This is a genomic window from Massilia oculi (genome assembly GCF_017582745.1).
Lineage (GTDB): Bacteria > Pseudomonadota > Gammaproteobacteria > Burkholderiales > Burkholderiaceae_D > Telluria > Telluria oculi_A.
The window spans coordinates 57672-100483 of record NZ_JAFVIM010000024.1 but is presented as its reverse complement, the minus strand read 5'-3'; the positions used below and the strand labels follow the sequence as shown (position 1 = coordinate 100483).

Here is a 42812-nt window from a genome sequence, read left to right as displayed (position 1 = left end):
TGAATGGTCCGTTTGCCGCGGGAATAAACCTTCACCAAGGCTTGCTCGATGAAGGCTGCAGAATACACTTTACTCATGTTGTCTCCTAAAAATTAAGGTGACAACTAGCGTGACACAGGGGGCATTCGGACACGGCCTCGACAATCACTACGTACCAATTTGGTTGTCCCGCACTTTCGAGAGCTGTAACAAGCTCCGCAAAGGCTGAGCTCGTGTCCGAATGTCAGACCTGACCCCGGTTTTGATGACCCCGGTTTTGATCCCGGTTTTAGCGTCGGTCAGGCCGCGGCGTCTAGCGCCAGCGTGTCGGCCAGCCTTGCGATGGCAAAGGTGTTGCGGCCCATGCCCTTGGCCTCGTACAGCGCGCCGTCGGCCAGCTCGCTGATCGCCTGCGCCGTGACGCCCGGCGCGTCGGCCAGGCCGACGCCGATGGTGGCGCCGACGGGAATCGCATGGCTGCCGACCACGAACGGCGCTTCCATCGCATGCATGATCTTCTTGGCCACCAGCTCGACATCACGCGGCGAGCCGACTTCGTCGAGCAGCACCGTGAATTCGTCACCGGCCAGGCGCGCCACCAGGTCGGAGCTGCGCACCACGTTGCGCACGCGGCGCGCGAACTCCACCAGCACCATGTCGCCCACCGCGTGGCCGTGGCTGTCGTTGATCTGCTTGAAGTGGTCGATGTCCAGGTACAGCAGGGCGAAAGCGCGCTCGCGCTGCGGCGCACGCTGCACCGCCGCCTGCAGCGCCAGCTCGAACTGGCGCCGGTTCGGGATGCCCGTCAGCGAGTCGGTGTGGGCCAGCGCGTGCAGGTTACGCTCGTGCATGCGCGCCGCGGTGGCGTCGGTGGTCAGGATGTAGACGCCGATCACCTGGCCGTCGCGCAGGTGCGGCAGGAAGGTCGAGTGCACGATCCGGATGTGCTTCTTGCGCACGATGTCGTGCTCGCACTGCGAGGCCTTGCCTGCCCAGGCATCCTTCAGGGCTTCCTGCTGCTGCGACCAGTATTCCTCGCCGAAGGCCTCGACCATGGTCTGGCCCACCACCTGCTCGGGCGCCTTGCCCAGCCAGGACTGGTGCACCGCGTTGGCGAACACGTAACGGTGGTCCTGGTCGAGATGGGCGATCAGCACCGGCAGGTTGTCTGTGATGGTGCGCAGGCGCTCTTCGCTCTCGATCAAGCGGTCTTTCGAGGCCTTCAGTTCGGTGATGTCCTTCATCGCCACCACCGCGCCAAGGGTCTTGCCTTGCGCGTTGCGCAGCGGACGACCGCTGGCCATCAGGGTATAGGGCGCGCGGCCGTGCGGAGCGATCACCATCGCTCCATCGCGCACCACCTCTCCCCTGAGCGCGCGCACCAGCGGCACCTCGTCCATCGCCAGCGGCGCGCTGCCGTCGGCGTAGTACAGCGAATAATGCCGCGGCCATTCGGCCGGGGCCACCGCCTTCAGATCCTGACCGTGGAAATCGCGCGCGGCGCGGTTGAACAGCGTCAGGTTGCCGATGGCGTCGCAGGCGACCACGCCGACGTCGATCGATTCCAGCACCGCGTCCAGCAGCTCCTGCTTTTCTTCCAGCTGCTGGCGGATGCGCATGGACTCGGCCACGCGCTCTTCCAGCTCGGCGGTGCGGGCGGCGATGCGGGCTTCGAGTTCGGTGTTGAGCGACTTGAGCGCCTGCTCGGCGAGCATGCGCGCCATCACCGCCTTCATGTGATTCAGTTCGGTTTCGACCAGCACGGCCAGGTCCTCCAGCACCTGGCGCTCCTCGATGCTGAAGCTGCGCGGCGCGCGGTCGATGATGCACAGCGTGCCCACCGCCTGACCGTCGCTGTAGACCGGCTGGCCGGCGTAGAAGCGGATGTGCGGCTCGCCCGTCACCAGCGGATTGTCGGCGAAACGCGGGTCGCACGCCGCGTCTTCCACCACCAGCAGCTCGCGCGCCTGCACCGCATGGCTGCAGAACGACATCGAGCGCGGCGTCTCCTGCGCTTCGAGCCCGGCGCGCGACTTGAACCACTGTCGCTCGGCATCGACCAGCGACACCAGCGCGATCGGCACGCCGAAGGTCATCGCGGCGAGCCGGGTGTACCGGTCGAAGCGCGTTTCCATGGGCGTGTCGAGGATTTGAAGCGCGGCCAGCGCGGCAAGGCGGGCCTGTTCGTTGTGTGCGTAGGTGACGATGATGGTGCTCTTCCAAATACCGGTTCAGGGGCGGCGGGTCGAGGCCGGGACGATGGTGGAGCGCCGGGGATGGGGGCGTCCACGGCCGAATCTTACATGGGGTTCCTAGTGGAAACTACTGTTTCCACTGCGAGCGTTGCGTGGCGTAGACGCTTTTACGCACGGGCCGGTCGGACGTCAATACGATCTGTTGCCAATAGGAATTATCGAGTGGTGTTAATGTTTCCGTACGGCATCGATGGCGACCCGTCCGGTTGCCGGGTCGTCGGTGAATACCGCGTCCACGCCTGCTTCAAGATAAGCACGAATCTGCTATCGAAAAGGTGCGCACACGTGCACACCGTTCTCTTCCTGCCCCGAGCCGTCCTGTTGACCGTGCTCGTACCTGACAGGCGTGACTTTCCCGCCTGCCGCCGGAACCGCTCCAGCGGCAGTGCCATACGTTGCCGCATGACTCGCCTCGGGTAGCGCCGTTCTCGCCACGAGGGCGTCGGTGGCGAGCCGTTGCAGATTGATCGCGGCGTTCACATCCCGGTCGTGAGAGATACCGCAAGCGCAAGTCCAATGACGCTCACTGAGTTTCAATGCGGTGTAATGCGCGCCGCATGCCGAACACAGTTTGCTGGACGGATACCAGCGATCCGCCAGCACCAAGATGGTGTCGTAACGTTGCGCCTTGTACTGGAGCTGACGCCGGATTTCGTAGAATCCAACATCAGCGATCGCACGCGCCAGTCGATGGTTGGCCAGCATGCCGCTCACGTTCAGGTCCTCGATCGCTATCGCTTAGTTTTCGGGGCACAGTCGAGCCGTAAGCTTATGGATGAAGTCGGTGCGTACATGGGTGATGTGCGCATGCAGGCGCGCCAGCGCACGCGCATCCTTTTTCCGGTTGCGCGACACCGGCAGGCGCACACCTTTCGGGATCGTGCCCGTGATCCCGGCACTGGCCTTCGCGGCTTTCAGCTTGCGTGCATGGCGGCGCGAGCGGATGCGCAGGCGCCGCTGGCTAGCACGTAGCGGCCGTGGGGCCGGTATCTTCTCGGCAGTGGACAGGACGGCCGCAGCGCTTATGCCGAGATCGACCCCAACCACGCCATCACCCTGGCGCTGCAGGCGGGCCAGTTGCTCCGGCAGCTTGACCTGCACGGCCACATACCAGTGGTCGGCTTCGCGCGATACGCATGCGCCCATGATCTTTCCGGGAAACCGCAGGAGCTCGGCCAGCACGACCTTCCCGATCCTTGGCAGCACGGCGCACTTGCCCTCAAAACGAATCTTGTCGTTGGCAATATAGAACGAGTCGCGGCAGCGGCCTTTCCTTTTAAATGTCGGTGAATAGGCTTTCTTGCCGGCTTGCCGTTGCTCGTAGTAGCGGCGCCACGCCCGCTCCAGGTGCGCGAAAGGCTGCGCATGCGCATCGCGGTGGATTGTTCGCAGCCACGGTCTGCCTTCGGCATCGAGCCAGTCTGGATGGGCATACTTGATTCCATTGAACTGCTTTTTCAATTTCATGGCATCTGGCCGCTGGCCCAGCGCGATTTGCCGCTGCCACTCGGCCACCGCCCAGTTCCAGACCTTGCGCGCCGTCCCCGCCGCTCGCGCGAAATAGTCGCGTTGCTCAGGCGTGGCTTCAAGCCGGATGCGATGTGACAGCAGCATTGCGCGCGTCCTTGCTCAATGCAACATCCAACTGGCGGCGATAGTTGCGCAGCCCATATAAACGACTTGAGAAGCAATGCACGATGGTCATCATGTCTTGCACCATTTCCTGTTCAGGGGACAAGCGCTCCTGGTTCAGTACGAGCAGCTCGCAGCCATGTTCGTGCGCTATGTGTTCGAACCATTCGTATCCGAAGCGCGTCAGGCGATCCCGGTGCGCCAGCACCAGGGTGCGCACCTCGCCTCGCCCGAGCGCGTCGGTCAGCTCCAGCAAGCGCGGACGCCTGAAATTGAGCCCGCCGCCAATCTCTTCGATGAACTCGACATTCGCCAACCCACGGGCTGTACAAAACTCTTCCAGAACCCGGCGTTGATTGCGCAAATCCGGCTTTTGCGCAGCGCTCGATACCCTGCAGTAAGCGATGATCCGGTCTGGAACCGGACATGACTGCAATCCGATCCGCTCAGCAATCTGCGTTTCGCTGTAGAGGCGCAGGCCGGTTGGGCTACGCGCTAACGGAGAGAACGTGCCGCAGCGGTCCCAGCGTTGCAACGTCTTGGGTGTCACGCCAAGCCGACGCGCCGCCGCTCCCGTCTTCAGCATCATTTCCATGGTGTTCTCTCATATATGCTTACGTAGATTCAGACACCATAACTGTGACTAGAGTTCCGCTCCCGCCGCATCGCCGCGCTGGCTGGGCGAGGCGGCAGGCGCGGCGCGCAAGCCGGTCGGCAGGAAGGGGTTTTCGGGGCGCATGGTCCACACATGGACCGCCAGCCCGGCGCCGCGCGCATCCTGGACGAAGCGGGTCGGCGCGCCCAGCGCGCCGGCCGCGTCGCGTGGGATGACGATGGACTTGTACGGCGCCACCACGTCGGCATAGCGCGCGATGGCGCGCAGTCCTTCCGGCGTGATCATGGCGGCGTAGGTCAGGCCGCTGCCGGCTTCGATCGCATCGTGGGGCGCGCCGCCAAGGGCCACCAGTTGCACCAGGCGGTAGCCGGCCATCGCGCGCAACTCCTTCAGGTTGCCGGTTTCGAAAGACTGGATGAACACGGCCGCATCGCGGCCGCGGTAGCCATTCGCCGCCAGCACGTCCACCAGGCGCCGCTCGAGCCCCAAGCCGATCGACTTGAAATAACCCGGATGCTTCAGCTCCGGGACCAGGCCGATGGTCTTGTTGCGCGCGCGGCTCTCGCTGTCGACCAGGTCGATGATTTCCTGCAGGGTCGGGATTGCGTACTGGCCGTCGTATTGCACATTGGCCGGCCGGTTGGCGGGAATGCGCTCGCGGGCGCGCAGCAGCTTGAGTTCGGCCAGGGTGAAGTCTTCGGTGAACCAGCCGCTGACCACGACGCCGTCGACGGTCTTGCTGGCCTTGCGGTGCGCGAACTGCGCCAGCTCCGCGACGTTGGTGGTGCCGGATATCTCGTTCTCGTGGCGCGCCACCAGCACGCCGTCGCGGGTCGCCACCAGGTCGGGCTCGATGCTGTCGGCGCCGTCCTCGATCGCCTTGCGGTAGGCGGCCAGCGTGTGCTCGGGACGCAGGGCCGAGGCGCCGCGGTGGGCGATGACGCTGGGAGAAGTGGGCCAGGCCGGGCCCGGGTTTTTCAGGTCATGACTGGCGCAGCCGGCCGCCAGCAGCGCGACGAATGCGCAGCCGAGGATGCGCGGGGATAGTGGATACCGCATGGACCGTCTCCAGTTGCCGGACTTGTCCGCATTGTCACGGCGCGCCGTGACAATGCCATGACACCAGACCTAGATATCCAGGTGCGAGATCAGCAGCCGGCGCTGCTCGATGTCGTTCTGGCTACCCTGGCTGCCCTCCCCTTGCGCGCCCAGCGAGATCCCGACCGACATGATGTCGATCAGCAGCAGCTGCAGGATGCGCGAGATCATCGACAGGAAGGTGGTGCTGTCCTCGCTGTGGTCGACCGCCAGGCACACGCTGGCCTTCTTTGCCAGCGGCGACTTGCTGCTGGTGATGGCGATGACGTCGGCGCCTTGCGCGCGCGCGGTGTCCACCGCCTCCAGCAGGTCGGGCAGCTGGCCGCCGGTGGAAATCGCGATCACCACGTCGCCCGGTCCCAGCAGGCCGGCGGCCAGGTTGAGCAGGTGCGAATCGCCGTACAGCGCGGCCGGGATGCGGAAGCGGAAGAACTTGTGCTGGCCGTCCAGCGCCACCGCGCGCGAATTGCCCATCGCGTAGAACTCGACCCGGCGCGCGCGCCGCAGCAGCTCGATCGCGCGGTCGATCGCATGCACGTCGAGCGCGTCGCGGAACTTCAGGATCGCCGACACCGTATTGTCGATCACCTTCGCCGACAAATCGTGGGTGCTGTCGGTGACCCGCACCTGGCTGTGGCGCACCGGGATGGTGCCGGTCAGGCTGCCGGCGAATTTGAGCTTGAATTCGGCCAGGCCCTGGAAGCCCAGCGAGCGGCAGAAGCGGATCACGGTCGGCTGGCTCACATCCGCCAGGCGCGCGATCTCGGCGATCGGTTCGGACAGCACCTTGCGCGGATGGTCGACCACCAGACTGGCCACGCGCTGCTCTGCCGGCGACAGCTCGTGGCGCAGCTGCTGCACGCGGTCCATCAGCGTGTTGGCGCCGCTGCGGCCGCGCAGGTGCTCGGACAGGATCGCGGAGACGCCGTACAGGGCCGGGTTCGGCGTCATGATGACGAAGGTCGGGATCTGGGCGATGTAGTCGGTGAAGCGGCCCTTGGCCTCGAAGCGGGCCCGGAACGGAGACCCGGCGAACCACTCGCCCATGCGCGGCACGATGCCGCCGCCGATGAAGATGCCGCCGAAGGCGCCCAGGGTCACCGCCAGGTTGGCGGCGGCGCTGCCCAGCATGCCGGCGAAGGTTTCCAGCACCTCCAGGCACAGGGCGTCGCCGGCGTCGAGGGCGCCGCCCATGATCTCGGCGGTGCTGCGCGCTGGCGCATCCACACCGTTACGTTGCGCCAGCGCGCGGTAGATCAGTTCGATGCCGGGACCGGAGATCAGGCGCTCGTTCGAGACGTGCTTCCATTCGCGCCAGGCATATTGCAGGATCGCGAATTCACGCTCGTCGCTCGGCGCGAAGTTGACGTGGCCGCCCTCGCTGCCCAGGGTCACGAAGCCGTCGATGGTCGGGATCACGCCCGACACGCCCAAGCCCGTGCCGGGACCGAGCACGCCCGACACCGCATGCGTCTGTGCCTGCCCGCCGCCCACCTGCAGCAAGTCCTTCGGCTGGAAGCCGGGCAGCGCCATCGCCAGCGCGGTGAAATCGTTCACGATCAGGAGCGTCGACAGGCCCAGCGCGCGACGCACCTCGTCGGTCGAGAACTGCCAGTCGCGATTGGTCATGCGGATCAAATCGCCGCTGATCGGATTGGCCAGCGCGAAAGCCGCGTGGCTGATGCGCTGGTTCGGATGATCGGCCAGGTAGGCGTGCAGCAGCGGGACGATGCCGTCGTAGTCGTCGCAGCGCAGCACGGTGACCTGGGAGAGGACTCCGGGCGCGGTCTCGAGACCGAAGCGCGCATGGGTGGCGCCGATGTCGGCCAGCAGGCGCGGACCGTCGGCAAAAGCGGCGCGCGCGGGTTTCAGTTTGGTGTCTGGATCAACGGTCATCGTGTAAGGATACCATTGAACGAATTACAAGAGAATGGGGACGGCGGCCGCTCCCGCAGCGCCGGCCAGGCGTGGTCAGGCGGTGGTCAGCGCACCAATCCGTCCACCAGCGCCTTGTGGAACTTCACCGGATCCTGCATCTGCGGCGCATGCCCCATGTCCGGGAAGGTCACCAGCTTCGAGCCCGGAATCGCCTCCTTCGTCTTCTGCGCCAGCACCGTGTAGTTACCGAGCTTCGGACGGATCTCGGCCGGCGCCGCGTCCTTGCCGATCGCGGTGGTGTCCTTCAGTCCCATCAACAGGAAGGTCGGCACTTTAATCAGCGGGAACTCGTAGACCACCGGCTGCGTATAGATCATGTCGTAGATCAGCGCCGAATTCCAGGCCACGATTTCCTTGCCCTTGCCGCGGTACATACCAACCAGCATCTGCACCCACACCTCGTACTCCGGCTTCCACTGGCCGTTGTAATAAGTGGTGCGCTCGTACTCGCGCACGCGTTCGGCCGAGGTCTTCAGCTCGCGCTCATACCATTTGTCCACGCCCAGCGACGGCACGCCGAGGTTCTTCCAGTCTTCCAGGCCGATCGGGTTGATCATCACCAGCTGGTCGGTCAGCTCCGGATACATCAGCGCATAGCGCGTGGCCAGCATGCCGCCGGTCGAGTGGCCGATGACGATCGCCTTCTTCACGCCGATCGACGCGAGCAGCTTGCGGGTGTTGTCGGCAAGTTGCTGGAAGCTGTACTGGTAGTGCTGCGGCTTGGTCGACTTGCAGAAGCCGATCTGGTCGGGCACCACGACGCGGTAGCCGGCCTGGGTCAGGGCCCTGGTGGTGCCATCCCAGGTCGCGCCGCAGAAATTCTTGCCGTGCATGAGCACCACGGTGCGGCCGTTCGGCTTGGCCGGCTTGACGTCCATATAGGTCATCGAGAGATCGACGCCCTGCGACTTGAAGCGGTATTGCTGCGTCGGTTCGGGGTACTTGAACTCTTCCAGCTCGGGGCCATAGACCGGCTCGGACGTGGATTGGGCAAAGGCCTGGACCGGCAGCAGCGCGAGGGCGAAACTCATTCCCGCGACAGCGCGGGCAATGCGTGTAAAGACTGGCATGGCAATCTGTGCAAAGTTGACGGAACTTCCAGTCTATCCCAGTTTACGGGCGCTTCGATACCGTGATTTTCAAGCCGCCGTCAGGCCAATAATGCGCGCATCGCCGGCACCGACAACGGCGCCGCCTGCGCGTGCTGGAAGCGCTGCAGCACCTTCTCGATCGCCGGCGCCGGCTGCGCGCGGCTGAAATACCAGCCCTGCACGCAGTGCACGCCGCGCTCGGCCAGCCAGGACAGGTCGGCCTCGTCCTCCAGCCCCTCGCACAGCAGCTCGGCGTCGAACACGGCGGCGATGCCCTGGATCAGGGCGAACACGCCGGCGGTGCGGGCGTCGCTCGCCACGCCGTGCACGAAGCGGCGGTCGGCCTTGAGCCGGTCGAAGGGAAAGCTGTTGAGCGCATCGAGATTCGAATAGCCGGTGCCGAAGTCGTCGACCGCCACCCGCACGCCGAGCGCGCGCAGCGCCGACACGCGCTGGTGCAGCAATTGCGGCGAATCGAGCAGCAGGCTTTCGGTGACCTCGAATTCGAGCAGATCGCCCGGCACGCCAGTGGCCTCGAGAATGTCGGCCAGGCGCGCGAAGATCTGGGAATGCATCAGCGAAGCGCGCGAAAAATTGAGCGCCACCGGTGGCACTTCGCGGCCACGCGCGCGCCATGCCATCAGGTCGTGGCAGACCAGGTCGAGCACGTGCATGTCGAGTTCGAAGATGCGGCCCGAACTCTCGGCCTGCGGCACGAACATCGCCGGCCCCACCAGGCCATACACCGGATGGCGCCAGCGCACCAGCGCCTCCAGTCCGATCAGGCGCCCCTGGGCGACGTCGACCTGCGGCTGGTAATGCACTTCCAGGCGGCCGAAGCGCAGCGCGCCGCGGATCGCCTCGCGCAGCTCGTAACGCAGGCGCGAGCGCGCCATCAGCGCCGAGTCGTATTCGTGCACGGCGCTCGCGTCCTGGTGCTGGCGGACCGAGGATGCCGCGATGTCCGCGGTATCGAGCAGGCCGCCGGCGTTTTCCTCGCACGGCAGCGCCTGGCGCCGCAAGCCGATGCGCGCGTGCAGCGTGTGCATATTGCCCGGCTCGACCTCGAACGGCTGGTCGATGGCGGCGCACAGCCGTTTCATCCAGGCCGGCTCGTCCTGCGGCGGCGACAGCAGCGCGAACGCGAACTGGTCAGCGCCCAGGTGGCCGAACAGCGCGCCGTCGACCCAGCCTTCGAGACGCTTGCCCATCAGGCGCAGGATGCGGTCGCCCGTCTCGCGCCGGAACAGGTCGTTCACCTGGCGGAATCCGATCAGGTCGACCAGGCCGACCGTGACCGTCTGCCCATCGTGGTCGGCCAGCATGCGCTGCAGGTGCTGCAGGAACACCGCGCGGTTGAACATGCCGGTGACCGGATCGCAGTAGCGCAGCTCCAGCATGTCGACCACGATGCGGCCCATCAGCCGCAGCTGCGCGCCCTGGGCGACGTCGAGCAGGCGCGGCTCGGTGCCCATCACCCACAGGTTGCCCAGCAGGTGCTCGCTGTCGCCGCGCAGCGGCACGGCGGCGTAGTGGCGGTAATGCGGCGCCCCGGCCACCAGCGGATTGCCGGCGAAGCGCGGATCGAGGCTGGCGTCTTCCACCTCGAACCAGTCGTTGCCGTCAACCACGGCGATGTCGCAGAAGGATCCGGAGCGCGGGAAGAAGCTGGCGTGGATGCCGATGTGCGACGGCAGCCAGATCTGCGACTTGAACATCAGGCTGATGCCGCCGATGTCGGCGCCGGTGGCCTGCACCGCCAGCCGCGTGATGTAATCGAGCTTGGGATCGGGCGAATCGGTCATGCCCACCTCGCCGTCTTCCGGCAGGTGCAGGCCGGCACGCGCATCGCCTGCGGGCGCCAGCCGGCGCGCCGTCCCCCGCACCGGGCGGTAGCTCATTCCTGCTCTTGCCTTGCTGTCCATGCTCGCTCCCCTTCCGCGCCAGCTCGCATCGGCGCGCCACGGCCGCGCGCTCAGTCGGCGCGCGGTTCCGTAAAACACGAATATGTTTCCAGCTTAGCAGTCTTCGGACGAACGCAACCGACGCGCGGATGGGAATTCCGCGCAGCAGCTTTTATGCAACAGGCATGATGCCTGCCGTCAGTCCTGGGCGATCAGCGCCACCGGTGCGGCGATGTCGAAGCGCACCTTGCCGCCCTTGACCACGGCGGTCTTGCCGGTGTACCAGTCGCGCACCGTGGCGCCGTCGTGGAACACGCCGCCGACCTGGATCGTGGCCGGCTGGCCGCCCGGCAGGTCGAGCGCCACCACCACGCGGTCGCTCACGCCGTTCCGTTCCCAGGTGCGCTTGAAGGTGTAGGGGCTGTGGCTGATCATCTGGTGCACGCCTGCGCCGACGGCCGGGTGGGCGGCGCGGAAGCGTCCAAGGCGCGCCCAGTGCGCGCGGATGTCGGCCACGCGGTGCATGCCGCGCTCGGCGTTCGATTTCAGCTCGTCCCAGTTCATGAACGAGCGCAGGGTGGCGTCGCCCTCGGCGCCTTCGACGCGCAGGATGCGCGCGGTCTCGTCGCCGTAGTAGATCTGGGCGGCGCCCGGCGCCAGGAGCAGCTTGTTGGCCGACTCGAACGGGCGCTCGCGCAGCGGATCGAAGGGGCTGCTGTCGTCGTGCGAGCTGATGTAGTTCAGGACCGAATAGCCCTTCATCTCGCCTTGCAGGATCTTCGAATAATCCGAGAAGATCTTTTCGTAGGGCTGCTTGGCATCGCTGCGCAGGCTGAAGCTGATCATGCTGTCGAAGCCCTGGTCCAGGTAATCGACGAATTCGCCGCCGCCCAGGTCGAACTTGCGCGCGTGCTTGATCTCGTAGTTGTAGACCTCGGACACCATCCAGAACTTGTCGTCGCTCAGGCGCTGCTTCGGATTGGCGCGCTTCCAGTCTTCGAAGGCGAGGCTGGCTTCCTGCTTGAGTTCCTTCCACAGGCCGGGCTCGGTGTGCTTGACGGTGTCGGCGCGGAAGCCGTCGATGCCGTACTTGCGCACCCAGTCCGCATGCCATTTCATCAGGTAGTAGCGCGGCGCGCGCGGATAGCCGGTGCGCTTGAAGAAGTCGTCCAGCTCCTTCACTTCGCGCTCGTAGCGCCCTTCCTTCTTCCATTTCGCCACCAGGTGCGGCGGCAGCTCGACGCTGGCATTGCTGTTGGTGAGGAAGTCCGGCAGGTTCGCCACCAGCGTGCAATCGATCGTGGTGCGCGCGTCCTTGTAGGTGCACTGCGGGCCGGTGCGCACCCACGATGCCGGCCACACCGGATCCTGCGGCGTGACCGGGCCGGTGTGGTTCATCACCACGTCGAACACGATGCGGATGCCGTTCGCGTGCGCCGTGTCGACCAGTTCCTTCAGTTCGGCCTCGGTGCCGAAGGCCGCGTCCAGCGCGGTGAAGTCCTTCGCCCAGTAGCCGTGGAAGCCATAGCTCTTGCCGGTGCCCTCGTCGGTCGAGCCGTGGATCTGCTCGACGACCGGCGTGAACCAGATCGCGTTCACGCCCAGGTCGGTGAAATACCCCTCCTTGATCTTCGCCGTGATGCCGGCGATGTCGCCGCCCATGAAGCCGCGCATGACTGCTGCGTCATCCTTGCGGCCATACGCCTTGTCGTTGGCCGGATTGCCGTTGTTGAAGCGGTCCGTCAGCAGGAAGTAGACGGTCGCGTTCTCCCAGACGAAGGGTTTTCCGGCAGGCGCTTTCGTTTGTGCGGCGGCAGACGACATGGCGCCAAAGGCGAGCAGCATGGAGGCGGCAAGGACGGGTAATTTCATGCGGTTTCCTGTGTGGTGGGTGGGTAATCAGGTGATGACGGTGGGTTCGCCCCGGCCGGTACGCTGGCGCAGGCCCGACACGCTCTCGGCCACGCCGATCAGGCCCTGCAAGGCTTGCTGGGTGTCGAGGTCATGGCGCGCCGGATCGGCCTCGAAGCGTTCGAGGTAGAGACGGACGGTGGCGCCTTCGGTGCCGGTGCCGGACAGGCGCAGCACGATGCGCGAACCGTCGCTCATGATGATGCGGATGCCCTGCTTGCTGGCGACCGAGCCGTCGACCGGATCGGCATATTCGAAGTCGTCGGCCTGCGCCACGTGGTGGCCGTCGAGCGTCTGGCCCGCCAGCTTGGGCAGGCGCGCGCGCAGCGCGTCCATCATGGCGGCTGCCGTCGAGGCGTCGACCGCCTCGTAATCGTGGCGCGAATAATAGTTGCGGCCGAAGCGGGCCCAGTGCGCGCGCAGGATCTCCCCGACCGACTGCCGGCGAGCGGCCAGCAGGTTGAGCCAGAACAGCACGGCCCACAGGCCATCCTTCTCGCGGATGTGAATGGAGCCGGTGCCGTAGCTCTCCTCGCCGCACAGGGTGGCGAGGTTGGCGTCCATCAGGTTGCCGAAGTACTTCCAGCCGGTGGGCGTCTCGAAGCAGGAGATGCCGAGCGCCCCGGCCACGCGGTCGGCCGCTTGTGAAGTCGGCATCGAGCGGGCGATGCCCGTGATGCCCTCCGCGTAGCCCCGCGCCACGGTGGCGTTGGCGGCGATGATGGCCAGGCTGTCCGACGGCGTGACGGCGATGCCCCTCCCCACGATCATATTGCGGTCGCCGTCGCCGTCCGAGGCGGCGCCGAAATCGGGCGCATCCGGCGCCGCCATCGCCGCGATCAGGTCGGCCGCATTGACCGGGTTCGGATCGGGATGGCCGCCGCCGAAGTCTTCGAGCGGCTGGCCGTTGACCACGGTGCCGGCGGGAGCGCCAAGGATGTCTTCCAGCACCGCCTTCGCGTACGGTCCCGAGACCGCGTGCATGGCGTCGAAGCGCATCCGGAAGCCGCTCGCGAACAGCGCGCGGATCGCGTCGAAGTCGAACAGGCGGCCCATCAGCTCGGCGTAGTCGGCCACCGGGTCAATCACCTCGATCGTCATGTCCTCGATGCGGGTCGTGCCCAGCCGGTCGAGGTCGACCTGCGGCGCATCGCTGATGCGGTAGGCGTCCAGCGTCCTCGTGTGCTCGTAGATCGCGTCGGTGATTTTTTCCGGCGCCGGGCCGCCGTTCTCGATGTTGTACTTGATGCCGAAGTCGCCATCCGGACCGCCCGGGTTGTGGCTGGCCGACAGCACGATGCCGCCATGGCAGGCGTGCTTGCGGATCACGCAGCTCACGGCCGGCGTCGACAGGATGCCGCCACGGCCCACCAGCACCTTTTCGACGCCGTGCGCGGCGGCCATGCGCAGGATGGTCTGGATCGCCTCGCGATTGAAATAGCGGCCGTCGCCGCCCACCACCAGGTGACGGCACTTGCCCTCACCCAGGGTCAGGAAGATGGATTCGACAAAATTCTCGAGGTAGCGGGGCTGCTGGAACTCGGACACCTTCTTGCGCAGGCCCGAGGTGCCGGGACGCTGCCCGGCGAACGGGGTGGTCGCGACGGTCTGGATGGTCATGCTGTGCTCCTGTCTGGGTAAGTTTGCGCTCACATAGTCACCCGGGACCGGCTCGGCCTCGGGTGAATATGTTAGTAAAACGTTACGATACGACAGCCGCAAAAATGACGGCGCGCGAGGGTTGGAAACAGCGTTGGATCAGGCCTTCGAGACCGGCGCCGCCTTGTCGGTGACGAACAGGGTCAGCACCGCCGCGACCAGCATGCAGCCGCCGCCCAGCACCAGGGTCAGCACCGCATGGCCGCCGAACAGGTACTTGGTGGCGCTGCCCAGCAGCAGGCCGCTGACGATCTGCGGGATCACGACGAAGAAGTTGAACAGGCCCATGAAGTAACCCATGCGCTTGGCCGGCAAGGAACCCGCCAGGATCGCGTACGGCATGGTCAGGATCGAGGCCCAGGCGATGCCGATGCCGATCATCGGCAGCACCAGCGTCTGTTTATCGGTGATCAGGAACACGCTGGCCAGCGACAGGCCGCCGATCACCAGGCAGGTCGCGTGCACGATCTTGCGCGAAGTCATGCGGGCGAACACCGGCAGGATGAAGGCGGCCAGCGCGGACACGCCGCTGTACACGGCGAACATGATGCCGACCCAGTTGCCGGCGTCCTGGTAGGCGGCCGACTGGGCGTCGACCGTGCCATAGACGTTGTCGGCGATCGCGGTGCCGGTATAGATCCACATCGCGAACAGCGCGATCCAGGTGAAGAACTGCACGAAGGCCAGCTGCACCATGGTGCGCGGCATCTTGCCGAAGCCGCCCAGGATCTCGACGAACATCGTGCCCACGCCGCGCGAGGCCTTGCGCTCCTTGTGGAAGGCTTCCAGGTCGGGCGGCGGCAGTTCGTCGGCGAACAGCACGGTCCAGCTCACGGCCAGGAAGAACACCAGGCCGCCGGCGTAGAACGAGTAGCGCACGGTGTCCGGGATCGTGCCGCCGACGGCGGCGTTGGACACGCCCATGCTTTCGAAGAAGGTCGGCAGGAGCGAGGCGATGACGGCGCCGCAGCCGATGAAGAAGGTCTGCATCGCATAGCCGGCGGTCTGCTGGGCCGGGTCGAGCTTGTCGCCCACGAAGGCGCGGAACGGTTCCATCGACACGTTGATGGCCGCATCCAGCATCCACAGCACGGCCACCGCCATCCACAACGCGGTGGAGTTAGGCATCAGGAACAGCGCGATCGCGGCCAGCACGGCGCCGATGAAGAAGAAGGGACGGCGGCGGCCCCATTTCGGGTGCCAGGTATTGTCGCTCAGGTAGCCGATGATGGGCTGGACCAGCAGGCCGGTGACCGGCGCGGCCAGCCAGTACAGGGACAGGTTGTCGGGATCGGCGCCGAGGGTGGCGAAGATGCGGCTGGTATTGGCGTTCTGCAGCGCGAAGCCGAACTGGATGCCGAAGAAACCGAAGCTCATGTTCCACAGCTGCCAGAACGACAGGCGGGGCTTCCCCACGGTCGATTGCATATCCATTGTGTGTCCCCAATCTGGCCCGGCGAAGCGGGCTTCTCTCGTGTGTGATTGCACGGCCGCTCGCGGGTGAGCATGCCGTCAGTGCCTTGTACAGGATGCGGTGCGAGGCCGGACGGGACGAAAAATGACGCCTACAGTCCGGCTAGCGTATCTGTAGCAAAATAACATGGTGATTTCTGAGTGTCAATCGTGGCGTTCTCATAGTGAGAACGCCATGACAGCTCAGGGTAAAGACAGGGTTTTGTAGTCAAACAACAGCGAGCGCCATTGTTTGATTACATGATTACGCCTGTCCCTTGCGGTGCGGCTTCTTGCCCGGCGCCGGTTTCTCGCTCAGGCGACGCTCGACGCCCTTCTTGGCGGCGTACGGCTTCTTCGCGGCCGGGGTGGCCGGGGTTTCGCCATCGCGCGTGATGTCGAGCTGGCGGCCCGCGACCCAGACGGTCTTGAGGTGATCGACCAGGTCCTTCGGCATGTCGTCCGGCAGGTCCAGGGTCGAGTAATCGTCATAGATCTCGATGCGGCCGATATGCTTCGACGGGATGTTGGCCTCGTTGGCGATCGCGCCGACGATATTGCCCGGCTTGGCGCCGTGCACGTAGCCGACTTCGATGCGGAAGGTCGCCATGCCCGGCTCCGGCTCGCGCGCCACGCGCTCCTTCTTGAAGCCCGGCTCGCGCGGAGCACGCGCGGGACGGTCTTCCCAGTCGCCGCGTGGCGGACGATCCTGGAAGCCGCGCTCGGCGCCGCCACCGAACTCGCGTTGCGACGGCACGCCTTCCGGACGCGCCTCGCGGTCCGGCTTGGTCAGCAGCAGCGGTTCGTCGCCGCGCGCCAGCTTGGCCAGCGCCGCCGCGATCTCGATCGCCGGGACGTTGTCTTCGCGTTCGATCTCTTCGATCAGCGAACGGAACACTTCCAGGCCGCCGCCTTCGGCCAGCGTGGTGCGGATCTGGTCCTTGAAGCGGCTGATGCGGACCTCGTTGACTTCCTTGATCGTCGGCAGCGACAGCGGCGCCACCGGCTGGCGCGTGGCGCGCTCGATCGCCTTCAGCAGGCCGCGCTCGCGCGGGGTGATGAACAGGATCGCGTCGCCGCTACGGCCCGCGCGGCCGGTACGGCCGATGCGGTGGGTGTAGCTCTCGGGATCCGACGGCACGTCGTAGTTGATCACGTGGCTGATGCGCTCCACGTCCAGGCCGCGGGCGGCGACGTCGGTCGCCACCAGGATGTCGATCTTGCCGTTCTTGAGCTGCTCGATGGTGCGCTCGCGCTGTTGCTGGGCCATGTCGCCGTTGATGGCGGTGGCGGCGAAGCCGCGCGCCTGCAGCTTGGTCGCCAGTTCCTCGGTGCCCAGCTTGGTGCGCGCGAAAATGATCATGCCGTCGAACGGCTCGGCCTCGAGGATGCGGGTCAGCGCGTCGAGCTTGTGCATGCCCGACACCAGCCAGTAGCGCTGGGTGATGTTCTCGGCGGTGCCGGTCTTGGCGGCCACCGTCACTTCGGCCGGGTCGCGCAGATATGTCTTGGCGATGCGCTTGATGGCCGGCGGCATGGTGGCCGAGAACAGCGTGGTCTGGCGGCCTTCCGGGGTCTGCTGCAGGATGTGCTCGACGTCGTCGATGAAGCCCATGCGCAGCATTTCGTCGGCCTCGTCCAGGACCAGGGTGGTCAGCTGCGACAGGTCGAGCGAGCCCTTTTCGATGTGATCGATGACGCGGCCCGGGGTGCCGACGACGACGTGCACGCCGCGGCGCAGGCTCGACAGCTGCGGACCATAGCTCTGGCCGCCGTAGATCGGCAGCACGTGGAAGCCCTTGATGTGGGAGGCATAGCTCTGGAAGGCTTCGGCCACCTGGATCGCCAGTTCACGCGTCGGCGCCAGCACCAGCGCCTGCGGCGTGGCCTGCTTGATGTCGATGCGCGACAGGATCGGCAGCGCGAAGGCGGCGGTCTTGCCGGTGCCGGTCTGGGCCTGTCCCAGCACGTCGCGCCCTTCCAGCAGCAAAGGAATGGTGGCGGCCTGGATCGGCGACGGCGTTTCGTAGCCGACCTCCTTCAGCGCTTTCAGGACGGGCGCCGAGATGTCGAGGTCGGAGAACGATGGGATGGGGGTGTCGGACATGGAGGAATTGCTCTTAAATAAGTAGAAACGAAACCGACAGTTTACACTGTCGCTTCGCCCAAGGCGCTAAATAGGGTGGATGCGGGGCCGAAAACCACAGAATCCGAAAAAACAAAAAAGCCCTTGCAGGCAAAAGCCTGCAAGGGCCCCGATGAGGGCTGGCTGCGCCGCGCAAGGCGGCGCCGGTATTATTACAGCTTGTAGTTCAGGCCGAGCAGCATCTGGCGGCCGTACTTGCTGTAGCCGCGCGGACGGTCTTCGGTGCCGGCGTAGCTGCGGAAGGCGGTGTCGGTCAGGTTGTTCACCTGGAACAGCACCGACAGGCCTTCGATCTGCTTGAAGTCGTAACCCAGTTGCAGGTCGACCACTTTATCAGCTTTCACGTAGGTCAGCTCGGTTGCACCGCCGATGCCGCCGATTTCACCCACAAAGTCGCTGCGATAACGCTGGCTGACGCGGGCCGAGAAACCGTCTTTCTCGTAGTAGGCGGTGACGTTGAACACGCGCTTGGACAGGCCCGGCAGCGGGATCGCCAGGCTGCCGAAGCGCTGGTCGACGATCGAGATTTCGCTGTTGGTGAACGAGGCGTTGGCGGTGATGCCGAAGCCGTCCAGCATCGGGTGGATCATGTCCAGCGGGGTCGAAGCCGCGAACTCCAGGCCCTTCAAAGTGCCGCCTTCGCCGTTCATCGGCTGGGTCATGGTGCCGATATTGGTCAGGGCGCCCTGCAGGTTGAACTCCGAGAAGTCACGCGGCACGGTCACGCTGTAGATGTACGAGGACAGGTCCTTGTAGAAGCCGGCGGCCGAGATATAGCCCTTGTTGCCGAAGTATTTTTCGTACGACAGGTCGACCTGCTTGGCGCGCCATGGATCGAGCTGGGCGTTGCCGCCGTTGCCCCATGGGGTGCCGGTGGTCTGCGCGGTCAGGCCCACTTCCAGCGCGGCGTTCAGCTGGTTCAGCTTGGCGCGCGCCAGGGTCTTGCCGGCGCCGAAGCGGATGAACTGCTGGTCGGGCAGGCTCCAGGCCAGGTTCACGCTCGGCAGGTAGTCGGTGTACTTCTTGCCGTCGGTCAGCGGCACCAGGTCGGCGAACGGCCAGGCGCGCAGCGTGTTCGCGGTCGAGCTCTGGTCGGTGTCGATCACCTGGATGCCGATATTGCCGCGCAGCGGCATCGACATCAGTTCGGTGTCGATGTTCAGCTTGGCGTAGCCGGTCTTGACCTTTTCTTCGATCGACCAGTTCTTGGTCGCGCCCCATGGCACCAGCACCGACGGGGTGAACGGGCCGAAGTTACCTGCCAGCACCGCGTCGATGTCCCAGCTCAGCGAGTTCTGCAGGCCATAGAGACCCTGCGAGCCATTGAGCACGCCAGGCGCGAAGGTGCCGTCGCCCAGCTTGGTGAAGCCGGTTTCCAGGTGCTCCTTCTCTTTCTCGCGCTTGGAGTGGTTGTAGCCGACTTCCAGGCTGCTGAACGGACCGTCGGCGAACTTGCGCTCGAGGCTGACGCGGAACGACGTCATCTTGTCGGTCATGTTCGGGGCGTTGACGTAGCCATCGCCAAACTGGCCGCCAATGGCGATCTGCGAAGGATCGTCGTAGACGCCCGACAGCGACAGTTGCGGGATGGTGCCGCCGTTGTAGCTGTAGTCCAGGGTCTGGCGGGTGGCGCGGCCCGAGTTAATCTCGATCAGCTCTTCCTTGTGGTCAGCCTTGGAACGGCTGATGTCGATGATGCCGACCCAGTCGCCGTTGCTGTAGCGGTTGTTCCAGCCGAAGGCAGTCAGCTTGTCGTCGCGCGTCATGCGGTTGTTGCGCACGACCGGGTTGACGTTGTTGGCGGTGCCGGCGATCGCGGTGCCGTTGACCACGGTCGCGTTCGAGAAGCGCACTTCGCCGTCGTCCTTCAGCGGCATCTCGATGCCGCGGCGGATTTCTTCCTGGTCGAAGCGCGAGTGATAGACGTCGAAGGTCGAGCTGAAGTTACGGTTCGGACGCCATTCCAGCACACCCATCAGGCCGTCGCGCACCTGGTCGCCGGTGGTGGCCATCGACTTCATGCCCTTCGGCACTTTGACGGTCGAGCCTGGCACGACGTTGGTGTCATCCACCCAGTCCCAGGTCTCGAACTGCTGATGCACGTTCGGCTTGTCCTGGCGCGCATAGCCGATCGCCACGCCGAGCGTGCGGTTGGCGAACTGGTCGATGTAGGACGCGCTGATGCGGCTGCCGGTATCCGGCGAGCCGGCGCTGATCGAGCCTTTCGAGTTCTTTTCGCCGCGCACGTTGACGGTGACGACGCGCTCGCGCAGCGACAGCGGCTTGATGGTCTGCAGGTCGACCGTGCCCGACAGGCCCTGGCCGATCACGCTGGCGTCGCCGGTCTTGTACACGGTGACGGCGCTGATCAGTTCCGATGGATATTGGTCGTATTCGACGCTGCGGTCCGAGCTGGTGGTGACCTGCTCGCGGCCGTTCAGCAGCGCGGTCGACAGGTCGCCCGAGGTGCCGCGGATGCTGATCTGCTGGGCCTGGCCATTGACGCGCTGGGCCGACAGGCCCGGCAGGCGGGCCAGCGATTCGGCGATCGACACGTCCGGCAGCTTGCCGATGTCTTCCGAGGAGATGGCTTCGACGATGCCGGTCGATTCGCGCTTGACGGCGATCGCATCTTCGATCGCGCGGCGGATGCCGGTCACGGTCACGGTGGTGACCGGCGCGTCCGGGTTCAGGTTGGCGGTTTCGCCAGTGCTGGCGGTTTGCGCATGGGCGCTGCCGGCCAGGACCGTGACGAAGATGGCGCAGCCGGCGGCAACCGGGCTCAGCTGGAATGCGGCACGCTTGGTGGCGATGTTTTTCATGTGTCCCCTCAGATAGAACGATGTAGTCCCGAACTCACCTGCTCAGACCGGGATCGGCTTTTTGCGACAAAATCAACGTTGGCCAGAATTTTGTATTAAAACTAGATGCACTGTCAACGGGAGTTATTTAGAGCAATGATTCAGCGATGGATTTTGCTAATACATTGTAATTTAACGGTTTTTTCGTTGTTTAAGAGCGACAAGGCAATACAGCACCTCTGTAGTCGGGCTACAAATGCCCTCAAAACCGGCACATTTTTGCTGAAATGCACCATCGTGGTGCGCTTCCTGTAGTAAATCATTCAGATCGATGACGCCGGGACCGGCAGACTGAAAATTTGCTACATAGATAAGTTGAGCAGCCTGATGCGGCCTTACAACAGACGAAAAAAAGGCCGCCTCATGGGCGGCCGTGCGGCAGAGTCGGCGAGACGACTAGGATTTTTTGGTGGCGCAATGCTTGGCGATGTACTCGTCATGCGACGGCATCACGTCCACGCATTTGCGGATCACGTCGCGCACGCTGGCCATGTAGTCGGCGATGTCCGCCTCGGACTGGGTATCGGCCAGCGGGTGGTAACCGTCGATCGGCATGTTCTGCCCTTCGAACACCTGCAGCCAGCCGACTTCAGAAAACAGTTCGTTATCGACCCGCACGACCTTGCCGCGCGAACGGTACAAGTCCATCTTCTGGCGCAGCGTCTCCGGAATCGCCATATTGGCGCATTCAGTCCAGTAGGCCGAGTCGGTGCGCTGGTTCAGGTGGTAGTGCAGGATGATGAAGTCGCGCACGCGCTCGTACTCGAAGCGCGACTGGCGGTTGAACTCATCGCGGTCGACGTCGCTGAAACGGCGGTCCGGGAACAGCTCGACCAGGCGCGCGATGCTCGACTGGATCAGGTGGATGCTGGTCGACTCGAGCGGCTCCAGGAAGCCGCTCGACAGGCCGATCGCCACCACGTTGCGGTTCCAGGCCCGCTTGCGCATCCCGGTCTGGAACTTGATCAGGCGCGGCTCGGCCAGCGCGCGGCCGTCGAGGTTGGCCAGCAGCGTGGCCGCCGCCTCGTCGTCGCTGATGAAGCGGCTGCAGTAGACGTGGCCGTTGCCGGTGCGGTGTTGCAGCGGGATGCGCCACTGCCAGCCCGACTTGTGCGCGGTGGCGCGGGTGAACGGCGTGATGGCCGGCACCGACTCGCAGGGCACGGCCAGCGCGCGGTCGGCCGGCAGCCAACCGGTCCAGTCCTCGTAGCCGGTCTCGAGCGCCCCCTCGATCAGCAAGCCCCGGAAACCCGAGCAATCGATGAACAACTCTCCTTCGATGCGCTGGCCGCTTTCGAGTTCGACCGCATCGACGAAGCCGTCCGGCTCGCGCAGGGTGGCGCGTGCGATCTTGCCCTCGATGCGCGTGACGCCGCGCGCCTCGGACAGTTTTCTCAAGTACTTCGCGTACAGGCTGGCGTCGAAATGATAGGCATAGGCGATGTCGCGCAGCGGCGAATTCGGCACGTCCGTGCGCGCCGGCATGAACTTGCCGGCCTTGGCCGCCATGCGCGTGATCGAGTATTCCTCGAGCGGCGCGGCCTTGCCCAGCGCGCTCATCTTGTGCCAGTACTGCTCGAACGGCACGGTGGCCAGGTCTTGTCCGATGCGGCCGAAGCCGTGCATGTAGCGCTCGCCCAGCTTGCCCCAGTTGACGAACTCGATGCCCAGCTTGAAGCTGCCCATGGTCTCGCGCATGAATTCGTTCTCGTCGATGCCCACCACGCGGTTGAAGCGCTGGATCATCGGAATGGTCGCCTCGCCCACGCCGACGATGCCGATCTCGTCGGACTCGACCAGCCGGATGTTGTAGCGGCCATTGAGCATGCTGCTCAATGCCGCCGCCGTCATCCAGCCGGCGGTGCCGCCGCCGACGATCACGATGTCCTTGATTGCCTGGTTTTCCATATTTTTAGTCCTGCTGTCTCTTCCAAGAAAAACAACCCCCGGGGCCGGGCGGCCGCGAGGGTTGCATTGTAGTCCTGCTGGTGCTTAGAACTTGTAGTTGGCGCCGAACTGGTAAGTGCGGCCGTACTCCACGCGACGGGTGATCGAATCGCTGTTGTCGGTGTACTCCTGGTACGGTGCGTTGTTCCAGTTGTTCGCCTGGGCGAACACCGACACGCCTTTCGCGAAGCCCTTCTGGATCTCGTACGAGATCTGGAAGTCGACGATGGTCTCGCCCTTCACGAAGGTGTACTGCAGCGTGTCCGAGAAGTCGGGCGACTGGCCCAGGAAGTCGGAACGCTTGCGCGCCGCGGCAGCGATCTGGAAGCCGTTCTTCTCGTAGTACAGGCGCAGGTTGCTGACCTTGCGCGACAGGCCCGGCAGCGGGATGGTGGTCGCCGCCGTCTGCACATTGCCGAAGCCCAGGGCCGGCAGGTCGATCTTCGACGTGGTGTTCGAGTGGTTGGCCAGGATGCCGAAGCCGTCCAGCCATGGATGGACCATCTCGAGCGGCACGTTGATCGCCAGCTCGTAACCGCGGATGGTGCCGCCGTCGCCGTTTTCAGGACGGTTCAGCACGCCGATGGTCGAACCGGCGAACGAACCGGTGGTCGGCAGCGGCGTGGTCTCGGTAACCCACGGCGCGAAGTCATATTCCGACGGCGTACGCAGGATGAAGGTGTCGAGCTTCTTGTAGAAGCCGGCCGCGCTGATATAGCCCTTCTTGCCGAAGTATTTTTCGTACGACAGGTCGAACGACTTGGCCTTGAACGGTTCGAGGGTCGGGTTGCCGCCGCCGCCGCTGAGGAACGGGTTGGTCACGCCGGTGTTGACGCCGAAGCCGATGCCGCCGCGCAGGTCGTCGAGGCTCGGACGCGACAGCACCTGCGCCACGCCCATGCGCAGCACCTGGTCGTTCTTGAGGTCGAACGACAGGTTCAGGCTCGGCAGCACATCCCAGTAGTCGTGCTCACCGGTAGTACGCACCACCGGGCAGGTGTCGGCGGTCTCGCCGGTGCAGTTGCCGCTGTTGTAGCCGCCGCCCATCTGCTTGGTGTGCACGAACTGGGTGCCGACGTTGCCGCGGTATTCCAGGCCGAACAGTTCGCCGTTCAGGTCGCCCATGACGTAGGCGGTCTGCACGGTTTCCTTCACGTCCCACATCTTGGTGAGGATGTCGGCATTGACCTTCGGCGCCAGCTCGTACACCGAACCCAGCGAGCCGAGCGGATTCCAGGTGGCGATCGGGATGCCGGTGGTGCCGGCCGTGTTCGGGGTGGCGCCCGGCATCGCGACGGCGCCGAAGCGGTCGCCGCCGAGGATCATCAGGCGGCCCTCTTCGCCGGTACGGGCTTTTTCGCGGTCGGTGAAGTTGTAGCCGAACTGGATCGCCGACATCGGACCCCACTCGACGTTGCGCTTGGCGTTCAGGCGGATCGCCTTGAGCGTGTCTTCGATGTATGGCTGGGCCAGGTAGCCGGCCTGGGCCAGCGGATTGTCGGCCGTGCCCGACCAGCCGTTGACGTCGGTCAGACGGGCGACGTTCGGGTCGGCGTAGTTCAGGCCGGTGCGCCAGGCGATATCGGTGAAGTTGCCGCCGTTGAAGCCGGTCCACGAGATCGTGTCCAGGTTGGCCGCGTTGCCCGGCAGGCCGGCGCTGGTTTCATAACGCGAGCTCAGCTTGGTCGCCTTGGACCAGGTGATATCGGCGCTGGTGTTCCACTCGCCCAGTTTCAGCTCGTTCTTCCAGCCGACGGTCTTGAGGTCGTCGTCCGCCGATTCGATGTGGTTGCGGATCACGGCCTTGTAGTTGGTCAGGGTGCCGCTGGTGGCGATGCCGTTCTGCACGGTCACGTTTTCCAGCACGCCGGCCGGATCGTACAGGCCCGAGGTGTTGGCGCCGACGGCGCCTTCCAGGCCGCTGCGCTTGTAGCCGGTTTCGCCGGCCGAATAGAACAGGTCGACCGTCGAACGGAAGTTGCGGTTCGGGCGCCATTGCAGCGAGGCGAAGGCGCCGTCGCGGTTGTGGTAGCCGGTTTCGGTGTCGGCGGTGAAGCCCAGCGGCACGCGCACGTTCTGGCCGTTGTACGGCAGTTCGGCGACGTTGCCGCCCCAGGCATCGTACTTGCGCTGCTCGCCGCCGGTTTCGTCGTACGAGGTCAGGCCGACCGCCACGCCGATCGTGCGGTTGGCGAACTGGTCGATGTACGACAGCGAGAAGCGGTCGCCATCGCCTTCTTCGGCGGTGCGCACGCCCAGGCGGCTCTTCTTGTAGTTGACCGCGATGACGCGCTTGCCGAAGTCGAGCGGCTGCACGGTCTTGAGGTCGATGGTCGCGGCCAGGCCCTGGCCGATCACGCTCGCGTCCGGGGTCTTGTAGATCACCACGCCGCCCATCAGCTCGGACGGGAACAGGTCGAATTCAGGATTGCGGGCGTTGCCGGTCGAGGCCATCTCGCGGCCGTTGAGCAGGGTGCCGTTGAAGCTCGGCGACAGGCCGCGCACCGAGATTTCGGACGCGCGTCCCGAGCCGCGGCTGCGCTGGGCGGTCACGCCCGGCAGGCGCGCGATCGACTCGGCCACCGAGGAATCGGGCAGCTTGCCGATGTCTTCGGCCGAAATCGCTTCGACGATGGAATTGGAATTGCGCTTGACCGAGATCGCCGCCTCGATGCCCTGGCGGATGCCGGTCACGGTGACGGTGGAGACGCTCGGCGCTGGCGCCGGGGTGGCGATGACTTCGCTGGTGGCAGCCGCGGTCGGGGTGTTCGGTGCGACGGCGGTCTGCGCTTCGCTGCCGGATGCCTGCGCGAAGGCCTGGCCAGCCAGCGCCGACAACAGGACGGCGCAGCCCGCGGCGAACGGGTTCAACGGGAATGCGGTACGCGCCGACTTGCCGGCGCGCCTGGTGGCGGTAGCTTTCATGTGTCTCCTCGGTGAAAGGCGGTTCCCCGCGGCGCGGCATGCCGCTGCCGGGGTCATTGCCTCGACAATTTTTATCAGTCCGACGCGACGTCTGTACTAAAACTAGATGTTGCAATCGAAAAACTGTGTGTATCGACAATAATGGCAGGTTTCGAAAAAAACAGTATTGCGCGCGTTGTAGCTGGGCTACAGAAATGGGCGGATTCGACTATAGGACAGCCGTTTTCGTAGTGTTTCTAAAGGAAATCTTAAGATTTGGAGACAGACCGTCCATGTAGTTCCACTAGAGACGGTAGGGGGTGTATTGATTGTTAGCGACCATTTTCTATAGTACTCTTTCGCCAACACAACAACACTTCGCGCCTACTCCGTATTCGTCCTGCATGAGTTTGTAGTCTTACTACCTCAGCTGACGACGGCAACGGCGCCCAATAATCATGAGACAACTCCTCGCCAGCATCGTGCTCGGCGGCGCTTCGCTCGCCGTCCACGCCCAGACTCCCGACATCGCCCGCATGGAGCCGCCTTTCTGGTGGGCCGGCATGCAGCACGCCCAGGTGCAGTTGCTGGTGTATGGCGACAAGATCGCCGACCTGGACCCGTCGCTGGCGTATCCGGGGGTGCGCATCGCCTCGGTGACCCGCACCCCGAACCGCAACTACCTGTTCATCGACCTGGCGCTCGACCCGAAGGTCAAGCCCGGCAGCTTCGACATCGCCTTCAAGGGCGCGAACCGTACGGCCAGCTATACCTATCGCCTGCTGGAGCGCGAAGCCGGCTCCGCCGAGCGCCAGGGCTTTTCCAGCAAGGACGCGATCTACCAGATCATGCCGGACCGCTTCGCCAACGGCGACCCGTCCAACGACAGCGTCGAGGGCATGCCCGATAAACTCGACCGCAAGGGCGGCCTGGGCCGCCACGGCGGCGACATCAAGGGCATCATCGACCGCCTCGACTACGTCGCCGGCCTGGGCTTCACCCAGCTGTGGCCGACGCCTCTCGTCGAAAACAATATGCCGGGCTACTCCTACCACGGCTATGCGGCCACCGACCTGTACAAGATCGACCCGCGCTACGGCAGCAACGAGGACTTCAAGCGCCTGTCGCAGGAAGCGAAGAAGCACGGCATCGGCATCATCCAGGACGTCGTGCTGTCGCACATCGGCAGCCAGCACTGGTGGATGAAGGATTTGCCGGCGCCGGACTGGATCAACTACAACGACAAGTTCGTGCCGACCCAGCACTACCACACGGCGGTGCAGGACCCGTACGGCTCGAAGGAAGACGCCGACAACTTCACGCGCGGCTGGTTCGTCAAGAGCATGCCCGACATGAACCAGTCCAATCCGCTGGTGGCGAACTACCTCATCCAGAACAATATCTGGTGGATCGAGTACGCGGGCCTGTCGGGCCTGCGGATCGACACCTTCGGCTATTCCGACAAGGCCTTCCTGGGCGAGTACACGAAGCGCCTGATGGCCGAATACCCGAACCTGAACCTGGTCGGCGAAGAGTGGAGCACCAAGGTCCCGGTGGTGGCCTACTGGCAGCGCGGCAAGCAGAACTTCGACGGCTTCCAGGCCTACACGCCGAGCCTGATGGACTTCCCGGTGGCCGAGGCGATGCGCAAGGCGCTGGCCGATAAAAAAGGCGGCAACGTCTTCACCGACGTCTACGAGACGCTGTCGCTCGACTACCTGTATCCGGAACCGGGCAACCTGGTGCTGTTCGCCGACAACCACGACATGTCGCGCATCTACAGCGAAGTGGGCGAAGACTTCGACAAGTACCGGATGGCCATGATCTTCATGATGACGGCGCCGCGCATCCCGCAGTTCTACACGGGCGACGAGATCCTGATGACCAGCGCCGTCGGCGAGCGCAACGATGCCACCTACCGCACCCCGTTCCCGGGCGGCTGGGCCGGCGACAAGGTCGATGCGTTCAAGGGAATCGGCTTGAGCACCAAGCAGCGCAATGCGCAGGACTTCGTGCGCAAGCTGGCCAACTGGCGCAAGGTTCAGCCGGTCATCCACAGCGGCAAGATGATGCATTACGGGCCGCAGGACAATACCTGGGTCTACTTCCGCTACAACGACGACAAGAAGGTGCTGGTCGCGTTTAACAACAACAGCAAGGAAAAGGCGCTGGACGTCGACCGCTTCCGCGAAATGCTGTCCGGCGTGGCCAGCGGCACCGATGCCCTGACCGGCAAGACCTATGACCTGCGCGAGAAGTTGACGCTTCCCGCACGCGCCGCCATCGTCCTCGAGCTGGACGCGCCACGATGAAGCGCCATGCCATCGCCCTGGCCGCCCTGCTCTCCTGTGCGACGTTGCCAACCCATGTCCTCGCCCAGAACATCGACGGCCTGTACGTGCGCGGCGCCTTCAATGGCTGGGGCACCGCCAGCCCGCTGGCGGCCAAGGGCGATGGCATCTACCAGGCCGACGTCGAGGTCATGCCCGGCAACCATGCCTTCAAGCTGGGCACCGGCGACTGGGGCGCCGAGTGGGTGATCGACCCGGACAAGAGCACGAGCGTCAAACCGGATACCGATTACCGCCTGGAGCGGCAGTCCGGTCCCGAGACCTTCCTGTTCGTGCGCCAGCCGGGCACCTACCGCTTCACCATCGATGCGCGTGATCCTGCAAAGCCCGCGCTCAAGGTGACGCGCATCGCCGACACCCAGCGTGGCGACGGCCCCGATCCGCATGCCGGCCACGCGGCCCAGGCCTCCCAGCAATGGCCGACCTGGGACGGCAAGGTTGAAACCGTGCGTTACTCGACGCCGGATGCGGACGCGCTGCTGCGCCGCTACGTCCAGTCGAGCACCATGCTGCTGCGCGACCCCGGTCCGCAATACGTCGAGTATGCGGAAGAAGACGGCCTGCCGCGCGTACGCAGCGGCAACCTGGCCTTCGATGCCCTGTTCGCCATGGCGGGCCGCGAGATGCGCCAGAACTCGGTCAGTCAGATCAACGACGGCAACTACAACGGCGGCAACGCGATCGACTGCGCGTGCTTTGCCACCGGAGAAAAGTGGGCCTATGTCTGGACCCGCGACCTGTCGTACGCGGCCGACCTGGGCCTGGCCCTGCTCGACCCGCAGCGGGTACGCAATTCACTCGATTTCAAGCTCTCGGGCTGGCGCCCGGGCATCACCGCCGCCCCGCAGGTTCCGGGCACGCCGGACGGCTTGCAGATCGTGCAGGACACCGGCAGCGGCGGCAGCTGGCCGGTCAGCACCGACCGGCTGACATGGGCCCTGGCGGCCGAGGAAACACTGCGCACCCTGCCCGCTCCCGAACGCGCACCGTTCGCCGCGCGCGCTTTGAAGGCGCTGTCGAACACGATCGAGATCGACCGCGTGGCGGCCTTCGATCCAGTGTCCGGCCTGTACACGGGCGAGGAATCCTTCCTCGACTGGCGCGACCAGACCTATGCCGCCTGGATCCCGGGCGACCTGGCCTCGATGGCCAGCTCGAAGGCGCTGTCGACCAACGTCGTGTACTACCAGGCGCTGAACCTGGCCGCGAAGCTGGCGCGCGAGCACAAGGATGACGACAAGGCACGGCGCTACGCGCGCTGGGCTACGGAACTGAAACGGGCAATCAACGACCGCCTGTGGTTGAAAGACGCAGGCATGTACAGCAGCCTCACCGCCGGCCATCTGGACGACGCGCCGCTGCACAAGTTCGACTGGCTGGGCCAGGCGCTGGCCATTGTCAGCGGCGTGGCCGACGACAGCCAGGCGCGCTCGATCCTGGCGCGTTATCCGCATGGCCCGCTGGGCGCGCCGATGATCTGGCCGCAGCAGATCGGCGCGCCGGTCTATCACAACCGCTCGAGCTGGCCGTTCGTGACCGCCTATGGCCTGCGGGCGGCGGCCCAGGGCAAGAACACGGCGGTGGCCGATGTGGCCTATGCTGGGCTGATGCGCGGTGCGGCGGTGAACCTGTCGAATATGGAAAACCTCGAGTGGCTGTCCGGCCAGCCGCTGCTGCTCGACGAAAACAACCCAGGACTGAGCGGCCCGGTGATCAACTCGCGCCGCCAGCTATGGTCGGTCGGCGGCTATCTCGGCATGGTGGTCAAGAATGTGTTCGGCGTGGAGACGCTGGACGATGGCATAGCACTGAAGCCTTTCGTCACGTCGAAACTGCGCCGCGAAACCTTCGGCGCCACGAACGAGATCGCGCTGCACGACCTGCGCCTGCACGGCAAGCGCATCGACGTGCGCCTGCAACTGCCGGCCGCGAGCGAGCGAGATGGCTATTACGCGGTCGAGCGCATTGTCGTGAACGGGAAGCCGGCGAAGGACACCATTCGCCTGGCGGACCTGGCCGACAGCAACCGCATCGAGATCACACTCGGCAAGCTGGTGGCCGGCCAGCAGGACATCCGTCGCGTCAACGCCAATCCCTATGAAGAAGCGAGCGCCGTCTTCGGCCCGCGCGAGCCGACCATCGACGGCCTGGCGCGCGCGGCCTCGGGCCCTGTCACCTTGCAGATCGGCGCCAACGGCAATGCCGCCAACGTGAGCTACCGCGTCTACCGCGACGGCAAGCTGGTGGCCGACAAGCTGCCGGCCGGGGCCTGGGTCGATCGCAAGGCCAGCGCTACCTCCTGCTACGCGGTCGAGGCGGTGTTTGCCGATAGCGGCAACGTCAGCCACCACAGCCAGCCGCGCTGCGTCGATGCGGGCATCGAGATTCCCGTGACCGATGCGCGTGTTCACGCGAACCTGAAGGCGACGGCGCCCGATGCGCGCTTCACCCAGCCGCACCTCAAGGACTGGGGCAAGCCGGGCGACCGCTTTGCCGTCGAAGGCATCCGCATCGAGCGGGCGGGCGATTACCGCATCCAGGTGCGTTACCACAATGGCGCCAACCAGGTGAACCTCGGCATCAGCGGCGGCGTCAAATGGCTGGCGTTGAAGGATGGCAGTGGCAAGGTGGTGGCCCAGGGCGTGATCCAGCTGCCGCATGCGCCGCTGCTGCAGAAGGACACGCCGAGCGTGTATTCGACGCCGCTGGCGGCGCGCGTCAAGGCAGGCAGCTACCGTGTCGAGATGACGGACTTCTACAATATGAGTTATCTCGACAGTAACCGCAGCTTCACCGGCGCCGGCGGCGCCGAGCCGTCGAACCGCTTCGATATTTATGGCGTGCGGTTGTTGCGGGTGAAATAGCGGCGATCACGCGGTCTCGAACGTGCCCTTGGCGGGACGCGGCGTGCCGCGTCCTTTCTCGGACACCAGCAGCTTGAGCCGCCCTTCGAGCACCCTGAATTCGAAGGGCGTCGCCATCTTGCTCACCTCGCCGTCGGCCGCCACCTTCAGGCGCTTGCGCCCATAGAACGACGGCGTGCGCACCGTCATGCTCTTGAACGCGAAGGCGATCACGTCGTCGCCCGCGCCGAGCTTGCCGAAAGCGCCGCGGATCAGCAGCCCCAGCAACCCCAGCTTGCCCATCGGCTTGGGCGCCAGCGCCACCAGTTGCCCCTCTTCCACCGCCTCGGTCAGGTCTTCCATCCCGACCTGCTCCATCTGCAGCCGATTGTTACCCACGAACAAGGTCGTGGTGCGCAGGCGTTTTTCCTTGCCGTCGAGTTCGAGCGTGATGCGCAGGTGGCGGTGGGGCCGCAGCGCCATCTTGATCGCCGACAGGAAGGCCACGACGCGGCTGCGGCCATATTCGCGCTTGTCGTGCTCACGTTCCTCGAGCAGCGCCGGATACAAGCCCACGCTGGCATTGACCAGGAAGATCTTGTTGTTAAGCATGCCGATCTGCACCGGCCTCACCTCGGCGCGCAGCATCGCGTACACCGCCTCGGCCAGGTCTTCCGGGATGCCGTGGGTGCGGCCAAAGTAATTGAAGGTTCCCTGCGGCAGCACGCCGAACAGGCAGCCGGCCAGCACCGCCTGGTGCGCGACCGTGTTGATGGTGCCGTCGCCGCCGGCCGCGACCAGCACGCCATTGCTGGCGACCGCCTTGCCGGCCATCTCGCGCGCGATGTCTTCAAGACGTTCTGGCTTGTCGACCACTTCCAGGTGACAGACCCGGCCCGACTTGTCCATGACCTCGCGGATCGTCGAGATGCGCTCTTCGGTCTCGGAATGCCCGGAACCGGCATTCAAGACAATGTAGAAATGGGCGTCTGGCGGCAACTCGTTGGATGGCATCGGTGTCGTTTCGGTCAGCAGGCGTTGGGGATGCGCCATCGTACCACCGTCAATACCCGCGCAAGGTGCGCTACTCAACCATCCAGGTCGGCCAGGTAGACGTCGACCTCCGGCTGGCCGGGGGCCAGGCAGGCGCGGCGTTCCAGGCGCAGTCCCAGGCGCTGCAGGAGCGCGATCGAGGCCGCATTGCCAGGAGAGACGATCGCCGCCAGGCGCCGGATGCCCATCCGCGCCGCAAGGCGCACCACCGCCTGCCCCGCCTCGAAGGCGTAGCCGCATCCGCGGTAGTCGGGCAGGAAGGCATAGCCGATGTCGACGTGCTCCAGGGTATCTCGCTTGACCAGGCCGGACAGGCCGATCGGCGCGCCATCCGCCAGCCGCTCGACCAGGTACAGCGAATGGCCGTGTTTCTCCTGCATCGCGATCGGTCCCTCGCGCAGGCCGCGGCGCGCGGCGTCGACGCTGCGCAGCTTGCGGTCGCCGATATGCTCGATGAAGGCGGGATCGTTCGCCAGCGCCAGGTAGAACGGGGCATCGTCCTCGGTGACGAGGCGCAGGCGCAGGCGGTCGGTGGTGAGGATCTCGGTCATGGCCGAGATCATAGCGCGCTTATGCGGTCTCTTCTACTATTCGTCCGCGGTCGGCCAGTGGTCGGGGTCTTGCAGCAGCTGGTACATCACATAGGCGTCGACATAGCCCAGGCGCTTGTGACGGAAGGCCTTGGGCAGGGTGCCGACGATGGAAAAGCCCAGTTTCTTCCACAGCCCGATGGCGGCGGCATTGGTGCTGACCACGTGGTTGAACTGCATCGCCAGGAAGCCCAGGCTGCGCGCCTCGTTCAGGCTGTGTTCGCCCATCAGGCGGCCGATGCCCGCGCCTTGCGCCGACTGGCTGACCATATAGGACGCGTTGGCCACGTGGTGGCCGCGTCCGGCCTGGTTCGGCACCAGCCGGTACATGCCCAGCACGCGCCCCGCCGCACTCACGGCGACGAAGCTGTGCACGCCCTGGCCCAGCCAGTAATGATGGCCGGCCTCGCGCGAGGTGGCGGTGGTGAAGACATAGGTTTCACCGGCCACCACGTGGGCGCAAAAAATGGTCCAGATCGCCTCGAAGTCGGCTTCGACGGCGGGACGGATTTCAATATCTCTCACAACAATCAGTATGCAAATGCCAGAACCCGGCGGTCAGTTATTTTGCCTGAAAACTCACAAATAATCACGGAGCGTCCTGGTTTGCCGGCTTGTTGCCCTGAGGCAGCCGGAAGTCGACGCCATCGGGCCGCCCATCGAGATAGAGGCGGCTGGCGGCGGCCGGCGCCTCGGCCACCACCCGGCCGCGCCGCAGCACGAACCGGCGCGCCGCGCGCAGGCGGATCGCCTCGACCGGCGAGCTTGCATCGAGTATCACCAGGTCGGCATGGCTGCCCGGCGCCAGGCCATAACCTTCGAGCCCGAGGATGCGCGCCGGCGTCGCGGTGATCGCCTCGAAACAGGCCTGCATCGCCTCCAGCCCCGTCATCTGCGCCACGTGCAGGCCCATGTGCGCCACCTCGAGCATGTCGCCCGAGCCCATGCCGTACCAGGGATCGAGCACGCAGTCGTGGCCGAAGGCGACGTCGACGCCGGCCGCCATGAGCTCGGGCACGCGGGTCATGCCGCGCCGCTTGGGATAGGTGTCGTGGCGGCCCTGCAGCGTGATGTTGATCAGCGGGTTCGCGATCGCCGCCACCCCGCTTTCCGCGATCAGCGGCAACAGCTTGCTCACGTAATAATTGTCCATCGAATGCATCGAGGTCAGGTGCGAGCCGGCCACCCTGCCTTGCAGGCCGAGGCGCTGGGTCTCGTGCGCCAGCGTCTCGATATGGCGCGACAGCGGGTCGTCGCTCTCGTCGCAGTGCATGTCCACGCGCAGGCCGCGTTCGGCCGCGAACTCGCACAGCAGTCGCACCGACTCGGCGCCTTGCGCCATGGTGCGCTCGAAATGGGGGATGCCGCCGACCACGTCCACGCCCATGCCGATCGCGCGCTTCAGGTTGTCGAAGGCGGTCGGGCTGCGCAGCAGGCCATCCTGCGGAAACGCGACCAGCTGCAGGTCGAGATACGGCGCCACCCGGCGCTTGACTTCCAGCAGGGCTTCCACCGCCAGCAGGCGGTCGTCGCAGACGTCGACGTGGCTGCGGATCGCCAGCAGGCCGCGCGCCACCGCCCAGTCGCAATAGCGCAGCGCGCGCTCGACCAGGGCGTCCTGGGTCAGCGCCGGCTTCAGCTCGCCCCACAACGCAATACCTTCAAGCAAGGTGCCGCTGCGGTTCACGCGCGGCAAGCCGTAGCTGAGCACCGCATCCATGTGGAAATGGGCGTCGACAAAGGGTGGGCTGACCAGGTCGCCGGCGGCGTCGATCTCGCGCGCGCCACGGGCAGGCAGCCACGGTTCGAGGGCGGCGATGCGTCCGTCGGCGATGCCGATGTCGATGCCTTGCCGGCCGTCGGGCAGCGTCGCATTGCGAATCACGAGGTCCATTTTCAACTCCTATTGATCGGCAAATTGTAGCAATTCAGGAACATGGTCTTTGAGAAAAATCAAACAATGCTGCGATGCAATATTACCCTTGATAAATAAGCTACCTTTGTGCGTTGCAACACCCTGAAATCGTGGGTACACTGGCCGATATTGCAGCGCGCCATACTTGACCGATAGGAAATCCAATGACTTCACTTCCCGAGCAATTGTCCGCAGCATCTACCAGGCAACTGAGCGCCCAGTTGGATGCACAGTTTCGCTTCTTTAATACCTTCGCCACGCAGACGCTGGACAACGCCAGCCGCATCATGTCGCTCAACCTGTCGGCCTCGCGCGATTCGGTCGAGCGCTCGTCGCACACCCTGCGCCAGCTGATCGAGGCGACCCAGCCGCGCGACCTGCTGGTGCTGCGCACCCACGCCGAAGAACAGGTGCGCAGCCTGTTCAACTACGGCCGCGAACTGTTCAACATCACCGCCAATGCCCAACCGGTCGCCTTGCGCACGATCGCGCCCGAGGCGCCGGGCGCGCCGCTGACGCTGGCCGCTCCCGCTTCTGCACCGCTCGAGCAGGCCGCGACCGCCGCCGCTGCCGCGACGACGGCCACGATCGACGCTGTCGCCGACACCGGCGCCAAGGTCACCGAGGCTGTCCAGGCTGCGGCGGCGCCGGTCGTGCAGGCGCAAGCGCCGGCCGAGCCGGTCGTCGTCCAGGAAGAACCGGCGATCGTGAGCGCGGACGAGATCCAGGCCACGATCGGCGACGATCCGGCGCCGGTCGCCAAGCCCAAGCCGATCGCCAAGGCCGCCGGCAAGGGCGCCCCGAAAGCGGCCACCGCGCCGCATCCGATGGCGGCCCCGGTCGAGGACAAGGATTCGGCCACCGTCACCCGCATCGACACCCCGCCCAAGCGTCGAAAGTGAGCACATGAAAAGCGCCGGATAGGCAAAACGACTACACTAGCGGGCTCTGGCCCGCTTTTTTTTCGGGCGCATTTCCAAGGATTTCGAATGAGTTTGTCCAGGCTGATCGGCGGCTTCGTGCGCCGGCATTGGCAATCCTATGCCTCGTCGGCCGCCATGCTGATCGGCGTCGCGATCTGCACCGTCCTCATCCCGCGCAAGGTCGGCGCCATGGTCGACGCCCTCGCCGCCAACCGCCTCGGCCAGCACGACCTGCTGCTCGGGATCGCCGAACTGGTCGCGCTGGGCGTGGCGATCTACGTGCTGCGGGTCTGCTGGCGCATCCGGCTGTACTCGGCCGCCTACAACCTGGGCGTCGAACTGCGCACCCGCCTGTATGCGCGCCTGGCGGCGCAAGGCCCGGCCTTCTACCAGCGCCAGCGCACCGGCGACCTGATGGCGCTGGCCACCAACGACATCGACGCCATCGAGATGGCGGCCGGCGAAGCCTTGCTGGCCGCCTTCGACGGCACGCTGACCCTTGTGATGGTGCTGGGGATCATGATGCTGGGCGTCGACTGGCGCCTGGCCCTGGTCGCGCTGCTGCCGTTCCCGCTGATGGGTCTCGCGTTCTGGTACATCTCGACCCATATCCACACCGCCGAAGGCGATGCCCTCAAGCGCTTCTCGGCCCTCAACGACCACGTGCAGGAATCGCTGTCCGGCGTGCGCACCCTGCGCGCCCTGGGCCTGGAAGGGCGCAGCGCGAACCAGTTCGGCGAGCTGGCCGGCAAGGCCGCGCAAGCCAGCCTGACGGCGCAAAAATGGGAAGCCGCCTACGAGCCGGCGGTCGGCCTCACGCTCACCGCCGCCACCGGCCTCACACTCGGCCTGGGCGGCTACCTGGTGTGGCAAAACGAGCTCACGGTGGGCGCCCTGACCAGCTTCACGATGTACCTGGGCCAGCTTATCTGGCCGATGTTCGCGGCCGGCTGGGTGCTGACCCTGATCGAACGCGGCCGCGCCGGCCTGGCGCGCCTGCAACCGCTGCTCGACGCCCCGCTCTCGGTCGAGGACACGGGCGTCATCGAACAGGTCGGCCAGGGCGCGCTGGTGCTGGACAAGGTCACCTTCGCCTATGGTGGGGCGCAGGCCGATCTGCGGCAGCCGGCGCTCGACGGCGTGTCGCTGCGGCTCGAGCCGGGCCAGACCCTGGGCCTGGTCGGCCCGACCGGTTCCGGCAAGTCGACCCTGCTGCGGGTGCTGCTGCGCCAGGCCACGCCGCAGGCCGGCCGCGCCGAATGGGCCAGCCATCCACTCGAGGCCTATCGCCTGTCGGCCTTGCGCAGCGCGACCAGCTGGGTGCCGCAGGAATCCTTCCTGTTCTCGGCCTCGATCGCCGAGAACATCGCGCTGGCGCGGCCCGGCGCCTCGCGCGCCGAGGTGATCGCGGCGGCGCAGATGGCCGACATCCACGACGACATCCTGCGCTTCCCGCACGGCTACGACACCCCGGTCGGCGAGAAAGGCATCACGCTGTCGGGCGGCCAGCGCCAGCGGGTCGCGATCGCGCGCTCGCTGCTGGCCGACAGCTCGTTGCTGCTGCTGGACGACGCCCTGTCGGCGGTCGATACCGGCACCGAGACCCGCATCCTCGAACACCTGGCCGAGCTGCGCCAGGCGCAGCCAGGACGCGCCGCCATCATCGCCAGCCACAGGCTGTCGGCGGTGGTCGCGGCCGACCATATCGTCGTGCTCAAGGCCGGCCGCGTGGTCGAAGCGGGCACCCACGATCAACTGCTCGCGCTGGATGGCTGGTATGCCAGCCAGTGGCGCTACCAACAACTGGAGGCCAGCCTCGATGCAATCTGATGCAAGCCCAGACAAGTCCATCGAACGCGGCGAATTGCGCAACCAGGCGAAGCTCGCCACGCGCCTGCTGCGCCGCGCCGCCGCGCCCGAGACGCGCCACCTGGTCGTGGCCACCCTGTGGCTGATCCTGGCCGCCGCCTTCGAAGTCCTGGGCCCGCTGCTGGGCAAGGCCCTGATCGACGACCACCTGCTGCCGCGCGACCTCGACTGGCCGCGCATGGTGTTGCTGCTGGGCGGCCTGGTCGTCACCGGCTGGATCGCGAGCTGGGTGCGCTACCTGCAGCTGATCCGCCTGTCGGGCCTGGCGATGCGCTCGGTGCAGCGCCTGCGCGAATGGGTCTATGGCCACGTGCTGCGCCTGCCGATGGCCTTCTTCGACCGCGCCATCACCGGCCAGCTGGTCAGCCGCGTGACCAACGACACCGAGGCGGTCAAGACCCTGTACATCCAGGTCCTGTACGTCATGCTCGACAACTCGATCGTCCTGATCGGCACCATGATCGCGATGGCCTGGCTCGACTGGCGCCTGATGCTGATCGTGCTGACGCTGGTGCCGGCAGTGGTGGGCATCGTCTGGCTCTACCAGCGCCTGTCGGCGCCGGCGGTCACGCGCGCCAGGGCCCTGCGCAGCGACATCAATGCCCAGATGGCCGAGTCGATCGGCGGCATGAGCGTGCTGCAGGCCAGCAATGCCGAAGTGCGTTTCGGCGAGCGCTTCCTGGGCACCAACCGCAACCACTACACGGCGCGCGTGGCCGAGCTGCGCGCCAACGCCTTCCTGCTGCGGCCCGCGCTCGACCTGCTCAATGTCGCCCTGCTGGCGCTGGTGATCTTCGCCTTCGGCCAGCGCGAGGTCGGCGCGGTCGAGGTGGGCGTGCTGTACGCCTTCGTCAGCTATATCGCGCGCGTGGTGGAACCCCTCATCCAGATCACGATGCAGTTCAGCGGCCTGCAGCAGGCGGTGGTGGCGGCGGCGCGCGTGAACACGCTGCTCGATGAAGCGGGCGCGCCGGAACACGATCCCAAGCGCGCCCACGATGAAAGCGCCTTCTCGGCGACCGCGCCGGCGGTGCGGGTGCGTAACGTGGAATTCGCCTACGTGCCGGGCCAGCCGGTGCTGCACGACCTGTCGCTCGACGTGCCGCAGGGCGCCTTCTTTGGCATCGTGGGGCACACCGGCAGCGGCAAGTCGACCCTGCTGTCGCTGCTGCTGCGCTACTACGTGGCCGACAAGGGCACCATCGAGATCGGCGGCCTGCCGCTGGCCGGCATCGGCAACGAGCGTTTCCGCAACGAGGTCGGCCTGGTGCCGCAAGACCCGTTCATCCTGGCCGCCACGGCGCGCGAGAATATCGACATGGGCCGCGGCCTGCCGCTCGAGCGCCTGCAGGCCGCGGCGCGCGCAGCGCACGCCCACGATTTCATCGCCGCGCTGGAAGACGGCTACGAGACCCAGCTGGGCGAAGGCGGCTCGCGTTTGTCATCGGGCCAGAAGCAGCTGATCGCGATCGCGCGCGCGCTGGCGGGCGAGCCGCGCATCCTGCTGCTGGACGAGGCGACCTCGCGCATCGACAGCGCCACCGAGCAGATCGTGCAGGAGGCGCTGGAAGAATTGCGCGGCAAGGTGACCATCATCGCCATCGCGCACCGCCTGTCGACCATCCGCGAGGCCGACCGCATCATCGTGCTCAACCACGGCAAGATTACCGAGGCCGGGCCGCACGAGGAACTGATGCGGATCGAGGGAGGCTTGTATCAGCGGCTGTATCTGTTGCAGCAGATCGCAGTCTAGATTCGGCTCCAGTTGAAACATCCGGCCGGCGCGCCGCTGCCGCTTACCAGCAGCGCGCCGTGCCGGTACAGGTCCCAGCGGCGCGCTTCCGGCACCGCCATCACCACCACGCCCATCGCGCGGTCGCTCCATACGAGGCGGCCGTCGACCGCGTCGAGCGCCGCGAACACTTCGCGCGGGCCGGCGCCGGGGTGGAACACGACGGTGGTCAGGGCTTGCCCCGGCGGCGGCGTCAGCGCCCAGGCGCCGGCGCCGGCCGTGCCGGCGGCCAGCAGGGCCATCGCCGCGGTGGCGTTACGCATCCCCCCGCCACTTCCGCCCTGGCGGCGCAGCCAGCGCCAGCCGAGCACCAACGGCACGATGCCGAACACGGCCAGCCACAGCAAGTCCCACAACAGCGGATTCGGGCTGTCGATGCGGATGCGGTGGATGCCGAGCAGCCAGTGCGACAACAGCGCGTCGACCGTGTGCCAGATGCCAAAACCGACCAGCATCGCGCCCGCCAGCGGCCGCCCCCAATCGCCTCCGCCGCGCCGCTGCGCGCGCCACAGCCCGACCAGGCCGGCCAGGGCGATCACGTACATCAACAGGTGAAAATAACCATCCCATAGCACCTGCAGGCGCAGGTCGTCGATGCCGGACACGAGGCTCAGGAGATGGTGCCACTGCAGGATCTGGTGCAGCAGGATGCCATCAAAAAAACCGCCCAGCGCGAAGCCCAGCGTCGCGCCCCACCTGGCCCAGGGTGACCTCCACATCGCGTTCTCCTCGTTGCCGATCGTGGGCCCAGTATAGGAGCCAGCGCGGATCGGGATCGCACCGTTGGCGCAACATTTTGGTGCGTGATTTTTGCTGTTGGCTACATCGGATTGGCGACATTTCGTTGTCGCACTAAACATGTGATTTGCTCAAGTTTGCTTGGATTGGCGGGCTTCCCGGGCCGCGCGCCCTGTCGCCGCGCCAATACCCTCGAATCTCCTGTGTCTTTTTTGTGACATTTAAAGAGAAAGTGAAATTTCTGCTTTGCAACAGCCATATAATGGTCCAAACAACTTCCGCCGGATCGACCGGTGCGACGAGAAACGGCATGTTCGCTGTCCTGCATTGCGCATTCGCGCGTTCCCGCTCCCACGCGCTTGCCCTGGCATTGTGCGCGGCGTCGTCCATGGCGTTCGCCAGTGGCGCCCTGCCGCTGGACCAACGCATTGCAGAGATCCGCGAACTGAACCGCTTCGTGCCCGAGCGCGCACTGCCGCAGCTGGAAGCGCTCGAAGCACAAGCCCGCAACGCGCCACTGGCGCAACGCATCGAGTTCCTGAACCAGCTTGCCATGGCGCGCCACGGCCTCGGCCACCATGGGCAGTCCTTCACGCTCGCCAACGAGCTGATCGCCCTGGGCCGTGAATATGATCATGCCGGCGCGCTCGCCAAGGGCCTCCTGATGCAAGGGTATTCGGCCTTTGCCCAACATCGTCCGAGCGAAGCGCACCGCCTGGTCTGGGAAGCGGAAAAGCTGGCCAATACCACCGACGACATCGACCTGCGCGTACGCGCGATAATTTCGTCGGGCGAATCGCATGCCGAAGAAGGCAATCTGCCACGCGCCCTCGAGCGCCTGCAGTCGGCGGCCACGTTGGCGCGCAAGCAGGGCGAGCCGGTGCACGTGGTCATGGCGCTCAATTCGCTGGTGCGCCTCTACTCCCAGATGCGCGAACCCGAAAAAGGCTTCGGCCTGCTGGACGAGGCGCTCGCCGCCGCCCGCAAGGCGAATTCGCCGGGCCGCATGGCGACCATCAGGAACGCCGAGTACTGGCTGGCGATAGACACCGGCCAACGTGAACGCGCACTGCGCGCGTTGAAGGAAGGGCTGGCGCTGGAACGCTCGATCGGCGCCACCAAGCGGGTCGCGGTGTCGCTGATTAACCTGTCGGACTTCTATCTCAAAACCGGCGACTTCAAGCATGCGGCGGGCTACGCCGAACAGGCGGTGGCGGCGGCGCGTCCGCTGAACGACCGCAAACTCGATGCGACCGCGCACCTGAACCTGGGCCAGGCCTATCTGGGCACCGGCCGCCTGGCCGATGGCAAGCGCCAGATCGAGCTGGGCGTGGCCGGCTACGAAGAAATCGGCGACAAGCCGGAACTGCAGAACGCCCTGGTCGAATACGGCCTCGCGCTTGAGCGCGTCGGCGACCTGCCCGGCGCGCTGCAGGCCTATCACCGCGAGCGCAAGATCTCGAACGAGCTGTTCGAGCGGCGCCGCCAGCAGGCGATGCTCGACCTGCAGGAAAAGTACGAGGGCGACAAGAAGCAGCGCCAGATCGAGCTGCTGCGCAGCGAAAACCTGATCAAGTCGACCGAGATCGACAACCGCCGCCTGCAGCAGCGCGTATGGTGGCTGCTGGTCGCGGTGTTCGCGCTGGCGGCGACCGTGGTGGGCCTGTTGTACCGCAAGGTGCGCCACGCCAACGCCCAGCTGCACGAAAAGAACCGCGAACTCAAGCAGCAGAGCGTGCGCGATCCGCTGACGGGGCTGTACAACCGTCGCCACTTCTTGGAATACATGCGCGCGCTGCCGGCGGCGGAGCAGCAAGCCAACGGCGGCGCCTTGTTCCTGCTCGACGTCGACCACTTCAAGAACATCAACGATACCTATGGCCACGCGGCCGGCGACGCGGTGCTGACCACGATCGCGGCGCGCCTGTGCGAGATCCTGCGCGAGACCGACATGATCGTGCGCTGGGGCGGCGAGGAATTCCTGGCCTACCTGCCGACGGCGCCGGCCGGCAAGTCAGGTTTGGACGAGGTGGCCGAGCGCATCCTGGCCGGCATCGGCGCGACCGTCGTCGACCATGGCGGCATGGCGCTGAGCGTGAATGTCTCGATCGGTTACGCGCCCTTCCCGCTGTCGGTGGGGGAGCAGAACCTGGCGTGGGAGCGGGTGGTGAACCTCGTCGATATGGCGCTGTACCTGGCCAAGTCGCATGGGCGCAACCGGGCGTATGGCGTGCGCGGCTTCGCCGACGACAGGCTGGCCAGCATCGATGCGATCGAGCAGAACCTGGAGCATGCGTGGCGTGCGGGGCAGGTCGATTTGTCGGTCGTGATGGGCGAGCGGGAGCCGTTGAAGGCGGCGAACGGTTGAACCGGAGCCAGTTGCGGCAGTGGATGGCCGCTCGGCTGGCTTGGCGCGCGTTCACATTGCACGGCGTCGGGAATGCTGTTGCTAGGGGCTGAGCAGCTTATCGATGTCGATATCAGAAAATGGAATCGTCGGCGCAGCTAGTTGGCGAAGAATCTCAAATGCACATCCAGTTTGAGCTTCGCTAGATTCTCAAGCCGCATTTTTCCGCCAAGCACGATAGCTGGTTCAAAGCCGTAGACTTCATCGAATCCCAAGGGTCCGAGCTCAGCAAGTGCGCGAGAATATAGAGGCTCGCCCATCTCGTCCTTAAGATCACAGTCTTCCGGTGACTTGGTAATCCCCCCATTTTTAGAGCGCGCTAAAAGTAGAGGTTAAGCGGCAAGGGCAAGTTTCTGTTTTGGTGTGATGCCGCCGAGCGCCATATTGGGCCGGTCGTGATTGTAGGTCCACAGCCAGCGGGTGGCAAATTCCTGGATTTGGTCGAGCGTTTCAAAGAGGTTGTGCGCCAGCAATCGTAGCGCACGGTCCTGTTGTATCGCTCGACGTAGGCGTTTTGCTGAGGCTGGCCTGGCTGGATGAAATCGATGCGGATGCCGTGCCTGGCGGCCCAAGCCAACGTCATGGCGCTGATATATTCGGGGCCGTTGTCGCAGCGGATCGCCTCCGGTTTGCCGCGCCATTCGATGATCCGGTCCAATGATCTGATAACGCGTTCGGATGGCAGCGAGAAGTCGACCTCGATTCCCAAGCCTTCACGATTGAAGTCATCGATGACGTTGAATAGGCGGATGCTGCGGCCGTCGGCAAGCTGGTCATGCATGAAGTCCATCGACCAGCTTTGGTTGATTGCGGTCGGCACGGCCAATGGCAGTGGCTTCTCGCGCACCAGACGATGGCGCGGCTTGATCCGCAGGTTCAGCTCGAGTTCGCGGTAGATCCTGTAGACCCTCTTATGATTCCACTTGAAACCCTTGACG

25 protein-coding genes and 2 pseudogenes (1 of these 27 only partly in view) are annotated in these 42812 nt (G+C 65.4%); 6 read left to right on the top strand and 21 right to left on the bottom strand.

What is annotated here, in order from left to right; genetic code table 11:
* Positions 1-278 precede the first annotated feature (278 nt).
* The 14 genes and pseudogenes from J3U95_RS22955 to J3U95_RS22890 form a co-directional block, all read right to left on the bottom strand.
* On the bottom strand, positions 279-2114 hold the full coding sequence (locus tag J3U95_RS22955) for a sensor domain-containing diguanylate cyclase (RefSeq protein WP_208280952.1): 1836 nt from the start codon (positions 2112-2114) through the stop codon (positions 279-281).
* A gap of 384 nt (positions 2115-2498) precedes the next feature.
* Positions 2499-3848: pseudogene (locus tag J3U95_RS22950) on the bottom strand (RNA-guided endonuclease InsQ/TnpB family protein).
* Positions 3820-4461: an IS607 family transposase gene (locus tag J3U95_RS22945; RefSeq protein ID WP_208280951.1), complete on the bottom strand. Its 642-nt coding sequence runs from the start codon at positions 4459-4461 to the stop codon at positions 3820-3822. Before J3U95_RS22945 ends, J3U95_RS22950 begins: the two are co-directional and overlap by 29 nt.
* A 48-nt stretch (positions 4462-4509) precedes the next feature.
* Positions 4510-5541: a glycerophosphodiester phosphodiesterase gene (locus J3U95_RS22940; RefSeq protein WP_208280950.1), complete on the bottom strand. Its 1032-nt coding sequence runs from the start codon at positions 5539-5541 to the stop codon at positions 4510-4512.
* A 69-nt stretch (positions 5542-5610) separates the two neighbouring features.
* Positions 5611-7476, bottom strand: a complete 1866-nt coding sequence (locus tag J3U95_RS22935; RefSeq protein ID WP_208280949.1) for a glucokinase — start codon at positions 7474-7476, stop codon at positions 5611-5613.
* An 86-nt stretch (positions 7477-7562) separates the two neighbouring features.
* Entirely contained in the window at positions 7563-8549 is a 987-nt protein-coding gene (locus J3U95_RS22930) for an alpha/beta fold hydrolase (protein WP_229520040.1), read from the bottom strand.
* 119 nt (positions 8550-8668) lie between these two features.
* Positions 8669-10534 (bottom strand): putative bifunctional diguanylate cyclase/phosphodiesterase, encoded by a 1866-nt coding sequence (locus J3U95_RS22925; RefSeq protein ID WP_229520039.1) that lies wholly within the window; start codon positions 10532-10534, stop codon positions 8669-8671.
* Positions 10535-10711: 177 nt separating this feature from the next.
* Positions 10712-12385, bottom strand: a complete 1674-nt coding sequence (locus J3U95_RS22920) for an alpha-amylase family glycosyl hydrolase (RefSeq protein WP_208280947.1) — start codon at positions 12383-12385, stop codon at positions 10712-10714.
* A 27-nt stretch (positions 12386-12412) separates the two neighbouring features.
* Entirely contained in the window at positions 12413-14044 is a 1632-nt protein-coding gene (locus tag J3U95_RS22915; protein WP_208280946.1) for an alpha-D-glucose phosphate-specific phosphoglucomutase, read from the bottom strand.
* 138 nt (positions 14045-14182) lie between these two features.
* Positions 14183-15517 carry an MFS transporter gene (locus J3U95_RS22910; RefSeq protein ID WP_208280945.1) on the bottom strand — a complete coding sequence of 445 codons (1335 nt, stop codon included), beginning with the start codon at positions 15515-15517 and terminating at the stop codon, positions 14183-14185.
* A 283-nt stretch (positions 15518-15800) separates the two neighbouring features.
* Positions 15801-17642 carry a DEAD/DEAH box helicase gene (locus tag J3U95_RS22905; protein ID WP_208280944.1) on the bottom strand — a complete coding sequence of 614 codons (1842 nt, stop codon included), beginning with the start codon at positions 17640-17642 and terminating at the stop codon, positions 15801-15803.
* A 191-nt stretch (positions 17643-17833) separates the two neighbouring features.
* The gene (locus J3U95_RS22900; RefSeq protein WP_208280943.1) at positions 17834-20503 is read right to left on the bottom strand and encodes a TonB-dependent receptor; all 2670 of its coding nucleotides are present in this window, start codon (positions 20501-20503) and stop codon (positions 17834-17836) included.
* A gap of 435 nt (positions 20504-20938) precedes the next feature.
* Positions 20939-22450 carry a tryptophan halogenase family protein gene (locus tag J3U95_RS22895; protein WP_208280942.1) on the bottom strand — a complete coding sequence of 504 codons (1512 nt, stop codon included), beginning with the start codon at positions 22448-22450 and terminating at the stop codon, positions 20939-20941.
* A gap of 84 nt (positions 22451-22534) precedes the next feature.
* Entirely contained in the window at positions 22535-25414 is a 2880-nt protein-coding gene (locus tag J3U95_RS22890; protein WP_208280941.1) for a TonB-dependent receptor, read from the bottom strand.
* 437 nt (positions 25415-25851) lie between these two features.
* Between J3U95_RS22890 and J3U95_RS22885 the strand changes: the two genes are divergently transcribed.
* A complete protein-coding gene (locus J3U95_RS22885; protein WP_208280940.1) occupies positions 25852-27705 on the top strand; it encodes a glycoside hydrolase family 13 protein in 1854 nt (617 codons plus the stop codon).
* A complete protein-coding gene (locus tag J3U95_RS22880) occupies positions 27702-30608 on the top strand; it encodes an alpha-L-rhamnosidase-related protein (RefSeq protein WP_208280939.1) in 2907 nt (968 codons plus the stop codon). The genes J3U95_RS22885 and J3U95_RS22880 overlap by 4 nt, the downstream gene beginning before the upstream one ends.
* A 6-nt stretch (positions 30609-30614) precedes the next feature.
* On the opposite strand, the gene J3U95_RS22875 is transcribed toward J3U95_RS22880, so the two are convergent.
* The 4 genes from J3U95_RS22875 to J3U95_RS22860 form a co-directional block, all read right to left on the bottom strand.
* Positions 30615-31640, bottom strand: coding sequence for a diacylglycerol/lipid kinase family protein (locus tag J3U95_RS22875; protein ID WP_229520038.1), 1026 nt, complete (start codon positions 31638-31640; stop codon positions 30615-30617).
* Positions 31641-31675: 35 nt separating this feature from the next.
* The gene (locus tag J3U95_RS22870; protein WP_229520037.1) at positions 31676-32191 is read right to left on the bottom strand and encodes a GNAT family N-acetyltransferase; all 516 of its coding nucleotides are present in this window, start codon (positions 32189-32191) and stop codon (positions 31676-31678) included.
* Positions 32192-32227: 36 nt separating this feature from the next.
* Positions 32228-32755, bottom strand: coding sequence for a GNAT family N-acetyltransferase (locus tag J3U95_RS22865; RefSeq protein WP_208280937.1), 528 nt, complete (start codon positions 32753-32755; stop codon positions 32228-32230).
* Between the two features lie 64 nt (positions 32756-32819).
* Positions 32820-34124: an amidohydrolase family protein gene (locus tag J3U95_RS22860; protein WP_208280936.1), complete on the bottom strand. Its 1305-nt coding sequence runs from the start codon at positions 34122-34124 to the stop codon at positions 32820-32822.
* Positions 34125-34309: 185 nt separating this feature from the next.
* On the opposite strand from J3U95_RS22860, the gene J3U95_RS22855 reads away from it, so the two are divergent.
* From J3U95_RS22855 to J3U95_RS22845, 3 genes are all read left to right on the top strand, one after another.
* Positions 34310-35047, top strand: a complete 738-nt coding sequence (locus J3U95_RS22855; RefSeq protein ID WP_208280935.1) for a phasin family protein — start codon at positions 34310-34312, stop codon at positions 35045-35047.
* An 87-nt stretch (positions 35048-35134) separates the two neighbouring features.
* A complete protein-coding gene (locus J3U95_RS22850) occupies positions 35135-36898 on the top strand; it encodes an ABC transporter ATP-binding protein (RefSeq protein ID WP_208280934.1) in 1764 nt (587 codons plus the stop codon).
* Complete coding sequence (locus tag J3U95_RS22845) at positions 36888-38690, top strand: ABC transporter ATP-binding protein (RefSeq protein WP_208280933.1); 1803 nt, start codon at positions 36888-36890, stop codon at positions 38688-38690. Before J3U95_RS22850 ends, J3U95_RS22845 begins: the two co-directional genes overlap by 11 nt.
* Here J3U95_RS22845 and J3U95_RS22840 read toward each other — a convergent pair.
* Positions 38687-39448, bottom strand: a complete 762-nt coding sequence (locus J3U95_RS22840; RefSeq protein WP_208280932.1) for a DUF2243 domain-containing protein — start codon at positions 39446-39448, stop codon at positions 38687-38689. The two genes, J3U95_RS22845 and J3U95_RS22840, sit on opposite strands and share 4 nt — an antisense overlap.
* Positions 39449-39855: 407 nt before the next feature.
* Here J3U95_RS22840 and J3U95_RS22835 point away from each other — a divergent pair, with 407 nt between their 5' ends.
* Positions 39856-41835 carry a sensor domain-containing diguanylate cyclase gene (locus J3U95_RS22835; protein ID WP_229520036.1) on the top strand — a complete coding sequence of 660 codons (1980 nt, stop codon included), beginning with the start codon at positions 39856-39858 and terminating at the stop codon, positions 41833-41835.
* Between the two features lie 137 nt (positions 41836-41972).
* Here the strand turns inward: J3U95_RS22835 and J3U95_RS22830 are convergent, their stop codons facing one another.
* A complete protein-coding gene (locus J3U95_RS22830) occupies positions 41973-42134 on the bottom strand; it encodes a T6SS immunity protein Tdi1 domain-containing protein (RefSeq protein WP_229520035.1) in 162 nt (53 codons plus the stop codon).
* A gap of 72 nt (positions 42135-42206) precedes the next feature.
* Positions 42207-42812 (bottom strand): annotated as a pseudogene (locus J3U95_RS28890) (IS3 family transposase) (it continues 481 nt past the right edge of the window).

Bases quoted from the DNA above. Each gene is read 5' to 3' on its own strand.
- J3U95_RS22955 (WP_208280952.1), bottom strand. From the start codon at position 2,114: ATGGAAACGCGCTTCGACCGGTACACCCGGCTCGCCGCGATGACCTTC.
- J3U95_RS22945 (WP_208280951.1), bottom strand. From the start codon at position 4,461: ATGGAAATGATGCTGAAGACGGGAGCGGCGGCGCGTCGGCTTGGCGTG.
- J3U95_RS22940 (WP_208280950.1), bottom strand. From the start codon at position 5,541: ATGCGGTATCCACTATCCCCGCGCATCCTCGGCTGCGCATTCGTCGCG.
- J3U95_RS22935 (WP_208280949.1), bottom strand. From the start codon at position 7,476: ATGACCGTTGATCCAGACACCAAACTGAAACCCGCGCGCGCCGCTTTT.
- J3U95_RS22930 (WP_229520040.1), bottom strand. From the start codon at position 8,549: ATGAGTTTCGCCCTCGCGCTGCTGCCGGTCCAGGCCTTTGCCCAATCC.
- J3U95_RS22925 (WP_229520039.1), bottom strand. From the start codon at position 10,534: ATGGACAGCAAGGCAAGAGCAGGAATGAGCTACCGCCCGGTGCGGGGG.
- J3U95_RS22920 (WP_208280947.1), bottom strand. From the start codon at position 12,385: ATGAAATTACCCGTCCTTGCCGCCTCCATGCTGCTCGCCTTTGGCGCC.
- J3U95_RS22915 (WP_208280946.1), bottom strand. From the start codon at position 14,044: ATGACCATCCAGACCGTCGCGACCACCCCGTTCGCCGGGCAGCGTCCC.
- J3U95_RS22910 (WP_208280945.1), bottom strand. From the start codon at position 15,517: ATGGATATGCAATCGACCGTGGGGAAGCCCCGCCTGTCGTTCTGGCAG.
- J3U95_RS22905 (WP_208280944.1), bottom strand. From the start codon at position 17,642: ATGTCCGACACCCCCATCCCATCGTTCTCCGACCTCGACATCTCGGCG.
- J3U95_RS22900 (WP_208280943.1), bottom strand. From the start codon at position 20,503: ATGAAAAACATCGCCACCAAGCGTGCCGCATTCCAGCTGAGCCCGGTT.
- J3U95_RS22895 (WP_208280942.1), bottom strand. From the start codon at position 22,450: ATGGAAAACCAGGCAATCAAGGACATCGTGATCGTCGGCGGCGGCACC.
- J3U95_RS22890 (WP_208280941.1), bottom strand. From the start codon at position 25,414: ATGAAAGCTACCGCCACCAGGCGCGCCGGCAAGTCGGCGCGTACCGCA.
- J3U95_RS22885 (WP_208280940.1), top strand. From the start codon at position 25,852: ATGAGACAACTCCTCGCCAGCATCGTGCTCGGCGGCGCTTCGCTCGCC.
- J3U95_RS22880 (WP_208280939.1), top strand. From the start codon at position 27,702: ATGAAGCGCCATGCCATCGCCCTGGCCGCCCTGCTCTCCTGTGCGACG.
- J3U95_RS22875 (WP_229520038.1), bottom strand. From the start codon at position 31,640: ATGGCGCATCCCCAACGCCTGCTGACCGAAACGACACCGATGCCATCC.
- J3U95_RS22870 (WP_229520037.1), bottom strand. From the start codon at position 32,191: ATGACCGAGATCCTCACCACCGACCGCCTGCGCCTGCGCCTCGTCACC.
- J3U95_RS22860 (WP_208280936.1), bottom strand. From the start codon at position 34,124: ATGGACCTCGTGATTCGCAATGCGACGCTGCCCGACGGCCGGCAAGGC.
- J3U95_RS22855 (WP_208280935.1), top strand. From the start codon at position 34,310: ATGACTTCACTTCCCGAGCAATTGTCCGCAGCATCTACCAGGCAACTG.
- J3U95_RS22850 (WP_208280934.1), top strand. From the start codon at position 35,135: ATGAGTTTGTCCAGGCTGATCGGCGGCTTCGTGCGCCGGCATTGGCAA.
- J3U95_RS22845 (WP_208280933.1), top strand. From the start codon at position 36,888: ATGCAATCTGATGCAAGCCCAGACAAGTCCATCGAACGCGGCGAATTG.
- J3U95_RS22840 (WP_208280932.1), bottom strand. From the start codon at position 39,448: ATGTGGAGGTCACCCTGGGCCAGGTGGGGCGCGACGCTGGGCTTCGCG.
- J3U95_RS22835 (WP_229520036.1), top strand. From the start codon at position 39,856: ATGGCGTTCGCCAGTGGCGCCCTGCCGCTGGACCAACGCATTGCAGAG.
- J3U95_RS22830 (WP_229520035.1), bottom strand. From the start codon at position 42,134: ATGGGCGAGCCTCTATATTCTCGCGCACTTGCTGAGCTCGGACCCTTG.